Annotated in this window: 37 protein-coding genes; 17 read left to right on the top strand and 20 right to left on the bottom strand. The window is 52.1% G+C overall.

The window, feature by feature from the left end:
• Positions 1–157: 157 nt before the first annotated feature.
• From ACTS3T_RS00710 to ACTS3T_RS00680, 7 genes are all read right to left on the bottom strand, one after another.
• Positions 158–1,474, bottom strand: a complete 1,317-nt coding sequence (locus ACTS3T_RS00710) for a glutamate-5-semialdehyde dehydrogenase (protein ID WP_462934611.1) — start codon at positions 1,472–1,474, stop codon at positions 158–160.
• Positions 1,475–1,798: 324 nt separating this feature from the next.
• Entirely contained in the window at positions 1,799–2,896 is a 1,098-nt protein-coding gene (locus ACTS3T_RS00705; RefSeq protein ID WP_462934610.1) for a DUF389 domain-containing protein, read from the bottom strand.
• Positions 2,897–2,959: 63 nt separating this feature from the next.
• Positions 2,960–4,417: a D-alanyl-D-alanine carboxypeptidase/D-alanyl-D-alanine endopeptidase gene (gene dacB / locus ACTS3T_RS00700; RefSeq protein ID WP_462934609.1), complete on the bottom strand. Its 1,458-nt coding sequence runs from the start codon at positions 4,415–4,417 to the stop codon at positions 2,960–2,962.
• A gap of 9 nt (positions 4,418–4,426) precedes the next feature.
• Positions 4,427–4,666 carry a hypothetical protein gene (locus tag ACTS3T_RS00695; protein ID WP_462934608.1) on the bottom strand — a complete coding sequence of 80 codons (240 nt, stop codon included), beginning with the start codon at positions 4,664–4,666 and terminating at the stop codon, positions 4,427–4,429.
• Positions 4,667–4,802: 136 nt separating this feature from the next.
• Positions 4,803–5,153, bottom strand: a complete 351-nt coding sequence (locus ACTS3T_RS00690; RefSeq protein WP_462934607.1) for an antibiotic biosynthesis monooxygenase — start codon at positions 5,151–5,153, stop codon at positions 4,803–4,805.
• A 299-nt stretch (positions 5,154–5,452) separates the two neighbouring features.
• The gene (locus ACTS3T_RS00685; RefSeq protein ID WP_462934606.1) at positions 5,453–6,013 is read right to left on the bottom strand and encodes an Hsp20/alpha crystallin family protein; all 561 of its coding nucleotides are present in this window, start codon (positions 6,011–6,013) and stop codon (positions 5,453–5,455) included.
• A gap of 159 nt (positions 6,014–6,172) precedes the next feature.
• The gene (locus ACTS3T_RS00680) at positions 6,173–7,984 is read right to left on the bottom strand and encodes an aspartate kinase (RefSeq protein ID WP_462934605.1); all 1,812 of its coding nucleotides are present in this window, start codon (positions 7,982–7,984) and stop codon (positions 6,173–6,175) included.
• A 318-nt stretch (positions 7,985–8,302) separates the two neighbouring features.
• On the opposite strand from ACTS3T_RS00680, the gene ACTS3T_RS00675 reads away from it, so the two are divergent.
• On the top strand, positions 8,303–9,178 hold the full coding sequence (locus tag ACTS3T_RS00675; RefSeq protein ID WP_462934604.1) for a PRC-barrel domain-containing protein: 876 nt from the start codon (positions 8,303–8,305) through the stop codon (positions 9,176–9,178).
• Between the two features lie 164 nt (positions 9,179–9,342).
• Here the strand turns inward: ACTS3T_RS00675 and ACTS3T_RS00670 are convergent, their stop codons facing one another.
• Entirely contained in the window at positions 9,343–9,879 is a 537-nt protein-coding gene (locus ACTS3T_RS00670) for a hypothetical protein (protein WP_462934603.1), read from the bottom strand.
• A 547-nt stretch (positions 9,880–10,426) separates the two neighbouring features.
• Here ACTS3T_RS00670 and ACTS3T_RS00665 point away from each other — a divergent pair.
• The 3 genes from ACTS3T_RS00665 (at position 10,427) to ACTS3T_RS00655 (ending at position 13,548) form a co-directional block, all read left to right on the top strand.
• On the top strand, positions 10,427–10,738 hold the full coding sequence (locus tag ACTS3T_RS00665) for an RNA recognition motif domain-containing protein (RefSeq protein ID WP_462934602.1): 312 nt from the start codon (positions 10,427–10,429) through the stop codon (positions 10,736–10,738).
• A gap of 125 nt (positions 10,739–10,863) precedes the next feature.
• Positions 10,864–12,801, top strand: a complete 1,938-nt coding sequence (locus tag ACTS3T_RS00660; RefSeq protein ID WP_462934601.1) for an ABC-F family ATP-binding cassette domain-containing protein — start codon at positions 10,864–10,866, stop codon at positions 12,799–12,801.
• A gap of 141 nt (positions 12,802–12,942) precedes the next feature.
• A complete protein-coding gene (locus tag ACTS3T_RS00655; protein WP_462934600.1) occupies positions 12,943–13,548 on the top strand; it encodes a DJ-1/PfpI family protein in 606 nt (201 codons plus the stop codon).
• A 104-nt stretch (positions 13,549–13,652) separates the two neighbouring features.
• Here ACTS3T_RS00655 and ACTS3T_RS00650 read toward each other — a convergent pair whose 3' ends face one another.
• Entirely contained in the window at positions 13,653–14,573 is a 921-nt protein-coding gene (locus tag ACTS3T_RS00650; RefSeq protein WP_462934599.1) for a LysR family transcriptional regulator, read from the bottom strand.
• A 163-nt stretch (positions 14,574–14,736) separates the two neighbouring features.
• Here ACTS3T_RS00650 and ACTS3T_RS00645 point away from each other — a divergent pair, with 163 nt between their 5' ends.
• The 4 genes from ACTS3T_RS00645 (at position 14,737) to ACTS3T_RS00630 (ending at position 18,702) form a co-directional block, all read left to right on the top strand.
• On the top strand, positions 14,737–14,937 hold the full coding sequence (locus ACTS3T_RS00645) for a hypothetical protein (RefSeq protein WP_462934598.1): 201 nt from the start codon (positions 14,737–14,739) through the stop codon (positions 14,935–14,937).
• 158 nt (positions 14,938–15,095) lie between these two features.
• Complete coding sequence (locus tag ACTS3T_RS00640; protein ID WP_462934597.1) at positions 15,096–16,754, top strand: ABC transporter substrate-binding protein; 1,659 nt, start codon at positions 15,096–15,098, stop codon at positions 16,752–16,754.
• A gap of 3 nt (positions 16,755–16,757) precedes the next feature.
• Positions 16,758–17,768: an ABC transporter permease gene (locus ACTS3T_RS00635; protein WP_462934596.1), complete on the top strand. Its 1,011-nt coding sequence runs from the start codon at positions 16,758–16,760 to the stop codon at positions 17,766–17,768.
• A 52-nt stretch (positions 17,769–17,820) separates the two neighbouring features.
• A complete protein-coding gene (locus ACTS3T_RS00630) occupies positions 17,821–18,702 on the top strand; it encodes an ABC transporter permease (protein ID WP_462934595.1) in 882 nt (293 codons plus the stop codon).
• A gap of 13 nt (positions 18,703–18,715) precedes the next feature.
• On the opposite strand, the gene ACTS3T_RS00625 is transcribed toward ACTS3T_RS00630, so the two are convergent.
• Entirely contained in the window at positions 18,716–20,521 is a 1,806-nt protein-coding gene (locus tag ACTS3T_RS00625; RefSeq protein ID WP_462934594.1) for an ABC transporter ATP-binding protein, read from the bottom strand.
• A 462-nt stretch (positions 20,522–20,983) separates the two neighbouring features.
• On the opposite strand from ACTS3T_RS00625, the gene ACTS3T_RS00620 reads away from it, so the two are divergent.
• The gene (locus ACTS3T_RS00620; protein WP_462934593.1) at positions 20,984–21,250 is read left to right on the top strand and encodes a DUF4212 domain-containing protein; all 267 of its coding nucleotides are present in this window, start codon (positions 20,984–20,986) and stop codon (positions 21,248–21,250) included.
• Between the two features lie 130 nt (positions 21,251–21,380).
• Positions 21,381–23,072, top strand: coding sequence for a sodium:solute symporter family protein (locus ACTS3T_RS00615; protein ID WP_462934592.1), 1,692 nt, complete (start codon positions 21,381–21,383; stop codon positions 23,070–23,072).
• A 39-nt stretch (positions 23,073–23,111) separates the two neighbouring features.
• Here the strand turns inward: ACTS3T_RS00615 and ACTS3T_RS00610 are convergent, their stop codons facing one another.
• The 5 genes from ACTS3T_RS00610 to ACTS3T_RS00590 form a co-directional block, all read right to left on the bottom strand.
• Positions 23,112–25,100 carry a diguanylate cyclase domain-containing protein gene (locus tag ACTS3T_RS00610; RefSeq protein ID WP_462934591.1) on the bottom strand — a complete coding sequence of 663 codons (1,989 nt, stop codon included), beginning with the start codon at positions 25,098–25,100 and terminating at the stop codon, positions 23,112–23,114.
• A 444-nt stretch (positions 25,101–25,544) separates the two neighbouring features.
• Positions 25,545–26,498 (bottom strand): OmpA family protein, encoded by a 954-nt coding sequence (locus ACTS3T_RS00605; protein WP_462934590.1) that lies wholly within the window; start codon positions 26,496–26,498, stop codon positions 25,545–25,547.
• 102 nt (positions 26,499–26,600) lie between these two features.
• Positions 26,601–28,058, bottom strand: a complete 1,458-nt coding sequence (locus ACTS3T_RS00600; protein ID WP_462934589.1) for a DUF4335 domain-containing protein — start codon at positions 28,056–28,058, stop codon at positions 26,601–26,603.
• Positions 28,055–28,660: a DUF3038 domain-containing protein gene (locus ACTS3T_RS00595; RefSeq protein ID WP_462934588.1), complete on the bottom strand. Its 606-nt coding sequence runs from the start codon at positions 28,658–28,660 to the stop codon at positions 28,055–28,057. The genes ACTS3T_RS00600 and ACTS3T_RS00595 overlap by 4 nt, the downstream gene beginning before the upstream one ends.
• 119 nt (positions 28,661–28,779) lie before the next feature.
• On the bottom strand, positions 28,780–29,745 hold the full coding sequence (locus tag ACTS3T_RS00590; protein ID WP_462934587.1) for an AEC family transporter: 966 nt from the start codon (positions 29,743–29,745) through the stop codon (positions 28,780–28,782).
• A 209-nt stretch (positions 29,746–29,954) separates the two neighbouring features.
• On the opposite strand from ACTS3T_RS00590, the gene ACTS3T_RS00585 reads away from it, so the two are divergent.
• Positions 29,955–31,340 (top strand): alkaline phosphatase family protein, encoded by a 1,386-nt coding sequence (locus tag ACTS3T_RS00585; protein ID WP_462934586.1) that lies wholly within the window; start codon positions 29,955–29,957, stop codon positions 31,338–31,340.
• Between the two features lie 19 nt (positions 31,341–31,359).
• Here the strand turns inward: ACTS3T_RS00585 and ACTS3T_RS00580 are convergent, their stop codons facing one another.
• Positions 31,360–32,598: a DUF2808 domain-containing protein gene (locus ACTS3T_RS00580; protein WP_462934585.1), complete on the bottom strand. Its 1,239-nt coding sequence runs from the start codon at positions 32,596–32,598 to the stop codon at positions 31,360–31,362.
• The gene (locus ACTS3T_RS00575) at positions 32,573–33,157 is read right to left on the bottom strand and encodes a COP23 domain-containing protein (protein ID WP_462934584.1); all 585 of its coding nucleotides are present in this window, start codon (positions 33,155–33,157) and stop codon (positions 32,573–32,575) included. Before ACTS3T_RS00575 ends, ACTS3T_RS00580 begins: the two co-directional genes overlap by 26 nt.
• Positions 33,158–33,386: 229 nt before the next feature.
• Here ACTS3T_RS00575 and truB point away from each other — a divergent pair, with 229 nt between their 5' ends.
• The 4 genes from truB (at position 33,387) to ACTS3T_RS00555 (ending at position 38,939) form a co-directional block, all read left to right on the top strand.
• Positions 33,387–34,313 (top strand): tRNA pseudouridine(55) synthase TruB, encoded by a 927-nt coding sequence (gene truB / locus ACTS3T_RS00570; protein WP_462934583.1) that lies wholly within the window; start codon positions 33,387–33,389, stop codon positions 34,311–34,313.
• 338 nt (positions 34,314–34,651) lie between these two features.
• Complete coding sequence (gene msrB, locus ACTS3T_RS00565) at positions 34,652–35,050, top strand: peptide-methionine (R)-S-oxide reductase MsrB (RefSeq protein ID WP_462934582.1); 399 nt, start codon at positions 34,652–34,654, stop codon at positions 35,048–35,050.
• A gap of 609 nt (positions 35,051–35,659) precedes the next feature.
• Positions 35,660–37,027 carry a chloride channel protein gene (locus tag ACTS3T_RS00560; protein ID WP_462934581.1) on the top strand — a complete coding sequence of 456 codons (1,368 nt, stop codon included), beginning with the start codon at positions 35,660–35,662 and terminating at the stop codon, positions 37,025–37,027.
• Positions 37,028–37,358: 331 nt separating this feature from the next.
• On the top strand, positions 37,359–38,939 hold the full coding sequence (locus ACTS3T_RS00555) for a metallophosphoesterase family protein (RefSeq protein ID WP_462934580.1): 1,581 nt from the start codon (positions 37,359–37,361) through the stop codon (positions 38,937–38,939).
• Here ACTS3T_RS00555 and ACTS3T_RS00550 read toward each other — a convergent pair.
• Complete coding sequence (locus tag ACTS3T_RS00550; RefSeq protein ID WP_462934579.1) at positions 38,936–39,151, bottom strand: hypothetical protein; 216 nt, start codon at positions 39,149–39,151, stop codon at positions 38,936–38,938. The genes ACTS3T_RS00555 and ACTS3T_RS00550 overlap by 4 nt on opposite strands.
• A 648-nt stretch (positions 39,152–39,799) precedes the next feature.
• Here ACTS3T_RS00550 and ACTS3T_RS00545 point away from each other — a divergent pair.
• Positions 39,800–40,534 (top strand): TIGR04283 family arsenosugar biosynthesis glycosyltransferase, encoded by a 735-nt coding sequence (locus ACTS3T_RS00545; protein WP_462934578.1) that lies wholly within the window; start codon positions 39,800–39,802, stop codon positions 40,532–40,534.
• Here the strand turns inward: ACTS3T_RS00545 and ACTS3T_RS00540 are convergent.
• On the bottom strand, positions 40,516–41,214 hold the full coding sequence (locus ACTS3T_RS00540; protein ID WP_462934577.1) for a DUF547 domain-containing protein: 699 nt from the start codon (positions 41,212–41,214) through the stop codon (positions 40,516–40,518). The two genes, ACTS3T_RS00545 and ACTS3T_RS00540, sit on opposite strands and share 19 nt — an antisense overlap.
• 115 nt (positions 41,215–41,329) lie before the next feature.
• Here ACTS3T_RS00540 and ACTS3T_RS00535 point away from each other — a divergent pair, with 115 nt between their 5' ends.
• Entirely contained in the window at positions 41,330–42,466 is a 1,137-nt protein-coding gene (locus ACTS3T_RS00535; protein ID WP_462934576.1) for a Vgb family protein, read from the top strand.
• A 19-nt stretch (positions 42,467–42,485) separates the two neighbouring features.
• Here the strand turns inward: ACTS3T_RS00535 and ACTS3T_RS00530 are convergent, their stop codons facing one another.
• Positions 42,486–43,706 carry an acetate/propionate family kinase gene (locus ACTS3T_RS00530; RefSeq protein ID WP_462934575.1) on the bottom strand — a complete coding sequence of 407 codons (1,221 nt, stop codon included), beginning with the start codon at positions 43,704–43,706 and terminating at the stop codon, positions 42,486–42,488.
• Positions 43,707–43,784: the final 78 nt, after the last annotated feature.

Raw genomic sequence — 43,784 nt, 5'->3', positions numbered from 1 at the left:
CTGGCAGAAAAGCTTTCCTTCTGTTCTTAGGCTTCTGCCTTTAGCGGCAACCGACCCGCGATCGCACCAGAGAGCGCAACCATTCGCCATGAGTGTGTCCTATTATTGTCCGTTCAAACACCCGCTTAGGTAGCAACCCAAAGCCACGGCTCAGGCGCTAAAGATCCCGGTGGGTAAAAGCTTTGGCTTGTTCGCCCGAATAGGTCGCGGCAATATGACCATCGCCAACAAGCTGATATTTGTAGGTAACCAAACCTTCTAGACCAACGGGGCCTCGTGGCGGTAGCTGCTGGGTGCTAATGCCAACCTCTGCCCCAAAGCCATAGCGAAAACCGTCTGCAAAGCGGGTCGAGCAGTTGTGATAAACACCCGCAGCATCAACTTGAGCCATAAACTGCGCTGCCGCAACCGCATCGGCTGTGACAATAGCCTCGGTATGGCGAGAGCCATAGGTGTTAATGTGATCGATCGCGGCGGCAAGAGAATCTACAACTTTGATGGCTAAGATTAAATCGCTATACTCGGTTGACCAGTCAGCTTCGGTAGCGGCTTTAATCTGAGGCAGCCATTGGCGCGTAGCCGCATCACCCCGTAGCTCAACCTGAACGCTTTCTAAAGCTTGAGCCGCAACGGGTAAAAACTGCGGCGCGATCGCCCGGTGTACCAGCAAGGTTTCGATAGCGTTGCAAGCCGATGGGTAGTCTGTTTTGGAATCAATCGCCAGTTTGATCGCTTTTTCTAGATCGGCGGCTTGATCGACATAGAGATGACAAAGACCATCCGCATGGCCTAACACAGGAATGCGGGTATTTTCTTGCACGTAGCGCACAAAGGAGTTAGAGCCACGGGGGATGATCAAATCTACATAGTCATCCAACGCTAGTAGCGCTTGGGTTTCTGCCCGTGTGGTCAAAAGCTGTACGGCATCAGGATTCGCACCCGCATTGGCTAACCCCTGGCGAATAGCAGTAACCAGGGCTTGACAAGACTGCACCGCTTCGCGCCCCCCTTTGAGAATGACGCCATTACCCGATTTCACCGCCAAGGCAGAAATCTGCATCACCGCATCGGGACGCGACTCAAAAATAACTCCCAAAACGCCAAGAGGGCAGGTGATGCGCTTTAGGACTAACCCAGCGTCAAGTTCGCGGTGAATTTGAATGTGGCCGACCGGATCGGGCAGTTGGGCAACGCTGCGCACGCCAGCAATGGCGCTATTGAGTTTGACGGCGTCTAGCTTCAGGCGTCCGTAGAGCGCATTAGCCAGGTTGTCGGCTAGGGCAGCAGCGCAATCTGCTTGGTTAGCAGCCACAATGTCAGGGGCGGCTGTTTCCAAAGCCTGGGCGATCGCTTCGATGGCGCGATTTTTGTCTGCTGTCGATAAACCCGCAAGCTGTTGCGCCGCTTGACGCGTTTTTTGGGCGATCGCGGTGAGATCAGCCGCATTACTAGCCAGAATTTGAGACGCCGTCATAATCAAAACTTGAGGAACCGATAGAATGCAAGTTTAACAAAAAAGACTCGGCGCTTTTATCGACAACCTCGATATAGCTAGCGGCAAAAGGTGAGGGTAAAAGCAAAGGTTTGAGGTCGGCTTTTAGAAATTTCAGTCATGGAAGAGGCTCAACGCTGGTGGCGACAGCTATACAACGGCTCACTATCATCCAGGCATCCAGGCTTTTTTAGAGTTAAGGGCAACTTTTCCGGAAACAGAGGCGTCTCTAAGAATAAGTGAATGGTAGATGCACCCTGATTCCACAACCCCAGCCTTTGGTTGGGGTTCTTTCTTTTGGCGTATTTAGGGGTCTTGCCAATCGCCTAACGCTTCTTGGGTATTGATGACAATGCCTTCGCGCGTGACCTCTTGCACAGCGCTGACTTCAAAAACCAGGCTAAAACGTCGCCCCAGTCGCTGGGTCAAAAATTCTTCTAGTAGCCGTACCTGCTTAGGCGAAACTGGCTGAGCCGCGTAGACAGAAAGTCGGACTTCTGGTGGGTTCACCAACCAGTTGGTGCGGGTTCCGGCCAGACGTAACCCTTTAAAGGTTTCGGTTTCTTGCAGCAGCACTTGCTTAACGCCCGCTTCGAGTTGGTTTTGGCGGACTAAATCAAACAGGCTAAACCCCAACGGCAGCAGCAACACGCCTGTTAGCGCCAGCGTCACGCTAAGCGGTTTACTCGCCCGATGCACTGAAGCATAGCCCGTTAGCAAAAAAGTTAGCGTACAGGCCAGGGTAATGCCGATCAAGTTGGTGACATAGAGTAAGCTAGCGCCCTGGCTCAAAGACCAGTTACCCAAGGCGATGCCTTGCGATAGGCCAATACCCACAACACAGACTGGCGGCATCAAAGCCACAGCGATCGCAGTTCCGGCGAGCGTACTGGATAGCTTGGGTTCCACTTTGGCATAGCCGCTAATGCCCCCCGCCGCGATCGCAATGCCCATATCAAAAATAGTAGGACGCGATCGCCCCAGCACTTCTGAGCCAAATTCAGCCAACCCCGAAGACAGCCCCAATAGCCAAGACAACCCAATGGCGATCGCCGTACCCAGCAGCAGCGAGTTGAAGGCTGCTTTAATCAAATCGACATCGCCTTCTAAAATACCAAAGGCAAAGGCTCGAATCGGCTGCATCAGCGGCGCGATCAGCATTGCTCCAATAATCACCGCCGCACTGTTAGAGAGCAACCCCAGCGTTGCAATCAAGCAAGAGCCAATAATCAGCACCACATAGTTAAGGGTTAGCTCGGCGTCATCCTTTAAGCTATCGCGCAAATGCTTTAACCCTTGTGGAGTGACTCGCCTGCCAATCCCCAAGTATTTGCGGCTGATGCCTTGTAGTCCCTCTTTGAGAGCTTCGGCTCGTTGGTTTGGCCCCTTTTTGGGAGATGTCATAACTGTGCTAACAAGCGCCTATGACAGGCAGTTTACTCGCAAGCCCAGACAAATGCCCAATATTCAACAGGACTGTAACTCAGCCAGCAACCGCACAATATCGTCAATGGCTTGGCGCAACACTGACCCAGGCTGATCGACATGGTTTAACAAAATGCTCAAAACCAGGGGATCGTAGCCAGGGGGATCTAAATAGCCTGAAAGGGCAGCATTGCGGCTAATAGAACCCGTCTTACCCTGCAATCGCCCTGCGGCAAGGGTTCCTTGTAAACGATTGCGCAGGGTGCCGTTGACGCCAGCGGTGGCTAAAGACTGCCGATAAAGCGAACGCAGGGAGCTACGATTCATCGCCTGTAACACCTGCACGAAAGCCGTCGGCGTTGCCAGGTTGTGTCGGGATAAGCCAGAACCATCCACCAAAACATAGCCAGCCGTTTCAACCCCTAGCGGCGCTAGCGTAGACTGAACGGCTCTAATCCCTAGCTCTGTTGCCTCGCCCGCTGCGATCGCCCCCTGCACCCCCAAGGTTTTGAGCAGGGCTTCAGCATAGAGGTTATTGCTGTTGCGGTTGGTGGGGATCAGCAGTTCTGGCAAAGGTGCAGAAACGACAGCGGCCAGTTCTGGGAGGGAATGGGGTGTTGGTACAGTCGCGATCGCGGTTCGCCCTACGCTGATTTGCTCAGCCGCCAATGCCGCCTGAAAACGAGCCAGAAAATATTGACTGGGGTTAGCCACAGCGATCGCCGCTGTATCGGCACTGGCTCCCACTCTGAGCTGACCGCGGACTTGCAAAATGGGCTGATCTAAGTCACGCCCAACCTCGATATACTCTGGCTGGTCGGCAGCAACCGTGAGCGAGTTGTTTTCAATTTGCCATTGGCTAGCGATCGCTGGATCATCCCAAACCACCTGTAAAGGTTCGCCTACCGCCTGTGGTATTAGGCTCAGACCTAAGGCGTTGCGATTGACAATCAGGCTATTAACCGGGGCACCGTAGCCCGCCTGCACATCTTCCCATTCCCAATTGGGGTTGACGGTGCGCCCAGGAAAATAGCTATCGTCTACCACCAAGCTAGCAACCTGGCGCACCCCTTGCTGCCGTAGCTGCCGCGCTAGTTCAGCCAGTTCAGCCTCGCTGAGGCTAGGATCGCCTCGGCCTACCAGGCGCAGCGTAGTTAGCCCTAAGTCGTTGGTTGAACCATAGACCGAGGTACGAATGCGAAAATCTGACCCTAGCGCCTGTAAAGCGGCGGCAGTGGTGAACAGCTTGACGTTAGAAGCGGGCACAAAATAGCGATCGCTGTCACGCTCATAGACCAGTTGGCCTGTTTGCGTTTCTACCCGCACCCCCAAGCGGCCAGGTTGTAAGGCTGGCTGACTGGCGATCGCCTCAATCTGTCCGGCTAAATCGGCTGGACAAACTGCCGCGATCGCTGGCAATCCGCGAAAACCTGCAACCAGTAGCAGCAGCGGCATAGCCCACCGCTGAGCCAAGGCGAACGATACATTTAAAGCTGACATGGCAAAAGCCTATTCCGCTTGCTCTATTTCGGCTCTAGAAGCTCCCCAGTAGGCGCTGTAAGTCCATTCTTCATTGCTGCCTTTGTCTTTAGACGACCAGCGGTAAATAGCCGATTTGGGATCTACCCCCACTTCAATCAGCTTAGCTCCCATGTAATATTCCATTTGCTTGAGCGTTCGCTGCCGGAGAAACTCAGACTGCGCTTTCGGAATACTGCGCGACATGTGCGCTTGTGTGTGCTTTGCCATAACCGTTCAGGCTTAAATGTTTTCAGCATAAAAGATTGAAAGTGCGCAAAACAAGGCACTTCAACCATCTTTAAGCCTTAGCTGGGCGAGGCTACCCTCGCCCGCAGAAAAGTTAGCCAACGCCAACGCCGCGGCGCTAGACGGGCGTTTTCTCTGCTAGCTGACTATCCGGCAAGCCAATTTCGCTACAAACTTCATAGAAATTGGTGACTGGCGGTTGCTCAAACAAGTGGGCAATTCGGTTCAAAGCCTCTTTGTAAGCGGCGCTTTGGTGAGAATCCATATCGCCAACGTTTTCCCACAAAATGATGGCAATGCCGCGATCGCTACCGGGTTCTTGCAGCAAATAAGCCCCCTTAAAGCCTTGTTGATAGGTTGAGACAGCTTTTTCATAGAGCTGTCGCGCTTCAGAAAACGTACCCGGCTTGAATTCACCGATCGCCACGTAAGCGTGCTTGTGCTTGAGGAAATCTGAAAATTCTGACATAGTTAATCACTCTTTTAACCCACTAAGGTTACTAGTCTCGCGTAGGAAGTGGATCTTGTGGCGATCCCCAAGCGTGTCTTAAGATACCGAAAAATATTGAGGCAAAATTATTGAGAGACGTTGCGAGAAAACTTTTTGCCCACCCGCTTTTATGGCCGCATTGATCGCTAACGGCAAAAGGCTAAGGGCAAAAAGCAAAAGGAAAACTTTCCCTGTCAGTGGCTTTCATAGAGCCGCCTACTTTTAGGCATTACATCCGCTTGGCTCAACGTAGCGATTAATTAAAATTGCTCAATCGCTCAATGCTGGTTAGACGATTTCAGCAAGCGATCGCCCAAGTGCTGTAGTTTTTGACCGAGCCAGCGTTTGGCTTGTTGCCAGGTCGTATCCAGTTTGTTGGCTTGTGTATCTACCCACGTCGGTAAAACTGGCTCTTGCTGAATCGGCTGTATCCGCTTAGGCGATTCAGCTTGAAAGATAGCCGTGGCTTTAGGTAACGACAAAATCAGTTGATTGCCACGAATCACACTGCGAACCCGATCGCGAACAATTGAGCAGGGGAGCGCGATCGCTTGCTGCAACTGGCCGTAGCCTAAAATTTGACCATAGCGATTAATTTGAGCCTGCCGCTGGTAAGCCGACAGAACAACCCGGTTTGAATCAACTTGAACCCCAATATCGTGGGCGCTTATACCTGGCAGCTCAACGGTTAAAACCAGAGCCGAATCGGTATCTGTTAGTTCGATCTGCCACTGGGGCAGCGAACCCAGTTCTCGATCAAATAGCGAACTACTGGTAAACAAATCTTCAATTTGCCGCTGCCAAACATCAATGGCCCACGCGGTTTGCCAAGGCGTCATTCGCATCGATCCTGACCTCCAACCTTAGCGAGACTAATCTGAAGTGATCTACTTTGATCATGGCGCTACAGCGCCAAATAATCAGTCGGGATGTCCTCCCCTTTATGGGGAGATCTCCTCTCAGATAGGCGATGCGGCAATGGCTGGCGGCTAGATTGCTCAGGCAGGAACCACAACCTGCTGCGTTCCTGCGAGACCAAAAGCGCTGTGGATAGCTTGTAGCGCTTTGGTGCCCTCGGCCTGAGTGACCACACAGCTAATTTTGATTTCTGAAGTGGCAATCATTTGAATGTTAATGCCTTCATCGGCCAAGGCGCGAAACATTTTAGCCGCTACCCCCGGCTGATCAACCATACCCGCGCCCACAATACTGACTTTGGCGATCGCTGTATCGAGGGCTATTTCACCACACGCTAGCGATCGCAACGTGTCTTCAAGTAAAGCTTTGGCTGTTTCAGCATCGGCTTGGCTAACGGTAAAGGCAATATCGCGGGTAGTTTGCCCGTTGATTGGGCGGCAGCGCTGCGACTGAATAATCATATCGACGCTGATACCCTTGTCGGCTAAAGCCTGAAAGATTTGAGCCGCCATGCCGGGACGATCAGGTACCTGACGAATAGCCAATCGAGCTTGGTACTGATCTAGAGCCGCTCCCCGAACGGCAGGCGGGGGGGGAGACGTCTGCCAAGGAGACTCTAAACGCGCTGGTGAACAATTGAGGCCAAAATTTTGGCAAAGCGCCGCGATCGCCCGGTCGCAGTCTTCGCTAGCAATCGTACAGCTTACTTTGACCTCCGAGGTAGAAATCATTTGAATATTGACGCCAGCGGCGGCCAGGGTAGAAAACATCCGAGCCGCCACCCCAGGGCGACCAATCATACCTGCGCCCACAATGCTGACCTTAGCCATTTGCCGATCGACAATGACTTCAGCCTCATCTCCAGCGGCTGGATGGCTGCGCAAAGCCGGGGCGATCGCCGCCGCCACCGCTTCAGCCCGGTTCAAGTTGGCGTGGGTCACGGTAAAGGCAATGTCGTTAGTATTGCCATCGTGAATTGACTGAATAATCAGATCGATGTTGAGCGCCTGCAAACCCAGTTCACCAAACAGCCGAGCCGCGATCCCCGGACAGTCCGGCACCCGCAAAAGCGCAACTTTAGCCTGATCGGTGTCAAACTCAATGGCATCGACTGGGTGCGCCAGTTCTAGCCCTTGTAGCGATCGCCCCGGTAACAGCGGCGATTGCACGGCGGTTCCCGGTTCGTTGCTCCAGCTAGAGCGCACCACCATCAGCACACCATAGTTGCGGGCGATCTCCACCGCTCGCGGATGCAGCACCTTAGCCCCTAAGCTGGCCAGTTCTAGCATTTCATCACAGGTGATCTCCGTCATGAGCTGGGCTTCCGGCACCAGTCGCGGATCGGTGGTCAAGATTCCAGGGACATCTGTATAGATCTCACAGCAATCGGCTTTGAGCGCTGCCGCCAAAGCTACCGCTGAAGTATCTGAGCCACCGCGTCCCAAGGTGGTAATTTCTAGATCAGGCGTGTCGCTAATTCCCTGAAAACCAGCTACCACCACCACTTCTCGCTCAGCCAGGTGGCGCTTGATGCGCTCAGTTTTAATATTAAGAATGCGGGCGCGGGTATGTTCGGCTTCGGTGACGATACCCACCTGTGCCCCGGTAAGAGAGGTAGCCGGCTGACCCTGTTCGTGCAGCGCCATACTCAGCAGCGCGATCGACACCTGTTCCCCGGTAGACAGCAGCATATCCATTTCCCGACGGCTGGGTCGTGACGTTAGCTCATTGGCCAGCTTGACCAAACCATCAGTGGTTTTGCCCATCGCAGAGACGACCACCACCACCGTATTACCTGCCTGAGCAGTCTGACTGACTCGTTGGGCCACCGCTTGAATGCGCTCAACGGTGCCTACTGAAGTCCCTCCGTATTTCTGGACGATTAACGCCATCCCTCTTTCCCAACCTTATGAACCGGATTAAACCTGAAGTTTAGACGCTTTTTGCAGCTCAGCGTCCAGATCATTCAGCCTAGATTAATCAACTTAGCAGAGGTTAGGAGCCAGTGGTCAACTGCTCAAAATTCCGCCACACTGACATCGCCGCCAAAGGCTGCGAATACGGCCACCTGCTAGCCCCAGCATGGGTATTTAGGCGGCTGAGCAACCGCTATAGCTCAACCGACAGTGCCCCCTTTAACCGCAACACTCCCTTTCCCCGAAGGCGGACAGTACCATAGAAATAAACCCAAAGAAGCCTGGAGATAAGCCATGACTGAGACTGCTGAACCTCTACGACAGACTCAACTCTTAGGTCGCTTAGTGATTGACTACGATACGACTGAAGCCGTCGGCCATGTCGATCGCCTGCTGGTCGATCCTAAGTCGCATCAGGTGGAGGGATTGGTGTGTAAGTCGGGTTTTTTAGGGCGAAACAAGCGGCCCATTGCCTGGGTACAGATGCAGACCATTGGGAAAGACAGCATTTTGGTGCGGTTGCAGGGCAGTGCTGGTACGGAGCATTTAGCAGAAGCCCAATCTATGGTAGGTCTGGAGGTCTGGAGCGACGCTGGCGATCGCGTTGGCTATCTTGTAGACTATTGCATCAACCGTGAGTCAGGAGCGATCACCGCGTATTGGTTTTCAAAAGAAGGGCTGCAAAGTATTACGGAAGGGGTCTATAGCCTCAGCCCCAGCAGCATTATCAGCGCTGGACGCAAACGGGTTATGGTTGCTGACCAAGCCGTGGTCGTAGCCGATCGCGTTATTGATGGGTTAGAGCAGCAAGCAGGCGATGCAGCTGAGTTTTTGAAGCAAGACTATGCTCAAACGCAGCAAGATTGGCAATCAGCCGTAGACAGCACCCAAGCAATCGCTGAGCAGTTGCAAAACCAAACTCAAAAATTGGCCGAAAAAGCTAAAGCGCAGTTCAGCGGCACTCAAAGCCAGTTGCAAGAGAAAAGGCAAGCCCTCAAGGGTCGCTTTCGCCAAACTTTTTCGCAAGTTAAGGGGCGCTTTCAGCAAATTGGCGAGTCAAGCGATCGCCCTTGGCAAACCTCTAATGCTGACCAAACAATTGACATTACCCCGCTAGAAAGCTGGACAGAAGAATCAGAAGATGAAGACCGGACAGAACCGCTGCAATAGCCCACTCTTCTTTTGCAAAGGCGATCGCTGAGTTTGCCATTTGGAGCCAGCAGGTTTAGTTGGGCAACCTTGCAGACGCTACAAAAATTATTAAAAGGCCAGCCGCGATCGCGGCTGGCCTTTTGAGCTTTGAGCTAGATTACGAGCTAGTTTTTTAAGCTAGTTTATTGAGCTGTACCTTCCGCAGGCTCAGAAGTTGTTGCTCCATCGGGGCTAGCAGGTGCAGGAGCTGGCTCAGCCGTTCCCTGAACCGGGTTAGGCACTTCAATATTGACGTCTGGTGCTTCTACAGCGGGTGGATTAGGAACGTTAACATCCGGAATTTCAACGTCTGGCGCTTCTACATTAATATCGGGGAGTTCTTGCTGCTGAGGTGCTGGGTTAACCGTATCGGTTTCAGTGCGGCCAAAAAAGTAAAACGTACCAAATCCTAGAACAGCCAAGATAGCAACGATAATGGCCCAGAAAAATCCGGTTGTTTCATTGGCTCGCTGCTGAGCAAGGCGACGGTTTTCGTCTCGGCGAACAGCCACATTGTGTTGAGCAATTTGAGCACTTCTGTCAAGGCGAAGATTTTGGTTCTCTCGAGCTAGCTGCTCGCTTCTTGCTCGCTCGTATTGCAGTTGCTCTTGTTCTGGTGTGAGTCGGTTTGAGCTATCGACCGGATCATGAGGCGTTGGGTCAGAAGAATAGGATTTCATGGTTTCTAAAAGATCTAATCAAAGTAGGCAACCAACTCGCAAAGCAAACTTCTTGACTGTTAACTTGCTGGTATAAATTGAACTTAAGAAATTTGCTTGGTTAATTAGCTTGACTCAATAGTAAGCGCCCCTATTTAGACTCACCTCTATCGCTTGGATAATCTGATCATCGGTCTAACGGTCTATTTGCATCGAGCGATCCCGGTTAATTGCGTGAAACCCCGTAGATTTTGCTGCTGTATTGCCGTTGTCGAGCAGCAGGGTTAGCAATCGGCGTATGATATGACACATCGAGTCAAATTGATTCAGGCTGGTGAGTTGAAAAGTAGCGCTGCCGCTGCAAAAGCTTGATTTCAGACCTTCTAGCAGGCGTTTTTAACCTAAAGCTAACATTGCAAACAAGTTTAAAGATAGAGTTGCGCTTACCTCTAAGGTTCGTGTTAACTTAACGTTGGGAACTATTTTCGGTTTATATTACGTTTTTCGAGTTTTTCGAACGTTTCTCCGAATCTAAGTCTCTGCACCCTTTTGGTTCTGGAGATAATCAGTGTCAATTTACATAGGTAACCTGTCGTACGACGCCACTCAGGAAGATCTTTCTGAGGTTTTTTCCGAGTACGGCACCGTTAAGCGAGTGCAAATTCCGACTGACCGAGAAACGGGTCGAGTCCGTGGCTTTGCCTTCGTCGAAATGAGCAGCGATGAAGAAGAAGCTGCAGCCATTGATGCCCTAGACGGGGCAGAATGGATGGGTCGCGACCTAAAGGTTAATAAAGCCAAGCCGCGTGAGCCAAGAGGTTCCTCTGGCGGCGGTGGCGGCTGGGGCGGTAATAGAGGTGGCGGATCTAGGCGCTATTAAACGTCTGAGGCTATCTTTTACAGCTACAGCTTGTGGTTTTGGGGTAGACGTCTCGTCTGCCCTTTTTTAGTTGGCTATTGATTTAAGCGCGATCGCCGACTCTTGCTGTTTCAACGCAATCGCAAATGAGTATCCTGACATTTCAATCGGTTCACAAAGATTTTGGTATCAAAGAAATTTTGACGGATGCCAGCTTTAGCATTGGCGATCGCGAGAAAGTAGGTCTTATCGGCACAAACGGCTCTGGCAAGTCAACGCTGCTCAAAATGATTGCGGGAGTTGAGCCAATTGACAGCGGCGATCGCTGGGTCAATCCCGGTTCTAAGGTAATGTACCTGCCGCAGCAACCCGACTTAGATGACGACAAAACCGTTTTAGAGCAGGTTTTTGCCGACAGCACCGAGCAAATGTCGCTGGTGCGAGCCTATGAGGATCTGTCGCATCGTCTGGCGCAAGCTCAAGGCGACGAACTCGATCGCTTGATGAACCAGATGGCTCGGCTCAACGAGGCCATGGAAACTGCCAACGCTTGGGATCTTGAAACCAATGCCAAAATCATTTTGAGCAAATTGGGGATCGAAGACTTTGAAGCCAAGGTGGGGACGCTTTCGGGAGGCTATCGCAAACGCATTGCTTTAGCGACAGCGTTGCTCTCCCATCCAGACCTGCTGCTGATGGATGAGCCTACCAACCATTTAGATGCTGAGTCAGTTGAGTGGCTGCAAACCTATTTGCAAGGGCATTTAGGCTCTATTTTGCTGGTAACTCACGATCGCTACTTTTTAGACCAGGTCACCAACCGAATTCTCGAAATCGATCGCGGTGATCTGTTTGCTTACGATGGCAACTACGCCTATTACCTGGAAAAAAAGGCAGACGCAGAAGCGACCGAAGTAAGCCGTCAGCGTAAACACGCGGGCGTTTTGCGACGGGAGTTGGAATGGCTCAAGCGAGGCCCCAAAGCCCGCAGCACCAAGCAAAAAGCGCGGATCGATCGCATTCAAGATATGCAGGAGACTGAGTTTAAGCAGGTACAGGGCCAGGTTGATATTGCCACCGCAGGCCGCCGAATTGGCAAAAAAGTAATTGAGCTAGAAGGGATTTCTAAAGCTTACGGCGATCGCCTTTTGATTTCTGACTTTACCTATGAGTTTTCTCCCAGCGATCGCGTTGGCATCATTGGCGGCAATGGTTCCGGTAAATCAACGCTGCTCAACATCATCACCGGGCGCACCGCACCAGATGCGGGACGCGTCGAAATTGGCAGCACTATCCACATCGGCTATTTTGATCAACATTCTGAACACCTGCTGGGGGCGATCAACCAAGAGCAGCGGGTGATTGAATACATCAAAGATATTGCGGCTTATGTCACCACGGCAGACGGTGATTTGATTAGCGCTTCCCAAATGCTAGAGCGCTTTTTGTTTACGTCTAATCAGCAATACGCGCCGATTCACAAGCTCTCTGGCGGCGAAAAACGCCGTTTGTTTTTACTACAGGTATTGATGGCTGCGCCCAATGTGTTGATTTTAGACGAGCCTACCAACGATCTTGACGTGCAAACGCTGTCTATTTTGGAAGACTACCTGGAAAATTTTAACGGCTGCGTCATTACCGTTTCTCACGATCGCTACTTTTTAGACCGCACTGTCAACAGGCTGTTTGCCTTTGAAGGCGATGGCGTCATTCGTCAGTATCCCGGCAACTACTCGCTCTATCTAGACTTCAAAAAGCGCGAAGCCGAAACCGCGATCGCCCCTCCAGAAACTACTGCTAAAACCCAAAACTCTGTGCCGTCGGCTTCAACAGCCCCCCCTTCTGCCGCTCCCAACCGTCCGCGCAAGCTTTCTTACAAAGAAAAGCGAGAACTAGAACAGCTCGAAACCCAAATTCCTGCCCTTGAAGCCGAAAAAGCTGAGTTAGAAAAAACGCTTTATCAAAATCCCCCTGGCGGCTATAGCCAGCTTCAAGCCATGACCGAACGCCTCGCTGACATTAATGCCGAAATCGATCGCTCAACTGAACGCTGGTTAGAATTAGCCGAGATCGAGTCATCGTGATAGAGCCACGGGCGATCGCCTTTTATAGCTAAATCCAGAAGGCAGGCCAAAAAGCTTTCTGGAGAAAACTGTCAGCAGTTTGCCTGTCTCACCCTGGCGGCGGCAGCTATAGAATAAGGCGTTAGTTTGACAATGACAGCTATGGTAAAAGCACAAATTATTCTCTTCAACGGCTTTGATGAGCTAGATGCGATCGCTCCGTTTGAAGTTTTGCAGACAGCGATGGCAATGGGGGCTGACCTGCAAGTGGAACTGGTTACGTTAGACGGCTCGGCAACGGTGGTAGCGGCTCATGGCACTCAAATTCAACCCCAGCGCCAACTCAGGCTAGATCAAAAAGTAGATATCTTACTGGTGCCGGGTGGAGGTTGGGGCGATCGCGCTGAGCAAGGCGCTTGGGCCGAAGCCCAACGAGGCGATATTCCGGCAGCTTTAGCCCAACTACACCAAAAGGGCACTGTCATTGCCTCGGTCTGTACGGGAGCAATGCTCGTAGCAGCAGCAGGGCTACTCAAAAACCGACCAGCCATTAGCCATCGAGTAGCGATAGACGATTTGCAAGCAGCCGGAGCCAAGCTGATCAAAGCACGGGTGGTTGATGATGGCGATATTTTAACCGCAGGCGGGGTTACCTCTGGTTTAGACCTGGCCTTGTGGCTGATAGATCGCTACTTTGGTTCTCAGCTAGCCCACGCCGTTGAGCAAGAGCTAGAGTATGAACGTCGCGGTACCGTTTGGCGATCATAAGCTTAAAGGCAAAGGGCAAAAGGCAGAAGGAAAGCTTTTTGTCATTGGCTTTTAGCCATTTGAGGGCTGCAACCGGGTGGCTAGCGCGATCGCTATCAAATTCCCTAAGCCATCAGCGAGACTTCAGCCGAAAACCTTTGCTGCTTTATTATTTGCATAAAGGCAAACACCCCAGGTGTTTGTAAGGCATCTGCTAAAAGCACTGCCCCAACTGTTCGTTCCAAAGCCGAGGGCAACTGCACCGCCTTTACCCCTGCCGGGATGGGCTTAGCCGATAGCGACGGCACAATCGCCGCGCCTAACCCCTGAGCCACCATGTTCAAAATGGTATGCGTCTCCCGAAACTGATAGCGTGGCTCTAGCAGATGCCCCGCTTGCTGGAAGTAGCGCTGCACATCGACATAACAGCTATTGTCATTGGGGTAAACAATCAGCGGCAATGCCAGCAGTTGTTGCCAGCTCAAGCGCGTTTCGGATACCGCTGTGGTGGGGGGCAGCAGCACCCAGTAAGGATCGCGCATCATCTCCCAGGCTTCAAACTCGGCGCTGGTTGGTAAGAAAGTAATGCCGATATCTGCTTTGCCGTCGCGCACCTGTTGTTCAACTGCTCCGTAGTCGTAAAATTCCGTCATCGTGATATCAATGGCGGGATACTCTACCTGAAACTGCGCCACTACTTGCGGCAGCAAATTGGCAGCCGCACTGCGAAAAGTGGCGATTCGAACCTGACCGCCTTGCAGCCCTTTGTGGAGGTTGGCTGTTTGCTGCATGCCTTCTAGCAGCCGCAAAATTTCCTGCGCCTGCTGCGTGATGGCGGTACCAGCCGGGGTGAGTTGCGCCCCATAGCGACCCCGTGACAGCAAAATCACCCCCAGTTCTTCTTCTAAACTGGCGATCGCATGGCTAATGGTCGGCTGGGTTAACCCTAGCTGCCAGGCTGCTTCGCCAAAATTGCCACAGTCTGCCACTGCTACCAGTGCCCGCAATTGTGACAGCTTCAATCCAGAATGATGTGCTTTGCTCATGGCTACTCCAGAGCGCTTGCCCTGATTATGCCTGAGCTTTGGCAAAATGGCCGCTCTGACAGATAGATGCCGTCGATAGATGAAATTTATGCGATCGCTGGTTCTACCAACTGGCGATCGCTAGCTTTAGGGCATAAAACTCTGCCAAATCTCTCAATCTCTTATGGCACTTTCTCCCCTGAGCCGCTGGCATCTGCGTCAGTGGCTAGCCCAATTGGCTACCGCTACAGCCCCTGCTAGTGGCAAAACGCTACGGGTTCAGGTCAACTGGCGAACAGAGGTCAGCGAATATCAGCGCCTACCCCAGTCTTACCTCACTGTGGTGGAGGCAGACGCCGACACATCGCCGCCGCCATCTGCCTGAGTTGGCCGCTGCCCTGACTGCGAGTGTAGTTACTTTACAGTCTAGAAACACTGTGTAACAGACGACTCATTCAAGCGACAATGACTCATATAAGCTGATGCTAACCCAAGCGAAGCGCAAACGCTTATTGCTTACTCATTGCTTGAAGGACTACAGCAATGCGCATAATCAGGCATTTTCGATTAGCAATTCTCGCCCTTCTCACCTTTGCGATCGCAGTGATGCTGGCAAATTGTGGGGGGGCTCCGGAGACCACCAGTGCCCCTTCCGCCGAAGAAGCCGCCGCTCCAGCCGCTACAGGAGCCTTAGTTTACGGCGCAGGGGGACAACCCGTCAACCTCAACCCTGGCAACATTACCGACGGCAATTCCATCATTGCTCAATACCAAATTTACGATCGCCTGGTAGGGACTCAACCCGGCACCACCGAACTCGCCCCTAGCTTAGCCACCGACTGGAATGCGTCTGACGATGGCCTCACCTGGACGTTTAATCTCCGTCAAGGGGTGAAGTTTCACGACGGCAGCGACTTTAACGCCGAAGCGGTCGTCTTTAACGTCAACCGCTGGTGGGATCCAGACTTTGAATATGGCTATCGAGCCGAGGGCAATCTCTACGAAATTTGGACTGACCTGTTTGGTGGCTTCAAAGGAGATGAAGCATCAACCCTGACGGATGTTCGCGCTGTAGATGACGATACCGTCGAGTTTCAGCTGGCCGAGCCGTTTGCCGCTTTTCCCGCCGCGATCGCTTCAGGTTATTTTGGCATTGCCAGCCCCACCGCCATTCAAGCGTCGGGGCCTAGCTACGGCACCCCTTCAGGAGCCGCTGTGGGGACTGGGCCGTTTGTGTTTGAAGAATGGCGATCGGGCGATCGCATTACCTACACCAAGTTTGCTGACTACTGGGATGAGGGCTTACCCAAAGTCGAACAGCTAGTCATCAGCTTTGTCGAAGATCCAGCCGCCCGCCTAGCCCAGCTACGCGCCGGAACGCTAGACTTCACCGTTGACCTCACCCCTGACCAGCTACCTGAAATTGAAAGTGACCCCAATTTAGAAGCCCTCTATCGCCCCTCGTTCAACGTTGGCTACCTGGCACTCAACCCCTCCTACGAACCGCTGTCTACTCCAGAAGTGCGGCAGGCGATCGCCCAGGCTATCAACAAACCCGCCATCGTCGATGCCTTTTGGGGCGACTTAGGCGAAACCGACGGTCACTTTACGCCGCCTTCTTTGCAGGAGTACCAAGACGAAGCCGTCGAAGACTACGCCTACGATCCGGAAGCCGCCCGCCAGGTTTTAGCCGAAGCGGGCTATCCCGATGGCTTTGACTTAGATCTCTGGTACATGCCTGTCAGCCGTCCTTACTTCCCCAACCCCAAACCCATTGCTGAAGCCTTTGCCGCCGAGCTAAGCCAAATTGGGATTCGGGTCAACCTGCAAACCAAAGACTGGGGCGCGTATTTAGAAGACCGTAACACCGCTCCTGGTTTCCAAGCTTTTATGCTGGGCTGGACAGGCGACTACGGCGACCCTGATAACTTCCTCTATGCTCACTTTGGCCCCGGTGCCACTCAAGATCTCGGCAACTATGAAGATCCAGAAATGTTCGACTTGCTCAACAAAGCCCGTGTAGCCAGCGAATCGGGCGAACGAGAAACCCTCTACAAGCAGGTCGATCAGATGCTGTTTGAAAAAGCGCTACGAATTCCCATCGTTCACTCCCAACCTTTACTGGCAAAGCGCACCAGCGTCACGGGTTGGGAACCGAGTCCTTTAGGATCTGAGCCTTTTACCACCGTGGAGAAGTCTTAGATCATGGGGCGATATATCCTGGGGCGCTTGCTCCAACTGATACCCGTCTTGCTCGGAATCTCCCTGCTGGTATTCGCCTTTTTGCACCTGATTCCGGGCGATCCGGCGGTGACCATGCTAGGCGATCGCGCTACCCCTGATCAAGTTGAGGTGCTACGAGAGCGCATGGGGCTAAACGAGCCACTGCCGCTACAATACCTGACTTTTCTCGGCAACTTGTTGCGCTTTGACCTGGGAACCAGCATCTTTACCGGAGTGCCAATTGTGGCAGAAATCCGCCTGCGCTGGCCTGCCACCTTTGAGCTTTCGGTCGTTGCCATGCTGATTGCTTTAGTTTTGGGCATTCCGGCAGGCGTCATTGCTGCAGTACGCAAAAACAGCGCCATCGACAACCTCACCATGAGTGGTTCGCTGTTGGGTGTTTCGATGCCTGTCTACTGGCTAGGGTTGCTGCTGATTTATCTGTTTGCCGTCAATTTGCAGTGGTTGCCCCCTAGCGGACGAATTGGCGTCGATGTCGGCTATCGCTTTCAACCCATTACGGGCTTTTTCATCTTCGACGCTCTGATTCAAGGCAACTTTCAAGCCCTGGGGAACGTTCTCTCTCACCTGATTTTGCCCGCCCTAACCTTGAGTACCATTCCGCTGGCGATTCTGGCGCGGATTACCCGCAGTGCCATGCTTGAAGTGCTGTCGCAAGACTACATTCGAACAGCACGAGCCAAAGGCGTTCTGGAGTTTTGGGTGATTGCCAAACATGCGCTCAAAAACGCCATGCTGCCTGTGGTGACGATTATTGGCCTAGAATTTGGCACCCTGCTGGGGGGTGCCATTCTCACCGAAACGATTTTTTCCTGGCCGGGAATTGGCAAGTGGATTTACGAAGGCATTTTGCTGCGCGACTACCCGGTGGTGCAGGGGGGCGTTATTTTTGTCGCCTTTGTCTTTGTGCTAGTGAATTTGCTGGTGGATATTTCTTACGCCTTTCTCGACCCTCGGATTCAGTACAAGTAGCGACTGGGTCTCGCCGATCTGTGATTAACCCGATAATTTTGGCATACCTGGCATGACTGTTACTTCTCCCCCCCAGCCGCTCCATCGCCTGCTCAAAAATCGTGCTGTCCAGCGGTTTTTAGAATCTACCTCAGGGTTAATTGGGCTGGGGCTGACGGTGTTGATTGTTTTGGCTGCGCTGCTAGCGCCTCTTCTCAATCCTTATAACCCCGCCACCGATCGCGATTATGCCGCCCGTCTGCAAAGGCCAAGTTTGGAACACTGGTTTGGCGCAGATGGGCTGGGGCGCGATATCTTAACTCAGGTGTGGTACGGTTTGCGCACCTCTCTGGTGATTGGCTTAGTTTCAGTGCTAATTGGGTTAGTGATTGGGGTGGCACTGGGGCTGGCGGCTGGCTACTTTCGCGGTTGGATTGAGCGGGTCATTGGCTGGCTGACGGATGTGATGCTGGCGTTTCCGTCAATTTTGTTGGCGATCGCCGTGGTAACGGTTACTGGCCCTAGCGTGGTCAGCGTTATGTTTGCGGTGGGGATTGTGCAAATTCCTAAGTTTATTCGGCTGACGCGCAGTATGGTGCTGTCACTGCGCGAACAAGAATTTGTTCAGACGGTGCGGGCTTTTGGCGCTAAGCCCCCGCGAATTGTCTTTTTGCACATTTTGCCAGCCAGTCTCGCACCGCTGGTGGTGCAGGCAACCTTGGCGATTGGCACGGCAACGCTGGAGGCAGCAGGGCTGGGCTTTTTGGGGTTGGGTGCCCAGCCCCCTACTCCAGAACTCGGCACCATGCTATCAGATGCCTTTAAGGGAGGCTATTCGCTCTCGGCTCCCTGGACGATTGTGTTTCCGGGGTTGTTTATTACGCTGACGGTACTGGCATTTAACCTGCTAGGAGACGGCTTGCGCGATGCGCTAGACCCCAAAGGTAGCCGCTAAAAGGCTTAAAGCCCTAAACCTTGTCTGCTGCCAACTGCCGCTGCCGAATGTCTTCTAAATCTGCATCGGGAATGGCAGCAATTAGCTGGCGCGTGTAGGGTTGCTGGGGGGAATGGTAAATGTCTTCAGCCAGGCCAATTTCTTCAATCCGACCCTGGTTCATGACCATAATGCGATCGCTGACAAATTTAACCACGCTGAGATCGTGCGAAATAAAAATATAGGTGAGGCCAAACTCCTGCTGTAAATCTTTGAGCAAGTTGAGCACCTGCGCCTGCACCGATACATCTAGCGCCGACACCGACTCATCACAAATAATAAATCGGGGTTCGCAAGCCAGCGTCCGGGCAATACAGATCCGTTGCCGCTGTCCACCAGAAAACTCATGGGGCATCCGGCGCAGGGCGCTAGCGTCTAAGCCGACGCGCTCTAGCAGATTCACCGCGCGATCGCGTCTTGCCGTTGCTGAACCGCCCAATCCATGAATCTGCATCGGCTCTAGCAACGCGGAACCAATAGTTTGCCGACCATCTAGCGAACCGTAGGGATTTTGAAAAACAATCTGCATCGATCGTCGCAGTTGTCGCATTTCAGCCGCCGACAGTTCTAAAACTGACTGGCCATCAAAAACAATCTGTCCCAAAGTGGGTTCAATCAGCCGCAGCAGACAGCGACTCAGGGTTGACTTGCCACAGCCCGACTCCCCCACTAGCCCCAGCGTCTCGCCCGGAAACACTTCAAAACTGACCTCATCTACTGCTCGTAGCTCAGTTTTACGGGCAAAGAACCCTCGTCGCACCGGAAACGCCTTCACCAAATTCTGCACCCTTAACAGCGGCGATCGCCGAAACAAATCTTGTCGATGAGCCGCGATCGCTTGGGCATTGACCTCTGATAGCAGCGCTGCCTTTTCTTCAGGCGTCCGCACCGTGGCAAATACCGTTAGCTCGCCTTGTTCGTTGGGTCGCACCTCCATAAAGTCTGAAACCGTCGGCAACCGTTTGAGTTGCCGATGAGGCCGAGGACGACAGTTCAGCAGCCCTTGCGTGTAGGGGTGTTGCGGCTGGGCAAACAGGTCATAAACCGGAGCCGTTTCAACCAAGTTGCCCTGATACATGACCGCTACTGTGTCAGCAATTTCTGAAACCACTCCCATGTCATGGGTAATAAAAACAACCGAAGTGCCCCGCGAAGTTTGCAAGTCGCGCAGCAAGTCTAGAATCGTAGCCTGAATCGTCACATCTAGCGCTGTAGTTGGCTCATCGGCAATCAAGATAGTGGGATCACCCGCTAAGGCGATCGCAATCATTACCCGCTGTTGCTGCCCACCTGAAAGCTGATGCGGATAGCGCCCCAGAATACTGTCTGGATTGGGGAGCTTAACTTCGTCAAACAGCTCAATCGCTCTGGCTTTGGCAGACTTTGCATCTACATTTTGGTGCAGCATCAGCGCTTCTATAAGCTGATTGCCACAGGTATAAACCGGGTTGAGCGAGGTTAGCGGCTCTTGAAAAATCATCGAGATTTGCTGGCCGCGATACTTGCGTCGTTTTTCGGCAGAGAGCTTGAGCAAATCGACCGGGGCAGCCTCTGGGTGACGCGGATCGTTAAATAAAATTTCTCCTGAGAGCTGGGTGCTGGGGGGCAATAGCCCAATAATGGCCAAAGAAGTCACCGATTTGCCTGAACCCGACTCGCCAACAATCCCCAGGGTTTCCCCCGGCTTTAGCTGCAAAGACACGTTTTTGACCGCCTGCACCGACCCTTCCTTGGTCGGAAACGTGACACACAAATTGCGAACATCCAGCAGAGGTTTCATAGAGGTGACGCTGTTTTACTGATCAATCCTGCATCAAATTCAATTCTCAAACCGTATCCATCTGACAATTACGAAACTGATTAAATCCAGACAAACGGGTTGCCATCCCTATAATTCACATTTGGGATAGCGATCAGGCAACCGGATTCAAGCCATTTTTGCTAACAGCGGCTTTAGCCACCCGCCCGATAACGGCAACAGAAAGATAATTTTCAGGATAGCTTTATTCTTTGTTTTTGGCTGCTAGCCCAATCCTGAGATCAGCCCTTGTCTTTACATTTCTCTATCCTTTTGGGGGGCAATTGCGGGGTAAAATTGCCCCTATTAAAAATCAATTCAACTTGCTGATTCAGCGAGTTTTCTCAATGCACCTATGGGTGCAACATAGCTTTTAGGTCTGGCAATGTTTCAGTCAATGCCAGCTAATTTCGTTTAACTTTTGTTTCAAAATAGGCTGAGCAAATGAGCAACAATAATTGGCAAAAAGCTTATTGGAAAGCCAATACAGCTTTAATTCGTAACCTATTAATTATTTGGGCGGTTGTCTCTTTGGGCATGAGTATTTTGTTTGTGGTACCGCTCAACAATATTCAATTGGGCAGTGTTCCCTTTGGCTTTTGGATGGCGCAGCAAGGTTCAATTTATACGTTTGTGATCTTGATTTTTGTTTACGCCGTTCAGATGGATAAGCTAGAGCGCAAGTACAACCGTAAAAACGGCGATCGCTAGCAAAGCTCATTTCTAAACCTGGCTTTTGCCACCTGACTAAGCGATCGCTATTGGGGTTTGAGGCAGTTTCAATTTTAAGGATTGACTGTCTAAATTTTTGTTTTTATCCATTAGAAAAAAAGCTCGAAAGATGTCTGTTGAAGTTTGGACGACTGTTCTCGTCATTATTTCTTTTATTGTCTACATCTACATTGGTTGGCATTCCCGTGTGCAAGATACCAAAGGCTTTTTTGTCGCCGGACAGGGGGTGCCCGCCATTGCTAACGGAGCTGCTACCGCTGCCGATTGGATGTCTGCGGCTTCGTTTATTTCGATGGCCGGGTTAATTTCGTTTTTAGGCTACGACGGTTCTATTTACCTGATGGGCTGGACAGGCGGCTACGTGCTGCTGGCTCTGTTGCTAGCCCCTTATCTGCGCAAATTTGGTAAGTATACGGTGCCTGATTTTGTCGGCGATCGCTACTACTCCAACGTCGCCCGAATCGTGGCTGTGATTGCCGCCATCTTTGTGTCGATGACTTATGTTGCGGGTCAAATGCGCGGGGTGGGCATTGTCTTTAGTCGCTTCTTGCAGGTTGACATTAACACAGGCGTCATCATCGGCATGGTGATTGTGGCCTTTTTCGCCATCCTGGGCGGCATGAAAGGCATTACCTGGACTCAGGTAGCTCAGTATTGTGTGCTGATTGTGGCTTACCTGATTCCGGCCTTTGCCCTATCGATGATTTTGACCGATACTTTTTTGCCCCAATGGGGCTTTACCTTTAGCGACATTGTGGAACGATTAAACACGTTGCAAACAGATTTGGGCTTTGCTGAATACACTCAGCCTTTTGCCAACAAATCAATGCTGGACGTGCTGTTCACTACAATTGCGCTGATGGTAGGCACAGCCGGACTCCCCCACGTAATTGTGCGGTTTTACACAGTGCCTAGCGTCCGGGCGGCTCGTTATTCGGCGGGGTGGGCATTGCTGTTTATTGCTATTCTGTACACCACTGCGCCAGCGATCGCCGGATTTGCCCGCTACAACCTCGTCGAATCGCTGCACAACAAAACCCCTGAACAGGTGGAGCAGCTCGATTGGGCAACCAAATGGGAAAACACGGGTCTACTGGCGTTTGAAGACAAAAATGGCGATGGTCAGTTTCAGTTTGCCCCCGACACCGCAGCCAATGAAATTACGGTAGACCGCGACATTATTGTGCTGTCTACCCCAGAAGTCGCCAGCTTATCACCGTTTGTAGTTGCCCTGGTAGCAGCCGGAGGGCTAGCAGCGGCTCTCTCGACCGCATCGGGATTACTTCTGGTTATTTCCAGTTCTGTGGCTCATGACCTCTACTACCGCATTATCAATCCGGCGGCGTCTGAAGCGCAGCGGCTGATGGTAGGCCGGGTCATGGTGGGCTTTGCCATCGCCATCGCAGGCTATTTCGGCATCAATCCACCCGGTTTTGTGGCGCAAGTGGTGGCTTTTGCCTTCGGGCTGGCGGCGGCTAGCTTTTTCCCGGTGATTATCTTGGGCATCTTTGATAGTCGCACCAACAAAGAAGGGGCGATCGCAGGCATGATCAGCGGTTTGGTCTTCACCACTTTCTACATTGCTGGGGTGAAATTCTATGGCATGCCGACCTGGTTTTTCGGCGTTTCCGGCGAAGGAATTGGCACCGTCGGCATGGTGATTAACCTCATCGTTACCTTAGTGGTGTCGCGGTTAACGCCCCCGCCCCCGGCTGAAATTCAGGCTTTGGTAGAAGATCTGCGCGATCCAACCCATGTTCCTCTAGCTTTAGCCGACCTAGGTGAAGAAGAACTCGACTAGCTTCAACGCCAACTTGGCGTAGCTGCCTGAGAGTCGCAGCTACGCCATTGACGACTTCACCAACACCCACTCTGCGGCGATCGCTTGATTACGCCCTGCCGCCTTGGCTCGGTATAGCGCTTGATCAGCCGCTGCAATCAAATTCTTCGGTAAGTGTAGCCGACTGGGAATTTCAGTTGCGACTCCCAAGCTCAACGTTACCCGCTGACCAATCCGCGAGGCTGCATGGGGAATAGCCCGCTGCCAAACGGCTTGACGCAAAGCTTCAGCCAACAGCAGCGCTGTCTCCGCCGGAGTATTGGGTAAAACGACGGCAAATTCTTCACCGCCAAAGCGCGCCACCAATCCCTGCGGACTGACCAAGGTTTGACTCAAAAGCTGAGCAATTTGCTGCAGGCATTTGTCACCTTCTAGATGGCCGTAAGTGTCGTTATATTGCTTAAAGCAGTCAATATCGCACAAAATCAGAGACAGCGGCTGGTTGGCGATCTGCGATCGCTGCCAGTGGTCTTGCAAATATTGGTTGAAATAGCGGCGGTTAGCCACCTGTGTTAGACCATCTAGGTTGGCTAGCTGCTGCAACTCACAGTTAAGAATTTCAAGCGTCACCTCAGCCCGCCGCCGCTCTTCTACTTCTCGCTGTAGCTGCTGGTTTTTTTCGTGCAGTTCCTGGGTGCGAGCCGCTACCGTTTTTTCTAACTCTTCTACAAAAAGTGCATTTTGCAAGGCGATGCCCGCATGGATATTAAAAATTTCCAAAAAGGCCGCGTCTTCTTTGGAAAAGCCAGCCCGAAACTGAACCGGAGTGGTGCCGCCAGCAGGTGAATCTTCGGTTAAATGAGTTTGATTGCGCCGCTTATTCACAAGCTGCGTCACCCCAATTAGCTCACCGCTGGGGTCAAAAACAGGCACGCAAAGCAGGCTGTAGGTACGGTAGCCGCTAATGTGATCTACCTGCTGTGCCATCTCAGAGTCTTGGCGCTGATAGAGGTCATAGGGAATATTGCAAGCCTGCTTTTGGGCGGCTGCTCGCCCTACATAGCCTTGCCCAACAGCAATTTCCATCGTTTTAGAAGAGCCGTTTGCCGTCGGAATTTCAGCCCACAAGATCTGCCGTTGTCGATCGAGCAGCCATAAAGTACTGCGGTCGGCGTTCATCAACTGCTTGGCTTCATTCATCACTCGCTGTAGCGTTTCTTCTAGCCTCAGGCCACTTTGGCTCAGAGACTGGGTAGCTTTCATCAACGCAGCAGCAGCCTGCTGCTGCCGCGCCGCCGTATGAAAACGCTGAGAGCTTTCTAAAATCAGACGAATGGTATTACTAAAGTCTTTCAGCAGTTTTTCGTCTTGGGGGGTAAATCCTTGTGGATCGAGACGCTCAACAAACGCTTCGCAGTGGCTATGGGGCAGCAATTTGTTAAGCAACTGCACAACGGCCAAAAAATTTCCCTGCTGGTCAAAAAGCGGAACCGCTAGCACTGTGTAGGTGCGATAGCCCGTCTGCTGTTCGAGTTGTTTGGCCTCTTGCGATCGCGGATCGCTGTAGAAATCAAAGGGAATATTAATCGTCTGCTGCTGGCTAGCTACTAGCCCAGCCACTCCCTGCCCCAGGGGTAGGCGAATTTCGATGGGCTTGCCTGTATCTTGCTCAGCCACAATCGACCACAGCTCTTGATTGGTTTCATCCAGCAAAAAAATTGAGGTGCGATCAGCATTCAGCAACTCAGCAATCTTAAAAGCGATCGCCTCTAGCATGACGTGCAAAATTCGCTCAAACCCCTGATCTTGAAGCATCTGTAGCGACTGATTAACAATCGACAGTTCTCGCTCAAGCTGGCTGCTCACTTGCTTAAAAGACTGCTGTGTTAGCGGCATCAGAAAAGCCTGAAAGCTGCTCAAGAAATCGGCTGGCTGGCTGCGCGCAGCGGTAAATGAGGTCGTTGGAATTTTAGCCAAGTTGCGATTAAGAGCGACAATATGAAACCAATTTGCAGACAAAGTAGAGCTAAGCTGCAGGGCAAGAGACATGTGCAAGACTCCTGTGAATAAAAATGGCCATTGAGCCATTCAGGTAGATGCCTGATGCTGATTTTAAGGTGGGTTCAGGCCAAATGAAATCTTGGAAAATACGCAACTTGCTGTAGGTTTTTCAGCTAAATGCGCATTGACGACCAGAAAAAACAATTAGAAAGAATTGTCGGGTTTGTCCGGCTGTTCATTCGTTAGACTTTTGCCTTTTATCGCTGTAACCACCAGCATTGAGACACTCAAATTGCTGAACGCCGCTGACAGAAATACTTTCCTTTTGCCTGCTGCCTTTAACCTTCTGGCTTTAGCTCTATAACTGGCTGAACGCTCTTAACAGAAACGCTTTTCTTTTGCCCGCTGCCTTTGCAATATCTCCTGTTTAACAGTCTGGGAAAAATCACTGACGCTCCTCACCAAACAGAAAAAATTGGCGGGCAGCAATGTTTAATCAGCCGGAATAATGACTAGCTCAATGCGGTAACTCTGCGCCGCGCGATCGCCCCCAACCGGACGCGTTTGACCATAGCCAATAGGTAACCAGCGATAGCCCTCTCCCAACTGCGCCGCCAGATATCGCCGCACAGCCGTAGCCTGCAAAAAAGAAAGCTGGCGACTTTCATCTACAGTTGATTTTGGCTCCGTATGGGCACCAATCAGAATAGTCGCGCCGGGGTAAGTTCTAAGATCCGGCAACAGAGCCGTTAGCAAAGGTTCTGCTTCGGGGCGCAGTTGAGTGCTGTCGGCAGCAAACAGCACCTGACCAGGCAAAGTGATTTTGGGTAAAGGCAGGGTTGAAGGCGTAGCGTTGGGTAACGGTTCTAGCGGTCGCGATAAGGAAGGGTCGGCAGTTTGAGAAACTGAAGGGGCTGGTAGCGGAGTAATAGCCGCAGCAATGGCTTCTAGTCGATCTTCTAGCGCTCCGGGGGAGCGCGATTGTCCGACTTGAGTTTCTAGTTCAGCCGCGCGATCGCCTAAACTGGCTAGCTCATTTCTTAAAGCAGATAACTCAGCCGCAATGGTTTCTCGTTCTGCAGGCGTAAGATCGGGCCTAGACGCCGCTTCTGAGCTATCCCCGGCCGCTGACGTAGCAGGTATAGAATTCGGCACAATGACTTGTGGAGCAGTGTTCCCCTGCTGCCACCACTGTGGCAACTGCTGCAATTTTGTCACAATTCGGTTGCCTTGGCGTGAAACACTCTCCTGCAGTGGGGGGGATGACGTGGCTGGTGCTGGAAAAAACTGAGCAATCAAAAGACCCACCAGCCAAGCCAAAGTGCTGCTAACACCCAGCAACAGCAGCCGCACCCAAAATACCAGCAGCGATCGCAGCCAGCTTTCTTCAACGGCTATTGGCTCAGGGTTTCGTGGATTTTCGGCAGCAGTCCCGTCCTCAATCATTGCCTTGGGATCATAGTGGTGGGCGCTCTGTTCAGCGTAGCGAGAAACTTGCCGCCTCTAAGGGACAAAAGCTTAAAAGCAGCTTAAGTTCAAAGCGACTAGCTACTGCTGCGGCCATCCTTTCCAAGGATTTACCTCCAAAACGCCCGCTTCCGTAAACACCACTCGAAAGTCTACCTGCGGATCTGAAGCATCACTATCAGCCTCAACCAGCTCCGGCAAAGGCGTTTCTGCCGCAGTTGTGCGGCTGTTAGCGTCTAAGGCTTCATAGCCAACCAGATCCCCCGCTTCATTCAGGCGCACACGATAGGCTAAGTCTGAAGTCGGTTCAGGTCGATCGCGATCGCGTAGTGTTCGGTAAAGCTCTTGATTGAGATCTTCAATTAAGCTGGCTGTTCTAATCTCGTTCTCAATCGTTTCAGGTAGCGCCTGGGAGGAAGCCGCCTGGGAAACAGACGGTGCCGCCGACTCAGCCTGAGTGCTTTGAGCAACCGCTGTCCAGGGTTCAACGCCTAGCTCGCCTGATGGTGTAAACGTCACCCGAAACTGAGCAACTGGTTCTTGCTGGACTAACGCTTCATCAACCGGGATGTAGGTAAGTTCTGGCAGCGGCGTTGCATCTACATTGAGCAAGGCGGCATCGTTGACGTATTTGTAGCCAATAATATCTCCCTGGCTAGAAACCGCCACTCGATAAACCAGTTGATCTTCAAAGTCGGCTGGGCGGGTGAGTTGATCTTGCAAACTCGTTTCGAGTTGCTGTTGCAGGGTGGCAATTTGCGCCGCATCTGTAATAGCTGGAGAGGTTTCTACCCGCTCATCTAGCGCCGCTGCCGCTGCTACAACATCGGCTGGCTGAGCCGATGCGGTCGATGCGGTCGGATCCAGCGGAGCGGTTGGCGGCTCCTCAGCCAACGTGTTTTCATTGGCGGTGCCGCTGCTTTCTTCTGAGCCAGGGGTTGGACGCTCAGGCGGCGTAAACTTGGGAGTCGGCACAAAAAACAAGGCCACGGACGCAACGGCTAAAGTAGAGGCTCCAATAACGGCAGGGAGGGCACGCTGGGTGACGGGTTTGTCAGCTTTAGCATAGCGGCGGGGTAAAGAAGGCACACTAAAGCTAATTTCAGGCAGGGTTTGGCTGTCAGCCAAGAACTGATCAACCGCTTCAATCAAATCAAAGAGCTGCACCGTTGTCAGCTTAATTTCTGTGGCATTTCCTGAACCTGCCACTTCAGCCCCGTTAGCAGGCTCTGGCGATCGCACCAGCAGGTGATGGTAAGGGCCTTCGCCCTGATGCAACTCTACCGTTGGCACAGCGCCGTGGGTGCGCGGATGGTGCGGCAAGCCGCTAAGCAGTTCCTGGCCGTACTGATTGACCGTGTTGACTAAGCTTTCAAAAAAAGCGCGATCGCCTTTGAGTACCTGAGCTGAGTTGCCCAAATGACATTCGGCACTCACCAAAATATTCATCGTCTCCGAAAAGGCTTGCCCGCTTTGGGTGCTCAGACCTTCCAGGATGAGATTACAGTTGGGTAGCGTATATTGGCGTTGAATCGTCATGCAACCTCTCCATCAAACAAGCTACTCCAGAGGCGCTGAGGGCCGTGGGTACCCGTACATAGCAACAACTGGCTCAGCAGTTCAATTGCCAGCTCGTCTAGCTTTTCGTCAGAGTTATAAGCCATCACAGCCGCCCGCCGGGGATTCATGCGAGAACGAAAATGCGCCCGAAATCGATTGAGATAGTCTGCCAACCGAAAGTGATGTTCTAAAGCTAGCTGCTTGTCGCTGAGCTGCTGGTAACCGAGCAATAGCTGCCGGATTAACACGGTCAGGCGTCGAGCCAAGTGGCACGCAATTAAAACTAACGCCTTAGCTTCTGCTATGGACAGGGGCCGACGCTGATTCGAGCGGCGCAAAGGATTGGTACTGCGTACTAGCCAAAGCCCAACCCGTCCAGGAATGACGCTATTGAGTTCTAACTCCTGAGCCGTTGACAGCATTGCTTCCGACGCTTTTAGATCAAGAGCTTCTAGCGCCAGTAGCAAAAAATCAATTTGGATTTTGGTGCGGCGAGGACAGCCCTCGCCAAGGACATCTGGATCAGGCAGGCTGTCCAAAATAAGAGACATCGCAGTTTCCGGTGGGCTATATACTTGCATGCAGCTTCAGCGCTATCCAGCAGAATTCTATCAAAACACGGTTGTGGCTTTAGTAGATTGGAGAAATGGCCGAACCCCGACGGGTTAAAACCGCGATCGCTGGCTTGATCTCCTGCCACCTAACTATTAAATAGGTAAATCCACAGCGGTAGTATGCCCAACAGCGCTACCGTTGTGAGCGCTATGCTTAGGGTCATCAGATCTCGGTTGAGGTCGTATTCTTCTGCCAAAATGATGCCTGCAAAGGCACTTGGCATGCCCGACATCAAAACCAGCGCCAGACACGCAGGCTGAGGCAACCCCAAGGCGATCGCCAAAAGGCCAATGCCACTCGGTACTAAGCCTACCTTAATCAAACTGGGTACCAGGGCTAGCGATAGGTACGTCCAGTTTTTTAACTGGCTGAGCCGCATTCCCAGCAGCAGCAGCGCCATCGGAATCACAATCCAAACCGACTGCTGCAACCCTCGTTCCACCCCTTCCGGAAACGGAACGATTCGCAACGTCAGGCTAAGGATCATAGCCCAAAGAGAGGGCATCGTCACCAGATCTTTAAGTCGCTGCCAGCGCGAATGGGGCAGTTCGGCGCGGCCATAGGTGCTAGCCACAAAAACGCCTAAACCATAGCTGCCAATGAGATTGTGAGCAACGCTATAAAAAACCGTCCAGCTCAAGTAGCGATCGCTGACAAAAACAGGGGCGATCGCCAAACCGACAAACCCCGTATTGCCAATCATCGCCGCCAGGGTAAAACTGCCCTGCAAGGCGCGATCGCTCCAATCTACCTCAGGCACCCACGGCTTGAATAGAGACAACTGACTCAGCATTTGCCCCAAGCGCCAGCCCAGCTCTGCCAGCACCAACCCTAAAATTAAAGCAACGGCAGTGATGACTGGCGTTAAACCAATATCGCTGGAAAGGTCAGCCCGACGAATGAGGCTAAAAATTTCTAGCGGCACGCCCACCCAATAGAGCGATCGCCCCAAAAAGCGCGGAACCGCCTCTGGCAAAAGCCGAAAGAGAATCAGTCCCAAACCTGGCCATAGTAAAAGCGGAACGTAGGCCTGAAGCAGGCTGTCAGCCATAGAAGTTTGCTAATCATCGCAATAGTCCATTGTCCTACAAGACTAAGCCATTTCACGGCTGGTCTCGTTAAACAATCTAGGTAGGTATGGGCTGGCGCTGCGATCGCGCCAGCGTTCAGTTTTCTCAAGCCCTAAACCCTAAACGCTAGCAATGCGTCATGATGAAACAATAATCTGACCGCTGTTTTAGCCGTTTTGACTGAGTCGCTATGTCTCCTCGCTTACTGATCATTGGTCTTGACTGCATGGAACCTTCCCTGGTGTTTGACCAGTGGCGATCAGACCTGCCGACGCTGTCGCGGCTGATGGCACAGGGCAGCTATGGCCGCCTAGAAAGCAGTATTCCCGCGATTACAGTGCCCGCCTGGAGCTGCATGATGAGTGGCCGCGATCCGGGGGAACTGGGAATTTATGGCTTTCGCAATCGCCAAAACCGAAGCTACGACTCTATGGCCATTTCCGACGGGCGGGCGGTGCGGCTGCCGCGCCTGTGGGATATTTTGGGCGAAGCGGGCTGGCACGTTTCGGTGCTGGGGGTTCCTGGCACTTCTCCGCCTTATCCCGTCAACGGTTCGCTGGTATCTTGCTTTTTGACCCCCAACCCTGAAACCGCCTTTACCCACCCTCCTGAGCTAGCCCAGCAAATTTTGAGCTGGATGCCCGACTTTTTGCTAGATGTGCCGCATTTTCGCTCCGAAGATAAGCAACGAATTTTAGACAACATCTATACGCTTTGCAACCAGCGATTTTTGCTAGCCCAAAAGCTCATTGACCAAGATTCACCTGACTTTTTAATGCTGGTAGACATGGGAGTCGATCGCATTCACCATTCTTTTTGGAAACCGATGGATGTCAATCATCCCCAGCATCAGGCTGGCTCAGCCTTTGCCAATGCCATTCACGATTATTACTGTCATGTCGATCAGCAAGTAGCGCAGCTTTTAGATCGCTGTGGCAAAGAGACGGCTGTGTTGGTCATTTCTGATCACGGGGCACAGCCTTTAATGGGCGGCATTTGCTTAAACGAATGGCTAATTGCCGCGGGCTACCTGGTTCTTAAAGAACCCCCCGCTGAAGTGCAGGCTTTAGATGCCGCAGCCGTCGATTGGAGCCAGACCAAAGCATGGGGCGCAGGAGGCTACTATGGGCGAATTTTTCTAAATGTCAAAGGGCGAGAACCGCAAGGAATAGTGCCCATGGCTGACTATGAAAATACGCGCACTGAAATTATTGAAAAGCTCTCAGCTTTGCCCAGCCCCACCGGATCATCCCTCAACATCAAAATCTTTCGACCGCAAAAGATTTACCAAAAGGTGCGCGGCTTAGCCCCGGATCTGATTGCCTACTTTGATGATTTGGCTTGGCGATCGGTCGGTAGTGTCGGCTTGGGCAGCTTCTACACCACCAACAACGACACGGGGCCTGATGATGCCAATCATGCTCCCTATGGTCTGATGATTTTTCACGATCCGCAGCAACCCAAGGGGGGGCAGGTACTGGCAGCGGCACAAATTTACGATATTTTGCCTACGCTGCTGAGTCGCTATGGTTTGGCGGCTCCAGCCGATTTGCGGGGTAAGGTGTTGCCTGTTTGAAGGTAGCCAACGGCTGGCGCTAAAACTTGATTGAAGCAGGTCGATAAAACTGTAGTCTCGCTAGCCCCAAATACTGCGACAAACCTTCTGCACCGGGAGGATAAGCCTCCAGCCGATATTGATAGGTGCCTTCGTCAGGATTGCCGCGCACGTCTAAAGCCAGGGTTAGTTGCTGTCCCGGCGGTACGGGTGGATTGAAGCTAAGGGTCACCGTACGACTGGTCGTGTCGTTAACCACAAACTCTAAAGGCAGGTCAGAACCGCGATCGCGGTAAGTGCCAGTAAAGGCCGTTGTGCGACGAGCGCTAAAGCGGGGATAGTCGCTGCCAAGGGTTTGGGTAATGGTGACTTGTTCTAGGGACTCACCTGCTGACGCGGGTAGATCTAGAGTGAAATAGTAGGTCGTTTGTCGCCCTTCTAAGTTGTTGGGCACCCGGGTATCTTGCAAGCGAGGCGGCTGCACAAAGTAAGCCGGAGGAGAGGCGGCAGGCGGGGATGGAATGGCTTCCGCGATCGCGCTAATGCGCTCTAGCGACGTTCCAGACGGGGCATTTTGCTGAGCCTGATGCAAAAACGTATTGACCGGAATGCCCAGATTAAAGCCAGCCCTCACTACGGTTGGATCAGCCTCATAGCTTGGCAGGTAAACTTCGCGCCCTTCTGCCTGACCGTGGATGCCCACCACCTCCCCCTGTTGATCAAAAATAGGCCCACCACTCATGCCTTCGCGCGTGACGTTTGTATAGATCAAGCCATAGCCCCCCGGCAGAGGTCGCCGGGGTAGCCCCGAAATTTGGCCTGTCGTCAGTTGATAGATATGCGGAATAGCATTTCCTGCCGCTGGCCAGCCAGCAATAAATACCGTGTCTCCTTCCGAGAGGGTATCGGAATTGCCCAGCTTGGCTTTTTCGTAAGCTTGGCGGCTGTTAAACTGCAAGACCGCCAAATCTACTGACGGCATCAGTTGCACTGTGCGATAGCTCAAAGGATAAGTGGTTTCGTCAGGTGCCACAATTTCGTATTCGTCTTCGGTGGCAACCACGTGCTTAGCCGTTAGCACATAGTAGGTGTCTCCTTGCTGGTCAAAAATAACGCCTGAACCAGCGTTTTGCCCCGCAATTAAAACGGTAGTTCCTTTGGCGATCGCATTGACATCAGCACCACTGAGCTGAGCCAAAACCTGTAGCGGCACAATCACCAAAGCGCTCATACCCGCGATCGCCCCACCAACCCTAGACGTCAGCTTGAAAAACCGCATCTTTCACCTCCGGGCTAAGTTTAATAGCGCTGCGGGATGCTGGAGAAGGCTCTCCAACAGATAAAGCCGGATATCCCCCTTGTAGATAACGGGCAAAGGAAACATATAGCCGTGGCCCTGTTTCTTCAATGGGGCCATCATTCGGTACGCGAATTTGCAAAATGCGCTGTAGCGCTGTTCGGGGTCGTACTTCAGGCTGCAAGGCAAACAACCGTCCCTGACAGCCGCCGCCTGCCTGCGACGCAGCGCAAGCGACCAGTTCGCCATTCATCCGTCCGGTGGTGATGTAGGCCGTCTCGGTCGCCAGATACGTTTGGAACTGCTCAGTAGCAGCTTCACAGGCCGATGCAGCAGTAGCTCCAGGGGCGATCGCAATCTCATTGCTGCTCCACTGCACCACCGCAACAATACCCTGCGACGTTTGGGCAACGGTTGTGGGCACGCCCGCTTGCAAGCGACAGTCAAACGTAACTACTGCTTCTGCTTGAGCGGCTTCAACGCTGGCCAAACCTACAAGGGCGATCGCCACTACCCCCAGGCTAGTCCTCAAGCGACCCATAGCCTTCCGTTTCCCCCCTCACTCAGTAGTTCTATTCTATGCAAGGGATTCAGCCGATTTCAGGAAGCCGTGAGAATTGTTTAAGGTGAGCGGCGACTGCAAGAGTCAAAGGTAGCAGGCAGCAGACAGAAGGAAAGCTTTTCTGGCAGCGGCTTTTTGCAATTGGCAGATCTTAACGCTGGTAATGACAGCCCTAGCTGCAGAACGCCAAACAGCTACGGTAAGCTGAATGCATCGATTTGTTGGATCACCAGTGCAGGGATTTCTCAATCTCCATAAGCCCACCGGGTTTACTTCGCATGACTGCGTCGCCAAAGCCCGCAAACTGTTGGGAATCAAAAGAGTCGGCCACGCGGGGACGCTAGATCCGCTAGCCACTGGCGTTTTACCCATTGCCATAGGCCGCGCTACCCGGTTGATTCAATATCTGCATCCCGATAAAGCGTATCGAGCGGTCATTCGCTTTGGCTTGGCTACCACAACCGATGATCTCGAAGGCGAAGAAATCAAAGCAAAACCTGTTCCTGATCTACAGCTAGAAACGGTTGAAGCCGCCTTAATCTCGTTTCAAGGCACGATTGAACAGGTGCCCCCTACCTACAGCGCCATTCAGGTGCAGGGACAACGGCTTTACCGTCAGGCTCGCCGAGGTCAGGCGATCGCCGCCCCTACCCGCAGCGTGACGGTTTACGACATTAAAGTTTTAAGCTGGGTACCTGGCGACTATCCAGAACTCGAAGTTGCGATCGCTTGTGGTTCGGGCACCTATATTCGTTCGCTAGCGCGAGATCTGGGCTTAGCTGTAGGGACGGGGGCAACCTTAGCCAACCTCGTACGCACCTGGAGTAGTGGTTTTGCTCTTGATACCAGCTTGACGTTAGAAAAGCTGACGGAACAAACGCAAGCAGGGCTATTTGTACCTGTAGCTCCCGCCGCCGTTTTACAACACCTGCCAGGTTTGACCTTGCCATTTGCCCAGGCAACTGCTTGGACTCACGGCCAAAAGATCATGCTGACCGATGAAACGCTAACGGCGGCGGTTAGTCTGCGGATTGAAGATCCGGGGCGACGCTTTTTAGGCATTGGCGCGATCGCCGAAACACCTCAGGGTCGGCAACTGGTGCCCAAGATGGTCTTTGCACCGGGTGGAGAATAAAAAACAGTTCAACTCAATGAATGCCTGCTAAGTGATAGATGTCACCGACTAAGTCAATATGCTTAGCTGGGAGCAGGCGATAAGCGTTTGCTTAGTCATTCAATGTTTGACGGCTGATCGGGCATCAAGTAGCTTCACGATTAAATGAGCGATGGGTTTTGATCAGAATCCACCCCCCAACACACGAACCTACAGCCTCAAGCTGTGCTCTGGTCAACAACACTTGTCGCCAGTTTTTTCTCTAATGTATAAAATCAAACCTACTGGAAGGCTATGGTGAAACGACGGCTTCAACAATAGACCGGACAGGTATGCCAGTTGTGGAAGTGAGTAGAAAAATGGTTGAAAAAATCAAAAAGACAGACAGCCAATGGCGAGAACAGCTCACGCCAGAGCAATATCACGTAACTCGCGAAAAGGGTACTGAGCGTGCTTTTTCAGGAAAGTATCACGACAACAAGCAGTCAGGTACTTACAAATGTATCTGCTGCGGCACACCCTTATTTAGTTCAGCAGAAAAATTTGACTCGGGTACAGGCTGGCCCAGCTTTTGGGCACCCGTCAAAGAAGAGAACGTAGAAACCAAAATGGACTTTAGCCACTTTATGGTTCGCACTGAAGTTTTATGCGCGACCTGTAATGCCCATTTAGGTCACGTCTTTCGAGACGGCCCCCAACCGACCGGATTGCGTTACTGCATGAACTCAGCCGCTCTAGATTTTGATCAAAAAAGCTAGGCTTATGCTTACACTTAAGAGTTAAATTCTCAGCAGCCAAGCTATAGCTAAAAGTAGCAGGACAACAGCAAAATGAAAGTTTTTTTGACAGAAAATCTTTAAGGGGGTTTCAGCCATTTAAGGCTTTCAACGCTGATAGCTACAGCTCTATCTTCTTCAAAATCTATATCTGCTACTCTTTAGAGAGTGTTTGAAAAGCCAGGGGCTGTGATTTTAGACACTCATCGATCTCTCCTAGCCCCCTGAAAAGGGGGAATCAGATCGGAAGTCCCCCTTTTTGAGAGGGATTTAGGAGGATCTAGACCGTTTTGCTACGCAGCAGATATCTTTTCAAACATCCTCTTAGTAACGGCCAAAGCTAGTTGTCTTTGGCCGTTATTTTTGGTAGTCATTATTCATAATTTGCATAAGGGAAATGCAGGTTTAGCATCAGAAAAAATGGTTTGTACTGGGATACACCAAATAGCCAAACGCATTTTAGTAATTTAGCTGAAACGGTGAATTGTGCAGCAGGCAATTTAATGAGTATGTGGCTTAACCTGGTACTGAACTGGGGTCAACTACTCACTTATTTTAGCCATGTCGTAAACTCCTTTGAGGCTACTAAAATTGTCTACTCAGACTGATTCGTCCCCAGAAAGTGAGCAGATTTTTGTTGGCAAAGATTCTGAAACTAGCCGTCAGCTAACCTATTTGCAGCTTGTCATTTGCTCAGCTGCTATTGGTATAGTGGGAGGTGTCGTAGCAACCACCTACTACTTTGTTTTAGAAGCGCTGATGGCGGGTGCTTGGCAAACGGTGCCGGAGGCGATCGCTCCTTTTTTTCCCAACTGGTTGCCAAAGGCTAACTATGTTTGGATGGCAACAACGGTTGGTGGCTTGGGTGTGGGCGTGATCCTGACCTGCATGGGGTTACCCGGAGAAATGGCTCAAGTTGTTGACAAAATTCATAACCCAGGGCGGATTGATGTCCGCAAAACGCCCGCGATGGTAATTGCTTCGTTAGTTGCTATAAGCGCTGGTGGAAGTGCTGGGCCAGAAGCGCCTTTAGTACAGGTAAATGGCAGTTTCGGTAGCTGGTTGGGAGACAGGTTAAATTTAGATACTACCTCCGTTCGCGTCCTCACTTTTTGCGGCATGAGTGCGGCGTTGGGCGCTTTTTTTGGTGCCCCGATCGGAGCGGCTATTTTTGCCTTAGAAATTCCTCATCGGCGGGGATTAGAATATTACGAAGCGGTAGCACCGGCTGTCATTTCAGCTATCTTGTCGTTTGCGGTTTTTCGCATTAGTACTGGCATGACCATTGGCGGCTTTTATCACTTTGAATCGGTGCCCCCTCTCGTGCCCATCAATCTGTTAGAAGGTTTGCTGTTAGGGGTCGTCGGCGCAGGGGTAGCTGTGATCTTTATCTATGTGTTTCGGGGGGTAGGTCATTTGCTAGCGCCGCTAGCCGCCTACCGTATTTTGTTAGCTACGCTAGGCGGGCTGTTGATTGGTTTGATTGCCTTTGTTTTTCCGCAAACACTTTTTTTCAGTGAAGCTCAAATTCATACAGTTATTGAAACTGGAGCGTTATTAGGAATTGCAGCGTTGCTGATGATTGCTGTCGCTAAGATGTTTGCTATTAGCATTACGCTACATTCTGGCTTTTTGGGAGGCTTTATCTTTCCGCTATTTTTTATAGGTGCCAATGTAGGGCTGGCGATCGCCTTGGCAATTCCTCAGGTGCATCCAACGGTAGGCATGGTTTGTTTAATGGCGGCTGTCAATGTAGCTGTCACCAAAACCCCGATTAGCACCAGCATTATCCTCAGCGTCTTGTCCGGAACGGCGATGCTGCCTGTAATTGTCATTGCTAGCTTTACCAGCTTTTTGCTGACCAGCCAGATTTCTATGATTCGAACCCAGCGATCGCGGATGCCCTCAGAGACTGCCCCGTCTGTTGCGACCCAAACTCAGCTCGCGATGGGATTGTAAAGGCTAAACCAAAGCGTTCAGTATCGCTAGCCAACGGTGGCGCTCAAGCAAAAAAAACCGGAGAACCTTCAAACTGACCCGACAGCTATAAAGCAGCTGTCTTTGCAGAAGATTCTCCCGGCATGACCTTAGGTACTTCGGATAAACCCAGTGTCTGCGTTTTTAGTCAGATCGTCGATGGAGAAAAGTCAGTAAAAAGTTCAGGAAAGTTCAGGTGCCCAGTGAAGTACCCCAAAATGCCACGGCGCAATCTCTAGTCAACCGTTTGAACTCGGCAGACGGCCAGAGATAGGGCTACCTTATAAGCAGATGTGCTCGTAGCTGTTCGCCTATGCTTCCGCTGCTAGAACCCACCCTTCCCACCAAGATTCAAAAAATGAAGCAGCGGGTGCAGTGGCAGCATCCGCTGATGGTTGAAAACAGCATCGATCAAACCCATTTTGTGATCGACGATGGCTGTAAGCAGGATGAAAGCTTCTCTTTTTTAGTCATTGGCGACAGCGGCTCAGGTAGCCACGGTACGCACGACCCGCAGCGACGAATTGCTGAGCAAATGCTGCCCCATCACGCTGACTGTCGCTTTCTGCTGCACACGGGTGATGTCGTTTATCAAAGCGGCTCTAGCGAACAATATCCCGGCAACTTTCTTCAGCCCTACCGGGAGTTTTTAGTGGGTGGCGATCGCCCTGAGCAAATTCCCTATGATCAAATGGTGTTTGCCTTGCCGTTTTTGCCAGTACTGGGCAATCACGACTATTACGATTTGCCTCGCTTGTATAGCTTGTTTGCCCCGCTAATTCAACCCTGGCGACGCTGGCGGCGTCAGCCATTACAGCGCAACATTGGCCGCCATGGTTCCTTTCAGGGAGATGCGTTTGCACGGGCGTTTTTAGACTACCTAAAGGGGCTAGCGCCCCCAGCGCTAGCCCACCACCTCGATCGCCACTACACTGCTCAAACAGAAACAGGCCGCTGTCTGCGCTATCAGCCAGGGCAGTTTACCCGCCTGCCCAATCGCTACTACAGCTTTCGCTACGGCGGCATCGATTTTTTTGCTTTAGATTCCAGCACGCTCAATGCCCCCTCGCCGCTACCCAACGATCACTATGGCGACAGCTACCGACAAATGTTGCAAGCACACCGTCGGGCGATCGCCGCTGAAGCCGCCCAAATTGAGGCCGAAGCCGCCCATCTGCAGGCAACCATCGCTGCCGAAGCAGAGCGCCTAGACGACCTCAGCAGCAAGCTAGAGCAACTGGCTGAAATTCGCCGCGACATCGATAAGCAGCTAGCTGCTCAAACCATTGAAACCGTTGACCTAGAACAACTGCTCTGGTTAAAAGAGCGGCTAATTGCCTCCTGGCAAAATCCCCAAGTACGCGGACGAATTTTGTTTTTTCATCACCCGCCCTATGTCAGTGAAGTCACCAAGTGGCGACAAGGGCAAACCCTGGCTGTGCGACAGCATTTACGCTGGGCACTCGATGGCGTCGCAGCGGCCATCGGCCATCACAATCGCGGCGATCGCCCCTGGGTCGATCTGGTACTCAATGGTCATGCCCATTGCTTTGAATATTTACGTACGCTCGATACCGGCCACGCTGATGCCCATCTCAATTGGATTGTCTGCGGCGGCAGTGGTCTCAGCCTCAGACGGCAGCGACCGGAAGGAGCCGAACTAAATGAAATGTTTCCTCAAGCTGAAGCGCCTTATCGTGAAAAGCGCTTAGTGGCTAAGTCTCAGTTGTATGTCGGCCTTGAAGGTCATCGCCATGAACGGCGACGGCCCTACTCGTTTTTGCGCATCGATGTGCAGGCGACAGCAACGCCTCAGTTTGTAGTGCGCCCTTACATTTCAGAGCGATACCACCAAACCTGGCAAGATTATGAGCTTAATGCCATTGTGCTTTAATGAACACGCGCATAAGCTAGATCTTGAATTAACACAGCCCGAGTGCTGATATAAGAGCCAACCGCGCTGCATTCTTCCGGGCTAAGGCAAACATCGTTTGTGATTTGCCCCAGCAAATACTGCGTTAGGCCGTCGCTGCCGAGCCGGGTCAGAATGTCAGCGGGGGTTTTTTCGATTCTGGACCAGAGCAAACGCAAGAGAGAAGCATTCATGTTTGTCCGTCCTACTTAACAGGAACACGAAAGAAAGCGATTTTTATCTAGAGTTTTATATTTTCTTTAGATTTCTAGGACTAGACTAACGCTACTGCGAGAAAGCTACAAGGGGACTATGGTAAAAGTTATCGCAACTGGCGGATTTATAACGTTTGACAATCAGACTATGTATTTGCATTAAGAATGACAAAGTCAAATATCTTTCTGGGTTAAAAAAGCCCCCTGCGCGATCGCATACCAAAGGCCAGGTACTAGCTTTAGAGCCATTTGCCCCGCTTTCCGGCGCTGCCCCGCCTACATGACTTGAGCCATGCCTAAAGCTACACACCCCAGCAGCAGCCTCTAAGCAGCGCTAGCGATCGCTGGTAGGGGTAGAAGACTGCATTTGGTTAAGTCCAACACTTTTAGAAGGCTAGTTTTCCACAGAGTTTTCCACAATTCCTCTACCCTGCGAAACAACAAGCTAACACCAAAAGCCAAAAATTCGGTAGCCTAGCTGCCAGCTTGAGCGGTTCAACCGGAAGCAGCCGGAGCAGTGGAGCAAATTGGAGCTGAGGTTGTGATCTTCCTCCCCCCGTCAGACAACGCTGCTCCCCTAGCTCCTTTACACTGCTTTCAAAAGGGCTAGCTGGCCAGGATGCTCACTTGACTGCTGATGTTTCTATCATTATTCCAGCGCTAAATGAAGCTGGCTATCTAGAGCGCACGATTAGACAGTTGCGTTTGCTCACCCCTGCTGTGCGAGAAATAATTTTGGTCGATGGGGGTAGTGATGATGAAACGGTGGCGATCGCCAAAGCTGCGGGTCTTACCGTGGTGGCTTCTGCCATAGCCCAGCGATCGCACCAAATGAATAAGGGAGCCGAGCAGGCTAAGGGTAAATTTTTGTGCTTTTTGCACGCCGATACGCAGGTACCGGATGACGTGGCGGCTGTCATTGAGCAAACCTTAGAGAATCCTGCGATCGCCTGTGGTGGCTTTGTTTCGCTCATGAGTGGGCCGCTGCAAACCCACTGGGGCATTAGCTTGCATAACTTTTTGAAAACCTACTATGCGCCGTTGCTATTTCGGCCTCACTTATTTGGCCGGGGGTGTCGGCTATTGTTTGGCGATCAGGTGATGTTTTGCCCGCGATCGCTGTTTTGGCAGTGTGGGGGGTTCAATACTGATCTACCGATTATGGAAGAAGCGGATTTGTGTGTTCGCCTCAGCCGCTATGGTCGAATTCGGCAGGTGAATCGGGTGGTGCAGTCTTCTAACCGCCGGGTGGCTAAGTGGGGGCCTTTCAAGGCGCACCTGATCTATTTGAGTATTGGCTGTCTGTGGGGGCTAGGGGTTTCGGCTCGCTGGCTCAAGCGCTTTTATGAAGAGGTGCGCTGATTCAGGCTCCAGTCGTAGGGTAAGTAGGCGATCGCTGCGGTGTCGGGGGGAGAAGGGTCGCTTTGCCAGTGGCGTTGAATGTAGGCGGTGAGCGAAGGTGCAACTTGCAAAAAATCTGCTTTGTACCATTTGAAGATTTGGCTACAGTAAAGCGTTTGCCGATCGCGGTCATAGCGAACTTTAGCCCGGTTATTGATAAAAAGTTGAGCATCGTCTGCAAGCTGCGATCGCACCTGAGCGGGCCAATAGGCTTGAGGTCGCAACCGCGGACAGCCGACGGCGGCACACACCAAAGCAAAGTGAATTCGAGGTTCTTGAAACTGCGGGCGCAAAATATCGTGTTCTAAAGTATTGAGGCTAACGCGGCGATCGCCGAGCGGGTAGAGGGGCCGCAGAAAAAAGTAGAAAAAAGCGACCCAGTTTGGCACTCCCAAAAGGCGAGGGCGAATAGTTGACAGGGGATATCGCTGGAGGATCTGCTGAACCACCAGCGCGTTGTAGAGGTTAATCAGCAGCGCCAGTTGTTGATCACAGGTGAGGGAAGCCAGTTCTATACCGACCAGGCTAGTCAACCAGTGAGACAACTCAGCCGCCGCCGTTTGCTGCCAGCGCTGATAATCAACCTGACCCTGGGGGGTGACGTAAGTTTGCAGTAGCTGATCCCAAACTGAAAAGTCCATCCGCGTGACCACAAGGCGTTTATAAAAATTACGTAAAATGTCTGAGGAAATACGGAGCGATCGCCCCCGCCCTCTTTACAGTAACTTCTGACCTCTAAATTTTGATTCAAAACGTATGCGTAGTTATCGGCTGGGATGGCGATCGCGGGTGGTTTTAGGCGTGCTGCTGGGGTGGGGTTGGGCTACGGCTGGCGAGGCTGCTTTACTGGTGGGCAATACAGCCTTAACAGCGGATGGTCGTGGGTACAACGTGTTGCGCTTTGATGAGCAAACGGGCGCTTTTTTGGGTGAGTTTATCCCCACGGGAAGCGGCGGGTTGGTTTCGCCCGATGACCTTACCTTTGGGCCAGATGGCAACCTCTATGTCAGCAGCGGTAACGATAATGCTACCCCCACGGTCGAACCTTCCGCTATTTTGCGCTTCGATGGCATTACGGGCGAATTTATTGATGTCTTTGCCACCAGCCCAACGCTCAATCGTCCCTATGGCAATGCTTTTGGGCCAGATGGCAATCTCTACGTCGCCAGCTTTCTTTCCGATGAAATTTTGCGCTATGACGGCGTTACGGGTGAATTTATTGACGTTTTTGCCACAGGTAATGGCCTGCCGGGTGGACTCAACGGCCCCAACGATTTGCTGTTTTTGCCCGATGGTAGCTTGCTGGTGACAACCCAGGGCAGCGTTGCTGTCAATGGCGAACCTGACTTTAGCTTGGGCTTACCCAGCCAGATTTTGCGGTTCGACATGACGACTGGCGTGTCTACGGTTTTTGCTGACCAGCCTATTCCTACGCCCGATAGCTTTGGCTTTGTGAGCTTTTTAGGGCTGGCGATTGGGCCGGATGGCAATTTGTTTACGAGTGACTTTGCCAATGGTATTCGGGTTTATGACCTGGCAACGGGTAATTTACTGGAGACGTTTTCGACTAACTACACCGCAACGCTGCCCAGCAACAACTTTATCGGTAGCCTGACGTTTACGCCGGATAACCTTTTGTTTAGTGTGGGCTTTGATCTAACACAGCCCAATAATTTGGGGGCGATTCTGCGCTATGACGGCTTTACTGGGGAGCCGCTGCCGTCTGCGGGTAATTCTGGCCCCATTTTTGTACCGACGAATGCGAATTTGATTCGCCCCATTGGGATTACTTACGCCGATTTACCGCCTGTACCAGAGCCAGGTTTGGGGATGGGGCTGTTGTCATTGGCGGCGCTGGGGTTGCGGCTCAGACGGGGGGTTAGCAAGGCGTAACCGCTAGCAAAGCGATCGCCTACTGATTTTGCAACAAGCGCCAGCAATCGCGGGCGATCGCCCATTCTTCTTGCGTATGAATTACCCAAACCTGCACGGCTGAATCAGGGGTTGAAATGCATTGATCAACAGGCGATCGCGTCAGCTTAGCCTCATCTAGCTTCAACCCCAAAAAGCCAAAAGCTTCTGCGATTGCTTGCCAGATATTGGGTGAGTTTTCACCAATGCCAGCGGTAAACACCAAAGCATCTAAACCGCCTAAAACCCCTAGCATGGATCCAATATGACGGCGCAGCGAGTGGATAAACATATCCAGGGCTAGGGCGGCTCGGTGATCGCCTTGGGCGATCGCCTGGTTGATTTGCCGCATGTCACCCGATGGGCCAAAAATACCCTTCAGCCCCGAAGCTTTGTTTAACAGATGGCTAAGCTGCTTGGCATCGTAAGTATCTTGCTGCACTAGCTGTAGCACCAGCCCCGGATCAACCGAGCCAGAACGACTGCCCATCATTAGCCCTTCTAACGGGGTATAGCCCATCGTTGTATCGAGGCTGTGCCCATTTTGCACCGCTGCCAACGAGCAGCCATTTCCTAGATGGCAGGTGATTAAGCGCAGGTTTTGCAAGGGCTGATCAAGCAACTGCGCCGCTCGTCCAGCACAGTATTGATGGCTAATGCCGTGAAACCCATAGCGGCGAATACCTTGCGATCGCCAGTCGTAAGGCACCGGGTAAGTAAACGCCGCCTCTGGCATTTGAGTATGAAAAGCGGTATCAAAGGCCGCTACCTGGGGCACATCGCCTAAGATTTCGCTGATCGCCTGAATGCCTTCTAAATTACGCGGATTGTGTTCGGGTGCCAGCGGTATGAGTGATTCAATGGTCTGTTGAACGGTGTCGTCGATCCGCACGCTTTCAGCATAGTTTTCACCCCCGTGAACGACGCGATGACCGACAACAGCGATCGCCGCTGGCTCCTCAATTACCTGCGTATCACCACTCCAGAGCGTTTCAAGTAGCCGCGACAGCCCTTGCAGACGCGAAGAAACCGACAGTACGGCCTCATGAGTCGCCCCGGCTGCGGTTTTTACCGTTAGCTCGACTTGGTTTTGCTGGTGTGTCCAGTCGAGTTGCCCTTGCCACAGCGGTTGCGGTGGGTCGGGGGGCAACGTCTCGGTAGTCAAATCATAGAGGCGGCATTTGTGGCTACTGGATCCAGCGTTAAGGATGAGAACCTTCATGGGAGAGGGGGGTGGGGGGAGTTGGGGGAGTTGGGGAAGGTTGGGGGGAGGGGGGAGAGGGAGGGGAGGGGAGGGGGG

Source organism: Almyronema sp., from assembly GCF_052168255.1.
Taxonomy (GTDB): Bacteria; Cyanobacteriota; Cyanobacteriia; order Phormidesmidales; family Phormidesmidaceae; genus Sphaerothrix; species Sphaerothrix epifaneia.
Note: the sequence above shows the minus strand (reverse complement) of the source record. Positions and strands in the feature narration are given on the sequence as shown.

Bases quoted from the DNA above. Each gene is read 5' to 3' on its own strand.
- ACTS3T_RS00710 (WP_462934611.1), bottom strand. From the start codon at position 1,474: ATGACGGCGTCTCAAATTCTGGCTAGTAATGCGGCTGATCTCACCGCG.
- ACTS3T_RS00705 (WP_462934610.1), bottom strand. From the start codon at position 2,896: ATGACATCTCCCAAAAAGGGGCCAAACCAACGAGCCGAAGCTCTCAAA.
- dacB (WP_462934609.1), bottom strand. From the start codon at position 4,417: ATGTCAGCTTTAAATGTATCGTTCGCCTTGGCTCAGCGGTGGGCTATG.
- ACTS3T_RS00695 (WP_462934608.1), bottom strand. From the start codon at position 4,666: ATGGCAAAGCACACACAAGCGCACATGTCGCGCAGTATTCCGAAAGCG.
- ACTS3T_RS00690 (WP_462934607.1), bottom strand. From the start codon at position 5,153: ATGTCAGAATTTTCAGATTTCCTCAAGCACAAGCACGCTTACGTGGCG.
- ACTS3T_RS00685 (WP_462934606.1), bottom strand. From the start codon at position 6,013: ATGACGCCTTGGCAAACCGCGTGGGCCATTGATGTTTGGCAGCGGCAA.
- ACTS3T_RS00680 (WP_462934605.1), bottom strand. From the start codon at position 7,984: ATGGCGTTAATCGTCCAGAAATACGGAGGGACTTCAGTAGGCACCGTT.
- ACTS3T_RS00675 (WP_462934604.1), top strand. From the start codon at position 8,303: ATGACTGAGACTGCTGAACCTCTACGACAGACTCAACTCTTAGGTCGC.
- ACTS3T_RS00670 (WP_462934603.1), bottom strand. From the start codon at position 9,879: ATGAAATCCTATTCTTCTGACCCAACGCCTCATGATCCGGTCGATAGC.
- ACTS3T_RS00660 (WP_462934601.1), top strand. From the start codon at position 10,864: ATGAGTATCCTGACATTTCAATCGGTTCACAAAGATTTTGGTATCAAA.
- ACTS3T_RS00655 (WP_462934600.1), top strand. From the start codon at position 12,943: ATGGTAAAAGCACAAATTATTCTCTTCAACGGCTTTGATGAGCTAGAT.
- ACTS3T_RS00650 (WP_462934599.1), bottom strand. From the start codon at position 14,573: ATGAGCAAAGCACATCATTCTGGATTGAAGCTGTCACAATTGCGGGCA.
- ACTS3T_RS00645 (WP_462934598.1), top strand. From the start codon at position 14,737: ATGGCACTTTCTCCCCTGAGCCGCTGGCATCTGCGTCAGTGGCTAGCC.
- ACTS3T_RS00640 (WP_462934597.1), top strand. From the start codon at position 15,096: ATGCGCATAATCAGGCATTTTCGATTAGCAATTCTCGCCCTTCTCACC.
- ACTS3T_RS00635 (WP_462934596.1), top strand. From the start codon at position 16,758: ATGGGGCGATATATCCTGGGGCGCTTGCTCCAACTGATACCCGTCTTG.
- ACTS3T_RS00630 (WP_462934595.1), top strand. From the start codon at position 17,821: ATGACTGTTACTTCTCCCCCCCAGCCGCTCCATCGCCTGCTCAAAAAT.
- ACTS3T_RS00625 (WP_462934594.1), bottom strand. From the start codon at position 20,521: ATGAAACCTCTGCTGGATGTTCGCAATTTGTGTGTCACGTTTCCGACC.
- ACTS3T_RS00620 (WP_462934593.1), top strand. From the start codon at position 20,984: ATGAGCAACAATAATTGGCAAAAAGCTTATTGGAAAGCCAATACAGCT.
- ACTS3T_RS00615 (WP_462934592.1), top strand. From the start codon at position 21,381: ATGTCTGTTGAAGTTTGGACGACTGTTCTCGTCATTATTTCTTTTATT.
- ACTS3T_RS00610 (WP_462934591.1), bottom strand. From the start codon at position 25,100: ATGTCTCTTGCCCTGCAGCTTAGCTCTACTTTGTCTGCAAATTGGTTT.
- ACTS3T_RS00605 (WP_462934590.1), bottom strand. From the start codon at position 26,498: ATGATTGAGGACGGGACTGCTGCCGAAAATCCACGAAACCCTGAGCCA.
- ACTS3T_RS00600 (WP_462934589.1), bottom strand. From the start codon at position 28,058: ATGACGATTCAACGCCAATATACGCTACCCAACTGTAATCTCATCCTG.
- ACTS3T_RS00595 (WP_462934588.1), bottom strand. From the start codon at position 28,660: ATGCAAGTATATAGCCCACCGGAAACTGCGATGTCTCTTATTTTGGAC.
- ACTS3T_RS00590 (WP_462934587.1), bottom strand. From the start codon at position 29,745: ATGGCTGACAGCCTGCTTCAGGCCTACGTTCCGCTTTTACTATGGCCA.
- ACTS3T_RS00585 (WP_462934586.1), top strand. From the start codon at position 29,955: ATGTCTCCTCGCTTACTGATCATTGGTCTTGACTGCATGGAACCTTCC.
- ACTS3T_RS00580 (WP_462934585.1), bottom strand. From the start codon at position 32,598: ATGCGGTTTTTCAAGCTGACGTCTAGGGTTGGTGGGGCGATCGCGGGT.
- ACTS3T_RS00575 (WP_462934584.1), bottom strand. From the start codon at position 33,157: ATGGGTCGCTTGAGGACTAGCCTGGGGGTAGTGGCGATCGCCCTTGTA.
- truB (WP_462934583.1), top strand. From the start codon at position 33,387: ATGCATCGATTTGTTGGATCACCAGTGCAGGGATTTCTCAATCTCCAT.
- msrB (WP_462934582.1), top strand. From the start codon at position 34,652: ATGGTTGAAAAAATCAAAAAGACAGACAGCCAATGGCGAGAACAGCTC.
- ACTS3T_RS00555 (WP_462934580.1), top strand. From the start codon at position 37,359: ATGCTTCCGCTGCTAGAACCCACCCTTCCCACCAAGATTCAAAAAATG.
- ACTS3T_RS00550 (WP_462934579.1), bottom strand. From the start codon at position 39,151: ATGAATGCTTCTCTCTTGCGTTTGCTCTGGTCCAGAATCGAAAAAACC.
- ACTS3T_RS00540 (WP_462934577.1), bottom strand. From the start codon at position 41,214: ATGGACTTTTCAGTTTGGGATCAGCTACTGCAAACTTACGTCACCCCC.
- ACTS3T_RS00535 (WP_462934576.1), top strand. From the start codon at position 41,330: ATGCGTAGTTATCGGCTGGGATGGCGATCGCGGGTGGTTTTAGGCGTG.
- ACTS3T_RS00530 (WP_462934575.1), bottom strand. From the start codon at position 43,706: ATGAAGGTTCTCATCCTTAACGCTGGATCCAGTAGCCACAAATGCCGC.